The sequence below is a fragment of the Mesorhizobium sp. IMUNJ 23033 genome (assembly GCF_044778005.1).
In the GTDB taxonomy this organism is placed as follows: domain Bacteria; phylum Pseudomonadota; class Alphaproteobacteria; order Rhizobiales; family Rhizobiaceae; genus Mesorhizobium; species Mesorhizobium amorphae_A.
Window position 1 is genome coordinate 1 of record NZ_JBJACT010000043.1, and the last position, 41,009, is coordinate 41,009.

Annotated in this window: 32 protein-coding genes and 7 pseudogenes; 15 read left to right on the top strand and 24 right to left on the bottom strand. The window is 60.8% G+C overall.

From position 1 onward, the window contains the following. Nucleotides 1-128, bottom strand: a pseudogene (locus tag ACFX5Q_RS31355) (IS30 family transposase); the annotation flags it as partial. A 55-nt stretch (nucleotides 129-183) separates the two neighbouring features. Here ACFX5Q_RS31355 and ACFX5Q_RS31360 point away from each other — a divergent pair. The 3 genes and pseudogenes from ACFX5Q_RS31360 (at nucleotide 184) to ACFX5Q_RS31370 (ending at nucleotide 2,073) form a co-directional block, all read left to right on the top strand. Continuing rightward, a pseudogene (locus ACFX5Q_RS31360) lies at nucleotides 184-1,384 on the top strand (IS256 family transposase). A 24-nt stretch (nucleotides 1,385-1,408) separates the two neighbouring features. Beyond that, nucleotides 1,409-1,678, top strand: a pseudogene (locus tag ACFX5Q_RS31365) (transposase); the annotation flags it as partial. Nucleotides 1,679-1,686: 8 nt separating this feature from the next. Then, nucleotides 1,687-2,073, top strand: a complete 387-nt coding sequence (locus ACFX5Q_RS31370) for an IS5 family transposase (RefSeq protein ID WP_404284108.1) — start codon at nucleotides 1,687-1,689, stop codon at nucleotides 2,071-2,073. Nucleotides 2,074-2,442: 369 nt separating this feature from the next. Here the strand turns inward: ACFX5Q_RS31370 and ACFX5Q_RS31375 are convergent, their stop codons facing one another. The 7 genes from ACFX5Q_RS31375 to ACFX5Q_RS31405 all read right to left on the bottom strand — a co-directional run bounded on the left by ACFX5Q_RS31375 (nucleotide 2,443) and on the right by ACFX5Q_RS31405 (nucleotide 8,864). Beyond that, nucleotides 2,443-2,667 (bottom strand): hypothetical protein, encoded by a 225-nt coding sequence (locus ACFX5Q_RS31375; protein WP_404284077.1) that lies wholly within the window; start codon nucleotides 2,665-2,667, stop codon nucleotides 2,443-2,445. A gap of 152 nt (nucleotides 2,668-2,819) precedes the next feature. Further along, a complete protein-coding gene (locus ACFX5Q_RS31380) occupies nucleotides 2,820-2,999 on the bottom strand; it encodes a hypothetical protein (protein ID WP_192178704.1) in 180 nt (59 codons plus the stop codon). A 496-nt stretch (nucleotides 3,000-3,495) separates the two neighbouring features. Continuing rightward, on the bottom strand, nucleotides 3,496-4,419 hold the full coding sequence (locus ACFX5Q_RS31385) for a DMT family transporter (protein WP_404284078.1): 924 nt from the start codon (nucleotides 4,417-4,419) through the stop codon (nucleotides 3,496-3,498). Then, a complete protein-coding gene (locus ACFX5Q_RS31390) occupies nucleotides 4,416-5,195 on the bottom strand; it encodes a gamma-glutamyl-gamma-aminobutyrate hydrolase family protein (RefSeq protein WP_404284109.1) in 780 nt (259 codons plus the stop codon). Before ACFX5Q_RS31390 ends, ACFX5Q_RS31385 begins: the two co-directional genes overlap by 4 nt. Nucleotides 5,196-5,202: 7 nt before the next feature. After that, a complete protein-coding gene (locus ACFX5Q_RS31395) occupies nucleotides 5,203-6,546 on the bottom strand; it encodes an O-acetylhomoserine aminocarboxypropyltransferase/cysteine synthase family protein (RefSeq protein ID WP_404284079.1) in 1,344 nt (447 codons plus the stop codon). A 42-nt stretch (nucleotides 6,547-6,588) separates the two neighbouring features. After that, nucleotides 6,589-7,674 carry a fatty acid desaturase gene (locus ACFX5Q_RS31400; RefSeq protein WP_404284080.1) on the bottom strand — a complete coding sequence of 362 codons (1,086 nt, stop codon included), beginning with the start codon at nucleotides 7,672-7,674 and terminating at the stop codon, nucleotides 6,589-6,591. Next, nucleotides 7,671-8,864, bottom strand: a complete 1,194-nt coding sequence (locus tag ACFX5Q_RS31405; RefSeq protein WP_404284082.1) for a histidine decarboxylase — start codon at nucleotides 8,862-8,864, stop codon at nucleotides 7,671-7,673. The genes ACFX5Q_RS31400 and ACFX5Q_RS31405 overlap by 4 nt, the downstream gene beginning before the upstream one ends. Before the next feature lie 733 nt (nucleotides 8,865-9,597). Between ACFX5Q_RS31405 and ACFX5Q_RS31410 the strand changes: the two genes are divergently transcribed. The 3 genes and pseudogenes from ACFX5Q_RS31410 to ACFX5Q_RS31420 form a co-directional block, all read left to right on the top strand. Next, nucleotides 9,598-9,912, top strand: a complete 315-nt coding sequence (locus ACFX5Q_RS31410) for a hypothetical protein (protein ID WP_404284083.1) — start codon at nucleotides 9,598-9,600, stop codon at nucleotides 9,910-9,912. Between the two features lie 21 nt (nucleotides 9,913-9,933). Further along, nucleotides 9,934-10,278, top strand: coding sequence for an NAD(P)-binding domain-containing protein (locus ACFX5Q_RS31415; RefSeq protein ID WP_404284084.1), 345 nt, complete (start codon nucleotides 9,934-9,936; stop codon nucleotides 10,276-10,278). Between the two features lie 128 nt (nucleotides 10,279-10,406). Beyond that, nucleotides 10,407-10,621, top strand: a pseudogene (locus ACFX5Q_RS31420) (IS21 family transposase); the annotation flags it as partial. A gap of 158 nt (nucleotides 10,622-10,779) precedes the next feature. Here the strand turns inward: ACFX5Q_RS31420 and ACFX5Q_RS31425 are convergent. Then, entirely contained in the window at nucleotides 10,780-11,997 is a 1,218-nt protein-coding gene (locus ACFX5Q_RS31425; RefSeq protein ID WP_404284085.1) for an MFS transporter, read from the bottom strand. A 500-nt stretch (nucleotides 11,998-12,497) separates the two neighbouring features. On the opposite strand from ACFX5Q_RS31425, the gene ACFX5Q_RS31430 reads away from it, so the two are divergent. The 7 genes and pseudogenes from ACFX5Q_RS31430 to ACFX5Q_RS31460 all read left to right on the top strand — a co-directional run bounded on the left by ACFX5Q_RS31430 (nucleotide 12,498) and on the right by ACFX5Q_RS31460 (nucleotide 19,291). Continuing rightward, the gene (locus tag ACFX5Q_RS31430) at nucleotides 12,498-13,715 is read left to right on the top strand and encodes a cytochrome P450 (RefSeq protein WP_404284086.1); all 1,218 of its coding nucleotides are present in this window, start codon (nucleotides 12,498-12,500) and stop codon (nucleotides 13,713-13,715) included. A 45-nt stretch (nucleotides 13,716-13,760) separates the two neighbouring features. After that, nucleotides 13,761-14,006: a ferredoxin gene (locus ACFX5Q_RS31435; protein ID WP_404284087.1), complete on the top strand. Its 246-nt coding sequence runs from the start codon at nucleotides 13,761-13,763 to the stop codon at nucleotides 14,004-14,006. 176 nt (nucleotides 14,007-14,182) lie between these two features. After that, a complete protein-coding gene (locus tag ACFX5Q_RS31440) occupies nucleotides 14,183-14,722 on the top strand; it encodes a nuclear transport factor 2 family protein (RefSeq protein ID WP_404284111.1) in 540 nt (179 codons plus the stop codon). 412 nt (nucleotides 14,723-15,134) lie between these two features. After that, nucleotides 15,135-16,736: an SDR family oxidoreductase gene (locus ACFX5Q_RS31445; RefSeq protein WP_404284088.1), complete on the top strand. Its 1,602-nt coding sequence runs from the start codon at nucleotides 15,135-15,137 to the stop codon at nucleotides 16,734-16,736. A 316-nt stretch (nucleotides 16,737-17,052) separates the two neighbouring features. Beyond that, the gene (locus ACFX5Q_RS31450) at nucleotides 17,053-18,105 is read left to right on the top strand and encodes an LLM class flavin-dependent oxidoreductase (RefSeq protein WP_192178713.1); all 1,053 of its coding nucleotides are present in this window, start codon (nucleotides 17,053-17,055) and stop codon (nucleotides 18,103-18,105) included. Between the two features lie 223 nt (nucleotides 18,106-18,328). Then, a pseudogene (gene fdxB, locus ACFX5Q_RS31455) lies at nucleotides 18,329-18,640 on the top strand (ferredoxin III, nif-specific); the annotation flags it as partial. 30 nt (nucleotides 18,641-18,670) lie between these two features. Continuing rightward, complete coding sequence (locus ACFX5Q_RS31460) at nucleotides 18,671-19,291, top strand: nitrogen fixation protein NifQ (RefSeq protein ID WP_404284113.1); 621 nt, start codon at nucleotides 18,671-18,673, stop codon at nucleotides 19,289-19,291. Here ACFX5Q_RS31460 and rpoN read toward each other — a convergent pair. Beyond that, nucleotides 19,288-20,775: an RNA polymerase factor sigma-54 gene (gene rpoN, locus ACFX5Q_RS31465; protein ID WP_404284089.1), complete on the bottom strand. Its 1,488-nt coding sequence runs from the start codon at nucleotides 20,773-20,775 to the stop codon at nucleotides 19,288-19,290. The genes ACFX5Q_RS31460 and rpoN overlap by 4 nt on opposite strands. A 70-nt stretch (nucleotides 20,776-20,845) precedes the next feature. Beyond that, entirely contained in the window at nucleotides 20,846-21,379 is a 534-nt protein-coding gene (locus tag ACFX5Q_RS31470) for a peroxiredoxin (RefSeq protein ID WP_404284090.1), read from the bottom strand. 1,232 nt (nucleotides 21,380-22,611) lie between these two features. Here ACFX5Q_RS31470 and ACFX5Q_RS31475 point away from each other — a divergent pair. After that, on the top strand, nucleotides 22,612-23,991 hold the full coding sequence (locus ACFX5Q_RS31475; protein WP_404284091.1) for an AAA family ATPase: 1,380 nt from the start codon (nucleotides 22,612-22,614) through the stop codon (nucleotides 23,989-23,991). Nucleotide 23,992: 1 nt separating this feature from the next. Next, nucleotides 23,993-24,172, top strand: a pseudogene (locus ACFX5Q_RS31480) (nucleotidyl transferase AbiEii/AbiGii toxin family protein); the annotation flags it as partial. A gap of 5 nt (nucleotides 24,173-24,177) precedes the next feature. Here ACFX5Q_RS31480 and ACFX5Q_RS31485 read toward each other — a convergent pair. From ACFX5Q_RS31485 to ACFX5Q_RS31545, 13 genes and pseudogenes are all read right to left on the bottom strand, one after another. Then, nucleotides 24,178-24,603, bottom strand: coding sequence for a type II toxin-antitoxin system VapC family toxin (locus ACFX5Q_RS31485; protein ID WP_404284092.1), 426 nt, complete (start codon nucleotides 24,601-24,603; stop codon nucleotides 24,178-24,180). After that, on the bottom strand, nucleotides 24,603-24,845 hold the full coding sequence (locus tag ACFX5Q_RS31490) for a type II toxin-antitoxin system Phd/YefM family antitoxin (protein ID WP_192178718.1): 243 nt from the start codon (nucleotides 24,843-24,845) through the stop codon (nucleotides 24,603-24,605). The genes ACFX5Q_RS31485 and ACFX5Q_RS31490 overlap by 1 nt, the downstream gene beginning before the upstream one ends. 203 nt (nucleotides 24,846-25,048) lie before the next feature. Then, complete coding sequence (locus ACFX5Q_RS31495) at nucleotides 25,049-26,350, bottom strand: TIGR02679 family protein (protein ID WP_404284093.1); 1,302 nt, start codon at nucleotides 26,348-26,350, stop codon at nucleotides 25,049-25,051. Continuing rightward, complete coding sequence (locus ACFX5Q_RS31500) at nucleotides 26,347-30,513, bottom strand: TIGR02680 family protein (protein ID WP_404284094.1); 4,167 nt, start codon at nucleotides 30,511-30,513, stop codon at nucleotides 26,347-26,349. Before ACFX5Q_RS31500 ends, ACFX5Q_RS31495 begins: the two co-directional genes overlap by 4 nt. Then, the gene (locus ACFX5Q_RS31505; RefSeq protein ID WP_404284096.1) at nucleotides 30,510-31,805 is read right to left on the bottom strand and encodes a TIGR02678 family protein; all 1,296 of its coding nucleotides are present in this window, start codon (nucleotides 31,803-31,805) and stop codon (nucleotides 30,510-30,512) included. The genes ACFX5Q_RS31500 and ACFX5Q_RS31505 overlap by 4 nt, the downstream gene beginning before the upstream one ends. After that, on the bottom strand, nucleotides 31,802-33,286 hold the full coding sequence (locus ACFX5Q_RS31510) for a TIGR02677 family protein (protein WP_404284097.1): 1,485 nt from the start codon (nucleotides 33,284-33,286) through the stop codon (nucleotides 31,802-31,804). The genes ACFX5Q_RS31505 and ACFX5Q_RS31510 overlap by 4 nt, the downstream gene beginning before the upstream one ends. Nucleotides 33,287-33,798: 512 nt before the next feature. Next, nucleotides 33,799-34,242 (bottom strand): annotated as a pseudogene (locus ACFX5Q_RS31515) (transposase); the annotation flags it as partial. A gap of 80 nt (nucleotides 34,243-34,322) precedes the next feature. Beyond that, nucleotides 34,323-36,479, bottom strand: coding sequence for a peptidase domain-containing ABC transporter (locus tag ACFX5Q_RS31520; RefSeq protein ID WP_404284098.1), 2,157 nt, complete (start codon nucleotides 36,477-36,479; stop codon nucleotides 34,323-34,325). 32 nt (nucleotides 36,480-36,511) lie between these two features. Next, the gene (locus ACFX5Q_RS31525) at nucleotides 36,512-37,600 is read right to left on the bottom strand and encodes an HlyD family secretion protein (RefSeq protein WP_404284100.1); all 1,089 of its coding nucleotides are present in this window, start codon (nucleotides 37,598-37,600) and stop codon (nucleotides 36,512-36,514) included. A gap of 787 nt (nucleotides 37,601-38,387) precedes the next feature. After that, nucleotides 38,388-38,582 carry a hypothetical protein gene (locus ACFX5Q_RS31530; protein ID WP_404284102.1) on the bottom strand — a complete coding sequence of 65 codons (195 nt, stop codon included), beginning with the start codon at nucleotides 38,580-38,582 and terminating at the stop codon, nucleotides 38,388-38,390. A gap of 13 nt (nucleotides 38,583-38,595) precedes the next feature. Continuing rightward, nucleotides 38,596-39,285: a hypothetical protein gene (locus ACFX5Q_RS31535; RefSeq protein ID WP_404284103.1), complete on the bottom strand. Its 690-nt coding sequence runs from the start codon at nucleotides 39,283-39,285 to the stop codon at nucleotides 38,596-38,598. A gap of 40 nt (nucleotides 39,286-39,325) precedes the next feature. Next, on the bottom strand, nucleotides 39,326-40,057 hold the full coding sequence (locus ACFX5Q_RS31540; RefSeq protein WP_404284104.1) for a hypothetical protein: 732 nt from the start codon (nucleotides 40,055-40,057) through the stop codon (nucleotides 39,326-39,328). Between the two features lie 330 nt (nucleotides 40,058-40,387). Then, nucleotides 40,388-41,009, bottom strand: a 622-nt coding sequence (locus ACFX5Q_RS31545; RefSeq protein ID WP_404284106.1) for an IS1595 family transposase, incomplete at its 5' end; no start/stop codon positions are given.

A 41,009-nucleotide genomic window follows, 5' to 3' on the forward strand; every position in this document is an offset into this window, starting at 1 on the left:
TTGGCGAGTGCGGCCACTACGGTTGCGGAGTCCTTCCTCGTCACCTTCACGAGCATCGTGAAGCGGCTGTGGCGTTCGACGAGTGTGGCGATGTGCGTATCGTTGGCTCCGGTGAGTAGATCTCCCTGGGACTGTCAGGAATCTTGTGCGTGAGGCCATGATGATGGAAAGGAGAATCATCGCATGGCCATTGAGAAGGAACTTCTGGACCGGTTGCTTGCTGGGCGCGAGCCACAGGTCTGTTTGCCAAGGACGGTTTGCTCGACGATCTGAAGAAGGCGCTTTCGGAGCGGATACTGAACGCCGAACTGGATGATCATCTTGACGAGGAGCAAGCCGAAGGGCTGGCAACCGCCGCAACGGACATTCGAAGAAGACGGTTCTGACGGGCACGTCGAAGCTCGAACTTTCGATCCCGCGTGACCGTGCCGGCTCCTTCGACTCGAAGTTGATCGCCAAGTATCAACGCCGCTTTCCTGATTTCGACGCCAAGATCGTATCCATGTATGCGCGCAGCCTGAGCGTGCGCGAGATCCGCGGCCACCTGGAGGAACTCTATGGCATCGACGTCTCGCCGGACCTGATCTCGGCCGTCACCGACGCCGTGCTCGAGGAGGTCGCCGAATGGCAGAACAGGCCGTTGGACGCCTGCTTTCCCTTGGTCTTTTTCGACGCCATCCGGGTCAAGGTCCGTGACGAGGGCTTCGTCCGCAACAAGGCGATCTACATTGCGCTCGGCATCCTGCCCGACGGTGGCAAGGAGATATTGGGTATCTGGATTGAGCAGACTGAAGGCGCCAAATTCTGGCTGCGCGTCATGAACGAGTTGAAGAGCCGAGGTGTCGCCGACATCCTGATCGCCGTTGTCGACGGCCTGAAGGGCTTTCCAGAAGCGATCAACGCCGTATTCCCGCAAACGGTCGTGCAGACCTGCATCGTGCATCTGATCCGCCACTCGCTGGAGTTCGTATCCTGGAAGGATCGCAAGCCTGTCGTGCCGGCGCTGCGGGCGATATACCGGGCCAAGGACGCCGAAGCCGGCCTGGCCGCGCTCGATGCCTTTGACGCCGGCCATTGGGGCCAACGTTATCCGGCGATCGCTCAGAGCTGGCGGCGCAACTGGCTCCATGTCGTGCCGTTCTTCGCATTTCCTGAAAGCGTGCGCCGCATCATCTACACGACGAACGCCATCGAGGCGCTGAACTCAAAGCTGCGGCGGGCCGTGCGAACGCGCGGTCACTTTCCCAATGACGACGCCGCAATGAAGCTGCTATATCTGGTTCTCAACCACGCCGCCGAGGAATGGAAACGCGCCCCGCGCGAGTGGTTCGAGGCCAGGACACAATTCGCCGTCGTCTTCGGCGAAAGGTTCGTCAGCCAATGACGACAACCGGCCTCACGCACAAGATTCCTGACAGTCCCGTTCGTGATCCGCAATGGCCTTCGCTGGCGGGACGCCCCAGTCGACTACGGTCCGCACAAGACCATCTACAACCGCTTCATCCGCTGGAGCCGGCTGGGTGTATTCAACCGCATTCTGGCGGAACTGGCCGCCCAGCGCGGCGAAACGGACAATCTGATGATTGATGCCACCCATCTCAAAGCGCATCGCACCGCCGCCAGCCTGCTTAAAAAAGGGCTCTACCCCGATGTATCGGACGCAGCCGTGGCGGACTGACCACCAAGCTGCAAGTGGTCTGCGACGGCAAGGGGCGCCCGCGGCTGCTGCATCTGAGCGAAGGGCAGGCCAATGATCACAAGACCGCTGCCGCAGTGATCGAGGACTTGCCTGCCGCCAAATCCCTGCTCGCCGATCGGGCCTACAGTTCCGCGGCCTTCCGCCAGGCGCTCGTCGAACGCGGCATCACGCCCTGCATCCCGCCCCATGCCAAGCATCGTGTCCAGCACAGCTACGATCCTGTCCTATACCGACAGCGCCATAGGGTCGAGAACATGTTCGCACGCCTCAAAGACTGGCGTCGCATCCACACCAGGTACGACCGATGTGCTCACACTTTCCTGTCGGCGACCGCTTTCGCTGCAGTCTTCATCTTCTGGATCAATGAGTCCTGACCCTAGCTGGACATGCTGGCGTCATTGCTGGGTCGCGTGATGCCAACCCTTCCAGGCGAGTAAGGGGCCGACGACACTCTTCGTCGGTGGCTACGTGTCGGACATGCAGTGACCGGCTGACCTAGTCAGATGGCAAAAACATATTCTCCTCCTTGGCAGCCGCCTCGAATGCCTACGGGCTTCTTGCGTAGGCATCTCACCCTCAAGAGCGGCCATATAAACGCGCACCGCGTAATCCCACCTAGGCCCCTTGTTGCTCCACTTTAGAAGCTGGTCGGCGGCACCCTCGACGTGGCTGACCCCAAACCGAACTCCGGGGCGGTGGGTCCTAACGTAGACGGGAGGGTTGAACCAATGGAGAGCATGAGGCTACTCTCGGCTGTCAAAGGCAACGAACAGGCCGAGGACGGTTGCCTCCGTCACGACAACCTCGGTTAGTTCGTCGTCGCTTTCCAGCAGATATGGTGAAGCATCGCGAGCTTCTTTCATTGTAGCTTTGATCGATACAATGTCCCCATGATCCGCCCGGTCGAGAAGTAAGGCAACCACCTGCACTGCCGTGGAAATTGGGCCGACTTTACGGATGACGCTCATGCTGCCCTCGTACCCAAAGACGCCAACGAAATTCGATATTGCGCGTCCCCCGACAAGACATCAATGGATGATTGAAACCGTGCGAAACCGGTCAAGGGGACAGCCCACAAATGCAGGGAGGCGCTTGGTCGGAACTTTGAGCGACGGGGAGCCTAAGAGTTCGACCGCTGTTCCCTATCGCGGCAGTTGAGAAGGTTGACTAGATCGTCGGCTTCGTCGATGGACATGTCGATCAAGGGGACGCCTATCTCGACAACCGGCTGCCCGGTGAACACGTCGATGATGTCCCACGAGCCTTCGGGCGTCTTCTCAATGTCGTATCGTCGGGTCATGGGTGTTTTCGAGAGCAGGATTTAGTGCGGTAGCCGCTTAACGTTCGAGTTTGGGACTGGCGTTGCATGTCTGATCTAAATAGTGAACTGAGAGGGCTCGGCATGTCGGGGCGACTCCGTTTTGAAGTCGACAGATGATCTACCAACACGAACCACCCTCCTCCCAGCAACTATGTGTGTCCAGCCCGATAGCGAGAAATCGGCACCCTTGTATGATCCATCCGACCGAGGTGAGGTCGATACCCCGGTCGCGGCAATCGCTGGCGCTGTCCTGGGTGTTACATGCCAGGACTCCTCATTTGCCGCGCGGCCGCCGACTATCGCCACCCACCAGCTCTTCGATCGACAGGTTGTCCAGGAGACCCGCGTCGACGCCGGTGCCAACGCGCTGTCCAGTTGCTCCGGCGTGTCGACCTCGATCATGGCCATCTGTCCACGCAATAGCTGTCCGCGGTTCATAGGCATATTGGTCCTTGGAAATAATGGAAACGGTGCCCTACTCCTCTTCGCCAATTGGGCGTACTTGAATGGAGATGGCGCCGCGTTCAGGCACGGATGTGATCAACGCACCGACAATGATGGCCAATGCCGCGAGCATTCCTGGACCCGTCAGCCATTCGCCGAAGAACACGGCCGCGAAGAGGGCGGAAAAGAATGGCTCACTCGATTCGATGACCTGCGTCTTGTAAGCCTCGATATGCTGAAGGGCGAGGATTGTGCAGTAGAAACCGCAGAACGAGGGGATAATCCCGAGCGCTAGCAAAGCTGGAAAGGTGTTCATTGACGGGATTGGCGCGCCGCTCCAGGCATAGGGACCGGCGAGCATGGCAAAGCCATAAGCCAGGAACCACCAGAAAGTTTCTAGGGTCGAGCGAAGCTTGAAGAACTTCCAAGCGAAAATAAAGCTGGCGTAGCCTAGCCCTGCGATAAGGGCGAGGCTAATGCCGATAATGCTTCCAGCCATCATGCCGTCGCCGGCAATCAGGAAGTAGCCTCCAAGGAAAACCATCGTCATGGCGAATGCCTTTCGCGTGGTTACCCTTTCCTTAAGTATGAGGATGTCGAGCGCGATTGCACCAAGGCCGCCAGTAAAAACAAGGATGGCAACAAGTGGGATCGGCGCGTAGGCGAAAGCTTGGGTTTCGAAATGATAAAGCGTGAAGATGCCAAGCGTAGAGCAGACGGCGATCTTCCACGATCCCGTGAAAGCGGCGAGGAGTCGAGCCAAGCCTCCAGACCTCAAAAGGATGACGATCGAGAGTAGCGAAAGCGCAATGCCGCAACGCCAGAATGCGACCGCGGTGGGGTCGAGCCCTTCATTAAAGGCGGACCGGGAAAGCACCCCGACGGTTCCATTGGACAGAGCTGCGAGAAGGGCGAAACCGGCCCCAAGGATCGACGACAAATAAGCATTCTTCATGGCTGTGACTTCATTGCTATCATGTGGGAGCGGCAGGCTTCGCCGAATGCACGGAAGATTTCGACGCTAAGTGGATCCTCTGCGTGAAACCATTCAGGATGCCATTGCACGGCGGCGGCAAACGTTGCCGCGCCCTTTACGGAAACAGCTTCGATGACGCCGTCCATGCATCGCGCATCGACCTCAAGGCCATCAGCCAAACGCGCGATCCCCTGCCGATGCAGGGTGTTGACCAGGACCGGTTTCTTTTGCGAGCGACGGATGCACTGGGCAATGTAACCTCGGCCTTCGGCTTGAATTGCATGCGAGCAGGCGTATTGAAGGTCGCGCGGGAGTGTGAGGTCTTCCACATGGGTGATCCGACCTTCCCCTTCCGAAAGGTCACTTGAGAGGGTACCACCAAGCGCGACGTTGAGTTCCTGCAACCCACGGCAGATTCCGAACAGCGGAATGCCGGACGATAGAGCAATCTTGATCGCAGCAATACTTGTCCGATCCCGGTCGAGATCGAGCGTCTCTGGACAAGCTTCTGGCCCCCCATAAAGCGAGGGCGAGACATTCGACTCCGCCCCGGTCAGCAGCACCCCGTTGAGGACCGAAAAGAAGGCCTGCAAACTCTCTTCCTCAAGTCCGGCCGGGATGACGAGCGGCAAAACACGCGCGGTCGAACGCAGGGCTTCGAGATAACGGATGCGCACCGTCTCATAGCCGACGCTGTCCACTGTCTGGCGGTTAGAAACGACACCGACGATCACCGGACTTGTGTCTGCAATCACGGTCAAATCAGGCGCCCCCAAGGGCTTGCCCGATGTCGGCGATGATATCATCGATATGCTCAAGTCCGACGGAGATGCGGATTGTTCCATCGCAAACCCCGGCAGCAAGGCGCGCCTCGCGGGGAACCGAAGCATGAGTCGTCGAGGCTGGATGCGTGGCGAGCGTTCTCGCGTCGCCAATATTTGAGACGTGGTAGGCGAGTCGCAGGCTCTCGATAAAACGCCCCCCGGCCTCGATGCCTCCAGCGATATCGAAAACGATCATGGGGCCGCCATGATCGCCCATGTTCTGCACGGCGCGATGCCGTTCGACGGTTCCGCCAAAAGCCGGATAGTTCACGTCGACAACACCAGGATGTGCCTTGAGATAGTCGGCCAGCTGCCGGGCATTGGAGCAATGTCGCGGCATTCGCAAAGGCAGCGTTTCCAACCCTTGGATGCAGAGAAAAGATGAGAACGGGGACGGGCAGGGTCCAAAGTCGCGCATGAGCGTGTTGCGCATCTTGAGCAGAAACGGGCTGGCCCCATATGGGCCGGGCAGACCGCGCGCAGCATCAAGCCAGAGTATGTTGCCATGGGAGATATCAGGACGCGTCATCAACGGAAAGCGCTCGGGATAAGCAGCCCAGTCGAAGGTGCCGCCGTCGACGATAATCCCGCCAATCGTGGTGCCGTGGCCGCAAATATATTTGGAAGTGGACTGCACGGTTAGATGGGCGCCAAGCTTGAGAGGGCGTGAAATGAGGGGGGTCATCGTGTTGTCGATGATCAGCGGAATTCCGACTTCATGCGCGATCGCTCCCACTTCGACGATCGGGAAGGGGCTGAGCTTCGGATTGGGAAGCCCTTCCGCAAACCAACAGCGAGTGCGGTGGTCCGAGGCTTCGCGGAAGCGCTCGGGATCGCTCGGATCGACGAAGCGCGTTTCGATCCCGAGCCGCTGAAACGTGCTGGCGAGCAGATTGATTGTCCCGCCATACAGGTGCGCGGAGCTCACGATATTGTCCCCGGTAACGGCAATGTTCAGGATCGCAACCATTATCGCGGCCTGTCCCGAGGAGGTTGCCAAGGCGGCGACGCCACCCTCGAGAGCCGCGACCCGTTGTTCGAATATATCCGTTGTCGGGTTCATCAACCGCGAATAGGTCCGCCCCTGCCGGCGGAGATCGAAGACGTCCGATGCATGGTCAATGGATTCGAACGCATAGGCGTTCGAGAGATAGATCGGCACAGTCGTCGCCAGGGTCGCCGGATCACAGCGATAGCCCCCATGCAGAACCGTCGTTTCCGCATGAAGAGCCGGCGTCGGCTCCAATCGTGTTGCAGGGTCATCTTTTTGGAGTTTGGTCAACTTCGAGTGCTCCGGAGACACATTGTTCTCGATGGGTAGCGTTCAGGCCCGCAATCCCGCTCTTGCGGCGAAGCGCTTCCGGTTCTGGTCGCGGATCAGCTTCAGGATCGAAGGCTCGCCATTTGGGCCAGATTGGAAGATTCCGCCCGCTTCGGAACAGTGCGCCGCATAGGCGGGGTCCCTCATGCGGATGGCATGAGCTTCGGGCAAGCGCCAGAGCGGGGTCGCTGGATCGAGATGATGATCGAGATGATAGTTGTCGCCGTTGATCGCGGTCAGCCACTTCTCGATATGACGGCTGCGGCGATTCCGGGTCATTTCCAGATCTACGGTTCGGCGGTCGATGGAGCTGCAATGCTCAGACATCTCGATGAACCAGCCGATGATGTGAAACGAGGTGAGGTAGGGAACTACCCAGAGAAGGACAAGCTCCTGGAAGGAGCCGTAGGCTAGAGCGAGCGTTGCGACACAAGCCCAGAACGCGTAGAAGCCCCAGCGATCGAACACGTAAAGCCATGCCTCTTCGCGCTTCACTCGCGTTGAGCTCTCCTTGCGAGAGAAGGTGTCCAGGATCATCCGGTATCTGTTGCGGAGCAGATACTTCAGATATGCGTAGGTTTTCGATCCAAGCAGCGGCAAGATGATGATCTTCCAAACGAAGGAGCGATCCGTTTGGGGTGTGAAGACACCTTCCGCGATGAAAAACCCCAGGTCAGGATCGGCATCGGCTCTCCCGAGGTAGGGATGATGGCTGTGGACGTGGGACTCCTTGTAGGCGAAGTGGCGTTGAAACAGGGGCCATGCCGTCAGCAAGGTGCCGAGCAGGAAGTTCAGCCCGCGATTCTTTGTCAGCACACCGTGCGCGCAATCGTGCAAAATGGTGGAGATGCCTCGCTGACGGGCTCCGATGACTATCACAGTCAGGGGATATAACCACCAGCTTGCGCCAATGACCAGCCACGCGAAGGCGGCGATCACCGCATAGTCCTTTATGATGTAAAGAGGGCCATGCCAATTGTCAGTCTCAAGTGCCTTGATCTCATGAGTGATGGATCGATGGAAGCGGTAGTGAGCGTAGCGTTTTGGCGCTTCGATTCCGTGATACTGGGGCTGTACATGAACGTTCATGAAAACACCTTTTGCCGAGAATTGCAGGGCCACTCGGCGGTATAGTCGCCGACGAAGCGGTCAATGAGATCAGCTTTGACGTTTGGCATGACAATCGCATGGGCGTAGTTGCCATGACATGCGAGCTGGTATTCGTTAACGAGCCTCTCGGATGGTTTCGGAAACACAACCGTCAAGGAGCACGGATTGAGCAGTACCGGGACACTGGCTGAGCGTAGTGCTCCCGCAAAACCATCCGCACGCTCGATGCAGGTTCGGGCAAAATGACGGAAACCGGCGATACCGAGGCGCGTCAGCCGGTTCCATATCGCCAGAACGGCGTGGCCGTTTCGCGATCCCATCAAGGTAGTATCATCAGAGCGCAAGTAGCTCACGGTGGAGGCCACTCGACGGACATGTTCGCGTCGGACTACGAGGACGCCGCAGGGCATCGGCGTGCCGATCATCTTGTGGCCCGAGGTTGACATACTATCGATCCCGTGCCGGAAGGAGGGACGGATACCACTGGGCAAGCCATCGACGAAGGGAAGGACCATTGCATTCAGGGCGCCATCGACGTGGACGAAGCGCCGAGTCGGATCGATCCCGACTTGGTCCAGAACGCTGATGCAGGACGCAATATCATCGTGCGCCCCTTTCATGGTCGTTCCACAGGTCAATGCGAGAATGACGCAGCGATGGCGATTTGCCTGGACGACTTCCCGCAGAGCCTCCGGACGGATGGCGCCGGTATGGTCGGCCTCGCACGTCAAGGCCTCGATCCGGAGGATTTTCGCCGCCTTTGGAACCGAATAATGCGCCTCTGTGGAGTGTATCAGAACCGGATTGCCGAGAGTCTCTCGCGCAAGATATAGGGCCCACAAATTGCCCTCAGTTCCGCTCGCACCCACAGCTCCCCAGTATTCTTCTGGATCGGCACATTCCCAGATCCGAGTGAACCAGTCGACCACCTCGCGCTCTACGCCACAAACCTCAGTGGCATAGTGTGAACCGACATAGGGGTCCCCCAAGTTATTGATAAAAAATTTGCAGAACTGCGAGATTGGCCAGGCGTCAAAGTCGAGATTGTACGGGTATCCCAAGTGTTTTGCGCGCCTATCGGCGAATTTATTGCTGAGTTTATCCAGTGTCGCATTGATAACGACCGGTGTACTGACATGAGTGTCCAATATATCGCACGTAAGCTTCACGCATATGCTCCGCTATAGCCGCTCCAGGGAAACGGCAGGCAAGGGTGACTCAAGACCCGCTCCAATCAGCCCGCCGCCACCCCGCCTCCGGCTCGGCGTCACTGATCCGGTAGGCCGGGTGGCGACTTCGGCGAGATAGCCGTCCAGGGCCGTTGGGGCGTCGGTGCGCCGGGAACGACGGAATTGTCACCACGACGAGAATATCGGTTCGGCAACTCCTGACCCCTCGCGACGAGCAAGCCTCAAAAATCATGCCGACATCGCACTAAGAGGCTCAAAAAGAGCGTTCCATATATTATTCAATGACTTAACTAGGTGCAGGAGGTCGATCAGTCCGCGTCGCGGACCCGACAAAGCGACCGTAAATGTCGGTTGTCAGACGTTGTCCGGGGAATGCTGAACAGGTGCTTATTAACGGCGGCGAGCGAGGCATCGGTTTCGAGCAGCCGTTGCGGCCACAGTCTTCCAGTCGGTCAAGGGGCGGCCCAGACCCCCAACTTGATCGCGCGCAGCACCCTTTCCATTTCGACAATTGCGGCGGCACCAAGCGCGAAGGTTATTGGTTCCGCGCCAAGAACGCGATCTCGCCTCCCGCCTCCGTGGGGTGTCTACCGCAAACCTACTTGTGTCCGAAGCTGAACAAGAATGTCGCAAGCCCGGCCAAAAGGTCGCCAGGGCCGGGCCACCGCTTCACCGAGCAAGCTGTGTAATTTAGACGGAGCGCCGAGTCGGCATGCAACTTGCTTCGATGATTTCGACGCGCGAGATCCGCCTCGCCGTCGTTACGCTCGGCGGCGGCGCACGGCCGGAAGACAGCGTCGACCATTCGGTCGGCATCACCCGGATGCTCCCCTGTCGGCGCGGAGGCGGCGCCGCTGACGGCCAGCGCCGCGAAGCCGCCTATGGTGAGCATCCCTGCATTCCCTTGCGCGTGATCATAGAGGTCCGAGTATTGCTGGCTTCGAAGCCAAGACGCAACGGCTCAGGGCACTTGTCCGACGCGCCCTGTCCAAACGACGAGCTTAGAAGGTGGCTTTGCTGCGACTAGCCGCCAAGGAGAATGGCAGCATTGACAAAGATCGCCTTCATCGGACTCGGTTCGATGGGCGGGCCCATGGCCCGAAATCTTCTCAAGCGCAGCTTTGAAGTTCAGGGCTTCGATATCGCCGCAAAGAGCCTCGCGGATCTACAAGGGGCGGGAGGCACGCCGGCCGCCTCGGCTGCCGGAGCCTGCGCGGGTGCGAATTTTGTCTTGCTTATGGTGGTCGATGCGGCGCAGGCGCAAACGGTGCTCGATGGAGCGCTTGCGGCAGCGCCTTCTGACGCGACCGTCTGTCTGATGGCGACCTGTCCGCCGAAATCGGTCGAATCTATCGCTGCGCGCGTTAGGCGGCGCTACCGTTCGCCGCTCTAGCCCACCAGCTCTTCCTTTCCGTTTCCGGCCGCGGCGACGGCCAAGTCGACGACAGCCAGGTTATCGCGCGCTCAACGGTGAGTAAGCGCGATCAATCAGCCCGGTGCAGCCGTTCGTCTGCACGCGGGGAGAAGGGTCAGGTCGAGAACAAGGTCGGGCTGGTGCGCTTCTTCACGCCGTGGCTGCGCTTCAACACCACGAGAAGCTGAACGCCTGCCTGCATGACAAGTGTATCGCCTACGCCAAGACGCATCGTTACGTCGAGCAGCCGGAACGTACGATCTCGAACGTATTCGAGGAGTGGCGCGGCAAGCTGGTTGAATACCGCGGTTCCTTCGACGGGTCCATACGATGCCGGTCTCGATAAAGGCCGGCGAGGCGCCGGTGCTGGGTCATGCCCGATCGGAAAGCCGCCGCGGAAGAGACAGTAGCCGCGATCCAGGCGGCTATGCGATTGCATCTCTCGCCGCACCGCGCTGAGGGCTTCGTCTGTCAGGCGGTCTAGGTTTCGCGCTTCGGGCCGAGCACGAACACTGTCAGGACGGCGAGGAATGTGGCACCCGCGCTGTAGGCAAAGACGCTAGCAACGCCGGCATTATCCACCAGTAGTCCGCCGAAAATCGCGCCGGCTGCGATGGCCAACTGGAACGTTGCGGTCATTAGCGCACCGGCGCTTTCGGCCTGCTCGGGAGCGGCGCGCAGTACCATCCACGTCTGTAACCCCACCGGCACCGCACCGAAGGCAAAGCCCCATACGGCAACCGCAATCGCCGATGCCGAGGCCGATTCTCCCACAGTCAGCAGCGAGACAGCGGCTATCGCTATGAGCAGGGGCGGCAGGGCCGCGACTGCCTTGAGGCTGTGCTTGGCCAGGAATGCGCCGGCAAAATTGCCGAAGAAGCCGCCGACGCCAGAAGCGAGCAACACTAGCGAGATCGTCTCGATGTCGAGCTCGGGAACCTTCTCGAGAAAGGCACGGATGTAGATGAAGCTGGCGAAGTGCCCAGAAGCCGCAAGCAGGACGACCAAATACGCGAGCCTGATCGTCGGATTCTTGGCCACATCCAGCAGACTGCGGAATGTGGCCACTTCAACCGGAGGCAGCGTCGGAATGGTAATGAGTTGGACCAGCAGTGTAGCGGCATTAACGACTGCGGCGATCATGAAGGCGGCTCGCCACCCCCAGATCTCTCCGACATAAGCGCCGATAGGAGGCGCGCAAACGGTAGCGATTGAAACGCCGGTGATGATGATCGACATGGCGCGCGGCAGGAAGTGACTTGGAACGAGCCGCATGGCCAGCGCTGCCGAAATCGACCAAAAGCCCCCGAGCGCTATGCCGAGCACGACGCGTGCCATCAGGAAAATAGGCAGCGACCAGGCGACCTCCGCCAGAACGTTGGACAAGATCTGAAGCAGCGTCATCGCCAACACGACGATCTTGCGGTCCAGGCGATTTGTAATCATGGCCATCGTTGGCGCCGAGATCGCCGCAGCGATCGCGGTCGCTGTCAGCGCCTGTCCTGCCGCACCCTTAGTGATGCCGAGATCATGCGCGAGTGGCGTCAGCACGCTGGCAGGCAGAAACTCTGCCGTCACCAGCCCGAAGGTGCCCAAGGCAAGCGAAATGACCGCACCCCATGCGGGAAAAGACCGTTGATCGGGCTTTTCTGGGTCGTGCAGAGCGGCGTCCGTGAAGCCTGTCGCCGATTCGGCCATGAATAAGCTCTTCAGTTTGAATGCGCTGCAACAAGGGGGTGGATGGGTCGACCCGCATTAAAGCCAGAAGCGCCGCTTTTCCCGGCGCTCAGCGACATGTTGTGACAGTGCGGCGTGCAATATCGATGCCGTTGCCTTAAGTCGGAGACGCTGTCGTCGAGGACGGGACAATGTCCCGACGTTCGGCGGGAACGCTCGGTCACCAGAACCGAGAAATGTCCAAAGCTGAACAAGAATGTCGCAAGCCCGACCAACAGGCCGCCAAGGCTCGGCCACCGTTACCGGGCAAGTGGTGCAACGCAAACGGTGCGCTAACGGGCACGCAACTTGCTCCGACAGTTTTGTCAGGGTGGCGTCAGCAGTGCATGATGGAGCTCAGCGGTCATTGACCAATCTGTACGGCGCCTGGTCCGGGACGTGTCCCGTGCTGGCAATCGACCTTGTGACCAGCCGTGCGATCCAATCGAGCGCAAGAACGCCTGACGTTCAGGAGAAACCAAATGACGATCAATGCGGTTCCAGATCATGTCCCGCCCGAAATGGTGAGGGACTTCAGTCTGTTTACGTCGCCTGGCATGGCGCCGACGCCCAACGGAGACCCGCACGCAGCTGTCGCTTGCGTCCATGCCGGGCCGCCGATCTTTTATTCGCCCTACAACACGCGCGATGGCCGGGGTACCTGGGTCATCACTCGCGCCGCAGACCAGCGCCGTGTGCTGCAGGACGCCGAAACCTTTTCCAGCCACCGCAGCATCTTCTCATCCGCGCTAGGCGAAAACTGGCCGATGATCCCGCTTGAACTCGATCCACCGGCCCATGGTGTCTTTCGCTCACTGCTCAATCCGCTGCTTTCGCCAAAGCGGGTGGTGGTATTGGAGCCGAAGGTCCGCGAGCGAGCGATCACGCTGATCCTTAGGATCGCCGCATCGGGCACAAGCTGCGACGTCATGAAGGATTTTGCCTTTCCTTTCACGGTCAGCATCTTCCTTCGCCTTCTGGGGCTTCCGGATCACCGACTCGATACATTTGTCGGCTGGGCGAAAGATCTGCTCCACGGCGACGATGTGAAGCGACCGGCGGCGGCCCGGACGATTGTGGCCTTCATCGACGAACTTGCAACCAAGCGCCGCAAGGAACCGGTCGACGATTTCATGTCTTTCATCGTGCAGGCACAGGTTGGGGGCCGCCGGCTGACCGAGGAGGAAGTCCGTGGCATCGGCGTGCTCGTGTTCATTGCGGGCCTCGACACGGTCGCGGCAGCTATAGGCTTTGGCTTGGCTTATCTCGCGCGCAACCTCAAAGATCAAGATTTGCTGCGGCGCGAACCGGACCGGATCGTGCTCGCAGCCGAAGAATTGCTGCGCGCCTATCCGACCGTTCAGATAATCCGTGTGGCAACCAAAGATATAGACTTCGAAGGCGCGCCGATCCGCAAGGGGGATTATGTTTCCTGCGCCGCGATGATTGCCAATCGTGACCCAGCGGAATTCGAATGCCCCAACACGGTCGATCTGGCGCGAGAGGACAACCGCCACGCCGCCTTTGGCTATGGTCCCCATCGTTGCCTTGGCTCACACCTTGCCCGGCGGGAGATTGTCATTGGCCTGGAGGAGTGGCTGGCGCGCATCCCGGCTTTCCGGATCCAGAACGCTACGGCACCCATTACCTCTGGCGGCCATCTATTCGGGATCGAAAATCTGATCCTGGACTGGTCCTGACAAAGCCCCGTCCCGAGCCGGGGCACAGACATTGGAGGTAGCGCTATGCGCATTATTGTCCACAAAGCCAAATGCCAGGGTCACGCGCGATGCTCGGCGCAAGCGCCGGGCGTCTTCAAGCTTGATGACGAGGGCTACATCCTGCCCGGTGACATTGAGGTTGCGGAGGGGGAGCAACTGCTTGCGTCACGCGGTGCGCGATCCTGCCCCGAACGTGCGCTGGAACTCGACCCTACACCCGCTGCGCGGGTTGTACCGGACGCCATTGAACCAAGAGTCTGGCGGGCTTGAATGGGGATCGACCCTGTGGCCGCATACTGAAGACGGCAGGCGGCCTGTGTCCCACCCTCCTCCTCGTCGAACTGCGCAGGAGGCATCTCCGGCGTCGAGGTGCTCCCATGATGCGCGACCGGCGGGCGGGGCTTTGCGAAACATCTTTTCCTATCAGCGAATTTGCGGCAGAGACGATGCACCAGGAAAAAATTGACGAATTACTCGACCGTGAGGCGATCCGCGACTGCCTCTATCGATATTGCCGGGGGATAGACCGCGCGGATGAGGCGGCGTTGCGCAGCGCGTACTGGCCCGATGCGCATGACAATCACGGGGCCTATTGCGGCTCGGCAGAGGGCTTCATCCGGTTTGCGCTCGGTGTCTTCAAGACCGAGCCTCGCAACATCCATCAGATCACGAACATCCTGATCGAATTCATCAGCTCGGCAACGGCCGCGGTTGAGAGCTATTTCACCGCGCTGCAACACGGACCTGACAAAGACGGAGAAGTACGCCAGACGCTCCTCTGCGGCCGCTACTGCGATCTGTTTCAGAAGAGGGAAGGGGAGTGGCGGATTGCCGAACGGACGGTGGTCTACGATTGGCTCGAGGAGCAGATCCCACCAGCGGTCCTTGAGGCAGAACGGTTCGGCCCGCGACAGCCGATTGGAGCACCTCATCCGCACGATCCGGTCTACGCGCTCGGGAAGCGTCGCATTCCTTTTTCGCCATGATGCCTTCAGAGATTTCGAACGGGAGATCCGCGTCGGCCGAGGGGACAAGAGACTATGACAACTTTGCAATGTTACAGCGCGCCCGGCGAAAGCCTGCCCGGTGAAGATGCGGCCGGTAGGATTGCCTTTCCGCCCGCGAAGGCTTGACCGTGACAGCGATCAGCTCTGTCGCCACGAGCCTGCTGACGACGCTGGTGTGCATCGATTTGCGGGATTACGGCAGAGCCGTTCATCAAGGTAAGTGCCTGTCCTCAGCGGGACCCTCACCAGCTTCGACTGCCAAATCGAGGGTTGGGCGCACGACGTCTATGTGGGGTCGCAACTGTCTGTCACCCGGGCGTGCTGCTTTACCTCATTCCGCCGCCCAACGGGTGATGGGCTGAGATCGCTGAGGCTCGTCGCGGAGCAGCTCATGAAGCAGGCAGGACGCATCGTCATCATTACAGGCGCCGCCGGCGGGATCAGCCGAGCCCTGGTCGATATTCTTGCCGGGGACGGACACACTGTTGTTGCGGTGGACCTTCCGGGCAGCGGCGTCGTTGAATTGGCTCGTGGTCTCGGCTACCCGCATCTCGGCCTCGAGTGCGATGTCTCGCGAGAGGAGGATATTCTCGCGCTTTACGGCCGGGTCGAAGCACAGTTCGCTGAGATCGGCGTCCTCATCAACAACGCAGCGGTGGGACCCACCATGGCTGCGACTGTCGACACCGGCGTCGACGCCTTCCGACGCCGCCTGGCAGTAAACCTAATTGGGCCGTTCGTCATGGCTCGCGAAGCGGCGAGACGCATGAGGCGAGGCGGTGCCATCGTCAACGTCGCTTCCGTGGCAGGCATGGTCGGCAATCCCAAGCGTAATGCCTACGCAGCCTCGAAAGCAGGCCTGATCTCGTTGACGAGGTCGCTTGCATGCGAGTGGGCGTCTCGTGGCATCCGCGTGACGGCGGTAGCACCGGGCTACGTGCGCACGCCGATGGTCGCAGAACTGGAACGCGCGGGCAAAGTGGACCTCGCCGCGGTGCGCCGCCGTGTGCCGATGGGGCGCTTGGCGCGGCCCGACGAGATCGCCCGCGCCGTGCGTTTTCTGGCCAGCACGCAGGCGCGCTACATCACCGGATCGGTGCTCGCGGTCGACGGCGGCTGGATGTCATTCAACCAACCGGGGGATGCGCACCCACCGGTGGATGGGACGCCCCGAGCCGAACTCTCCTGTCCGGCCGAACGCACCGACGCGCGAATCGTGCTCGTCACGGGCGGCGCGAACGGCATAGGCGCGGCCGTCGTTCGCCGCTTTGCCGCCAACGGCGATACCGTCGTGATTGCTGATAGAGATGGCGCTGCAGCGGCAGAGCTCGCTGGATTGCTCGACAGCAAGACCCCGGCCAAATCCGTGGACGTGGCCGTTGAGAGCGAGGTGGTGGCGCTGTTCGAGGAGCTGCGGGGACGGTTCGGGCGCATCGATGTACTCGTCAACGGTGCTGCTGTCGCCGACACTTGGTTGTCGGGGCTCAAACAAATACCGCAACAGATCGAACACGTCCTGGATGTCAATCTTACCGGCGCCTTCACCTGTGCGCGCGAGGCGATCAAGGCGATGTGCCCTGGCGGAGTGATCCTCAACCTCGGATCGGTCAACAACTTTCTGCCGTTCGCGCCGCGGCATGCCTACGGCGCCTCCAAGGCGGGGATGGACATCCTGACCCGATGTATGGCGGCCGAACTCGGACCGGTAGGGATTCGAACAGCCACCGTTGCTCCTGGCTACATCCGCACGCCTGCACTTGCTCAGTTGGCGAAAGCCGGCCGCGTCGACTCGACAGCAATCGGACGACGCATCCCCACGGGCACGACGGGACGGCCAGAAGACGTCGCAGATGCGGCGTTCTTCCTTGCTTCGTCTGACGCCTCATACATCAACGGCTCGATCCTCTACGTGGACGGCGGTTGGACCTCGTTCGGTGATGCGGGAAACGCCTGTGAACTCTATGACGAATGTTTTGCGGAGGCCGTGGGTTGATTATCGACCAATCGCCAGCCGACGGGCTGCGGCTCATCGAAGCCGAGGACGTCCAGGGCCTCAGGCTTCGGCTGCGCGCGCCCGCAGCGCTTCCTGCAATCGAGCATGTCATCTTCGGCCATGACGAAAACGTCCTCATCGCGGTCGAAGCGGTTCCAACCGCTCGGGGCGCGCCTGCAACCGCCGAATGGCGAGCGGTTTGCTGCAAGAATACGCCGCCGCCAAGGGCTGGATCGACGCTGCGGCCAATGCCTTCTGTGCGCATGCCGGGCGCTGCCCCTGACCGGCAAACTCCCTCTGTAAACAAGGAAGCACCATGGAATTCGCGACCTTCATCCTGGCCGCCCAGCGCGGCTATCATCAATCGTCCGATAGCGTCATCCGCAACTCCATTGAGCAGGCTGTCGTATCCGAGCAGGCTGGCTTCGATACCGCGTGGTTCGCGGAGCACCACTTCAACAATTACAGCCTGATTCCCTCGCCCTTGATGATGGTGGCGCACTGCGCCGGCGTGACGAGCACCATTCGCCTTGGCACCGCCGTCTGCGTGCTGCCGCTTTATCAACCTCAGCGCCTGCTTTCCGAGATCGGCTTCGCCGACATCGTTGCGAACGGCCGTCTCGAGCTCGGCGTTGGCTTGGGATACCAGCAATTCGAGTTCGAGCGCTTTGGTGTAAATGTCGATGAGGCGCCGGCCGTCTTCTCGGAATACTTGGACATCCTTCTGAAGGGCCTCAACCAAGACATCTTCGAGCACGACGGCCAGTATGAGAGCATACCCCCGACAGCGATTTCGGTGCGCACCGTCCAGAAGCCGACACCGCCGATCTGGATCGCCGGCGGGTCCGCGCGCATGCGCAGGGCCTATCGTGAGGGACACAATTTCTTTGTTACAGCATTCCACAATGGCTTGGAGACTTTGAGCACGCTGCGCGAATCCATCAAGAGGGCGGCGGCTTCCGCAGGTAAGAATGTCACGGACGCCAAGATATCGCTGCTGCGCTGCTGCTATGCCAGCGACGATGAGGCAGAGATCAACAGCTATCTCGACAATGCTCGCTTCCAGCGTCGGCTGTCTGAGGCACTGCATCAGCGCCGCCAGCAGAGCCTGGACGGCTATCTGCTGCAGGAAACGCCGACGCAGCAGGACCTGTCATTCGAGACGATGCGCGAGAACCTGCCGATCGGCAGCGTGAATCGCGTGATTGATCGCCTATTGGAAGAGGTGGATATTTTGAAACCGGACCAGATCGCAATTCAGACCCAGTTGGGGGATTTCGACCAAAAGACAATGTTGCGCCAGATCGAGCTCTGGGGAGACAAGATCATCCCGGCGGTCAACAAGTCGCTCGCTCATGCGGGGGGTTAAAATCCGCAACCGCTTGAACTCTCACCTCGGCTGGTTGGTCGTTTCGAAAGATAGAAGCGCGCGATCCACAGCAGGGACGGCGCCTAGAGGTCGCTCGCCGCGACAGGTTCAGGGGGGCCTATGTCAAAGGTTTGTTTAAAGAATGCCGTGCCCCGGCTTCCATCACTGTTGCCACGGCCTTCGGCCGGAACGCAGCGATCACCGTGCCGTACGCACAGTGACGATGGGCGGTTTCGTCACCCGCGACGGCTCCAGATGGATGCCGGAGTATCTGACCGCTATCGACGGCATGACCCTGCATCGGCTGCGGCCGCTGTTTCAAGGCCTGCTCACGCGAGGCCATGCACCTTACGGCGTCAATGACGCGGGTGAGATCCCCGGCGCCTGTGACAGCGAGGACGACGATTTCGATGGCGAGCTCAATCGCATGATCATGGTCGTCGACCATGCCGGCCGTTGCATTGGCTGCGGAGCCTGCGCCTCCGTCTGCTCGAAGACCTGCCAGACCCATATTGCGGCCGACAAGGTCGCCGCATGCTGGAGGATAAACCAGGAGAACCCCACCATGTTCGCCCATCACAGTTGCCGGCTCAGCGCCCCCCAATGGCCGCGCAACGAGCTGGAGAGGAGATTCGACCAGCATGTGCTTGCGTGTGTGCTTTCGCGTGCGCTCGAGGAGGTCGAGGCCGGCGAGGCGACGGCGACGGAGGCGACCGGCCTTTCGCGCGCCGAGCTGCGCGACGTCCTGCCCCGCGGTTTCCCCGCTGCTGCTGTCAACGCCTTCGCCTTGAAAGAGGTGAGCGACCCCGAGCCCGACATGGAGGAAGAACTTCTGCGCGGCCTTCTGCTGGCTCATGCCCGGCCGGGCGACCCGGCGAGCACCCGCTTCGCCAAGATCATCGCGCGACGTGCCATGCGCGATGATCATCTGTGGCAGGACCTTGGCCTTTTCAATCGGGCCGAGCTCAGCCGCCTGCTTGCCACGCATTTTCCCACGCTGGCAGCCGGCAACACCCAGAACATGAAATGGAAGAGGTACTTTTACCGCAAGCTCTGCGAGGCGGAAGGGTTTTCGCTATGCACCGCGCCCAGTTGCCGGGAATGCAACGATTTCGAAACCTGCTTCGGCCCGGAGGAAGGCGAAAGCCGCCTCGCACGCATCAAGAACGGGATCGCTCTGGATTAAGCGCCGCTTTCGTCAGCGGTGCGAGGCCGCCGGCCTTGATCGCCATTTAGCCATAAGCGCTTTTCCCGCCGCCGTTGCACAGAGGAGGGGATGTTCATCGCTTCGCGATATTTCGTGACGGTGCGGCGTGCTACTTCGATGCCGATTTCCTTGAGCCGGCCGACGATGTCATCGTCGGAAAGCACGTCGCGGGCCGATTCTGAGGCGACTATCTCCTTGATCCGATGGCGGACAGCTTCGGCGGAATGCGCGTCGCCGCCTTGGCAGGAGGCGATGGAGACAGTGAAAAAATACTTCAGTTCGAACACCCCGCGTGGGGTAAGCATGTACTTGTTCGATGTCACGCGGCTTACGGTCGACTCATGCACGTTGATCGCGTCAGCGACAGTCCTGAGATTGAGAGGCCTCAGGTGGGCGACGCCATGTTCCAAAAATGCCTCCTGTTGGCGCACGATTTCAGTCGCAACCTTAAGGATCGTCTTGGCGCGCTGATCGAGGCTGCGGATTAGCCAGTTCGCGTTTTGCAAGCATTCGTTGAGAAACGCCTGATCTTTCGAATTCTGGACCGTGTGGCGCGAGACTTCGGCGAAATAGGTTTGGTTGATCAGCACCTTGGGTAGCGTGTCCGGATCAAGTTCGATTTGCCATCCACCGCCCGGCGAGGGCATGACCCAGACGTCGGGTATAATGGATTCCGACGCTCCGGATTGGAATCGGTTTCCAGGCTTGGGATCGAGCGCACGGATTTCCTGCAACATGTCGAGAAGGTCTTCTTCATCGACACCACAACGCTGCTTCAATGCCTGAAAATCGCGTCGCGCAAGCATTTCAAGATTGGCAATCAAAGTTGCCATCGCCGGGTCGAACCGGTCTCGCTGGCGCAACTGGATCTCAAGGCATTCGCTGAGCGTCCGCGCGAAGATTCCCGGTGGATCAAAGTGCTGCAAGGTTCTTAGAACCCGTTCCACATCAGCCTCCCGGATGTTTAGGCTCTCCGCCAGCTCCAAAAGATTTGCCCGAAGATAGCCAGTGTCTTCCAGATGCGCGGCAAGCTGGCCAGCAATCAGCCGCTCCTGTGGTGTGAGCGCAGTGAGGGCGATCTGGCGAGCGACATGGTCGTGCAATGTTTCGGTGAGGGCGACAAACTCGTCGAAGGCAGGGCGATTGCCCGGTGGGTTGTTGGCCGTGTTGCGAAGTGATTTCCTTTCCCCGAGCCGTTCGGGGGATCCGGCCAGGGTCGGCCTGGCAACGTCGTTTTCGCCTGCGCCGATGTACTGATCCTCCCCCGAATTCGGCAACACGTCGCCAAAAGCCTCGCCATCGTTTGAAGCAGGCTCCAAAAGCGGATTCTTCTCGAGTTCCTGCTCCACGAACAGATGCAGTTCGGCATGCGCCAGTTGCAGCAATCGCATCGACTCAATGAGTTGAGGCGAGGCAACCATAGATTGCTTCTGGCGCTGAAGCAGGCTTGCTGATGATTGCATGGTGAGCGCGATAATCCTGTCGAGGAGGCTTTTGGCCGTGCGTAATGGGATCGGTGAGACGACCTCTAGGTCATGCAGCGGCCTTCAGCGTTTCAAGAACGTTCTGCGGGGATGAGACGCCGTAGGGGTCGGTCTCGCAGTTGTCGGAGAACCCTTCCTCCTCGAACCACTGCTCCACCACGCCATTGTCGATCAGGGCGGCGTAGCGCCAGGAGCGCATGCCGAAGCCGAGATTATCCTTGGCGACCAGCATGCCCATTTTGCGCGTGAACTCGCCTGAGCCGTCGGGGATTAGCTCGACCTTCTGCAGGCCCAGGGACTTCCCCCATGCATTCATGACGAAGGCATCGTTGACGGAGACGCAGTAGATCGCGTCAATTCCCTCCTTCTCAAACTCGTCATAGAGCTTTTCGAAATTGGGCAATTGGTAGGTCGAGCAGGTCGGGGTGAAGGCGCCAGGCAGCGAGAACAGGATGACGCGCTTGCCGGCAAAGTAGTCGTCGGATGTTCTTTCTTCCCAGCGATATGGATTTGGCCCCTGGACTGACTCGTCGCGAACACGCGTGAGAAAGGTAACGAAGGGAACCTTCTTTTGAACGGTCATCAACTTGCTCCACTAGAAAAACTGGTGCACTGGATTTCAGCTGGACTGGCGCAATAGCGAGCTAGGGCCCGCGTGCCCGGATAAGATGAGGCCCTCGCGGCTCTCAACCTCCTTTTTTCATCCGGATGTATGGGAATGTCCTGGCTCCTGGTCTTCGTTACCCGAACGCCATCGATATGACTGAGCTGGAGGCCTCCGAGTCGCTTGGGCAATTTTTCCACGGCTATGGCGCCGGACGCGGCATCGATCACCCGCTGCTCGTACCCGGGAAAAAGTGATGGCAACCGGAAGTAGTCAGTATCGAAATAAGCGTGGGCGACCCTTTGATGGGACTCTTGGGCACTCACATGCTGATCAGAACCGGCAAACGGCAATTGCGCGAGCGCCACGTGTTGGCGTGCCGGTATCGGATCTGGCATGCGCAAAGCAGCTACCAGGCAAGGACCTCCGAAGCGGACGATTTCCCGATCTCCAGCGGGAGTGGACACCGTCGCCTCGGACGATCGTATAGAGGTTCGCGTCTCAGCCATGGTTGGGTAGTCGCTTTCTTCGTGCTTTGATGGGCTCTAACCACGAGGAGCAAGCGGCATGCCATTTCAATTGAAGATGCCTTTGCAGAGACCCTTTTGGTTTGAAAGGACCGGTGTCTTCGCCAAGACCGGGCGCGCTATAACCGCTTGGTCACCACACTGAACAAAGGTGCTAGGTGCGCATATTCAGCGCTTCCGCACTGGCTCGGGAAAGCCGAACCGGACAGACCGAGCCGATGCAATACCGCACACGGGCGGCACTGCAGCGATTGCACAGTGTCTGCCGCTAGCGTGTTCTTGCATGCGCAGAGGCACGGCTATCGCGAACACACGCCTTTAGCAGCAACCGTGAGCGCGCGCTCTTCAGCAAGCGCCCTGGTCCGGACTCGGCGAGGATCGAATTCGGCTCGGGTGCGACATTACATGCTTGAGGTTCCACTTGGTCTCCCCGAGCGTGTCTATCGGCAACCTTCTTGTGTCCGAAACTGGACAAGAATGTCGGAAGCCCGACCGAAAGGCCGCCAAGGCGTTAGCGGGCAAACGATGTAGCGCAAAGGGAGCGCCAATCCGGCACGCAAATTGCCCCGATGATCTTGTCGGGGAAGTCAGCAATGCGTCGCAGAGCTCAGCGGCGCCGTGACGACGCATGATGCAGGATCGCATTGATCTTCCGCTCAACTCAACTCGCAATAGGATGTTGCTATGACCGATATCGATCCCTTTGCCTGGCTGGCACTGTGTCGGCATTTCAAAAACGATGATTTGACGGGTCTCGCTAGCTCGCGCCGAAAGTTTGCTCCATATCTCCTGCCTGACCTTCAAACGGTGATTGAAGAGCAGATTGCACCTCTGTCTCCCAAGCTCGTCGGCGTCCACCAGCGGCACGAGTTCAATGCCATGAAGCTGTCGGACATGGTCATTCGCGAGGGAGAAGCCGTCGTTGCGCTGACACCCTTGGAATATCAGGACATCGATATCGGCGAAGATCTGCCTTATCCGTCTCTGCACAATGGCCTATGGTTATTCCATATCGGCGAAGAGCCTGTCGCGATCTTGCAATCGCAGTTTTTTGACTACTTTGGCGGGCGAACGGTTCAAGTGGAAATCGCCTATCTGCCTGGCGAGCAGGCATCCGCCTTCTCGCGCGAATTTCTTCGCAAGATCCAGGCGGCAGGCGAAAGCTCACGATACTACCGCAACAAGGTTCTCTCTTTCGAACCCGATGCACGAAATTCCGGGATGCCGGGAACGATGCGGGTTCATCGCCTTCCTGCCGTACCCCGGAATGACGTGGTGCTTTCCGAGGCAACTATGGCGCGTCTTGATGCCCACATCTTCGACTTTGATCGACACCGAGAGGGGCTGAAGCGCCTCGGCCAATCGACGCAAAAGGGCATTCTGCTTTACGGACCACCTGGCACAGGCAAGACGCACGTCATCCGTTATGTTTCTGCCAACCTGGTCGGGCGCACCACCGTTCTGGTCACGGCTGAGCAGATGAAGCAGATTGCCTCCTATATCGCACTGGCTCGTACCCTGCAGCCGAGCATCGTCGTGCTGGAGGACGTCGATCTGGTGGGCCGGTCGCGAGAAGACATTTATGGTCAGAAGGCCGAAAGCCTCCTCAACCGTCTGTTGAACGAGATGGATGGTCTCGCACCAGATGCAGATATCCTCTTCATCCTGACGACGAACCGACCGGAGGACATTGAGGACGCGCTAGCCTCGCGCCCAGGCCGAGTGGACGAAGCAATTGAGATCCCGCTTCCCGACGCCGGTTGCCGCGAGCGGCTGATCGGGCTGTATGGTCAGACGCTCGTCTTCGAGGACGGAGCGGTGGCCGATGCCGCCGCACGCTCAGAGGGCAGCAGCGCGGCCTATGTCAAGGAAATGGTCCGCCGTCTCGCTCAACGGAGCCTTGCGCGGGACGGCGGTGATTTCGTCTCGCGCGAGGATGTGGAGGTGGTCTTCGGCGACTGCGCAATAGTGTCCAGCCGTCTCAACAGGCGCATTGTCGGCCTCAACGAGAAAACCTCAAAAAGACAAAACGCCGAAGAAGATGAATGTGACTGCTGCGACTAAGATGCTCGCGACGTTTCGAGAAATCCTGGCGCAGGCCGCAGACGATGGCGTGGAATTCGATGTCGACGCACTTCGCGTCGATCGTATTCGCGAAGAGCTAGAATATGGCGGGCTGTGGCTGCGGACAATAGCCTGTATCAGCGGTCCCCGGATCAGCCTGACGATCGACATTGGTGAGGGCCATGATTATGCCAGAAGTTGCGTCGGCACGCCGAGCGCCGGACCGGCCTCAGCAAGACGCTGGTCCAGAGTGTGGACCGTGGCGCCATGCTCCGACGCGGTCGCGAGATGCAGGGCGTCGCCGGCACGAAGCCCGAGCATGTGCTGATCGACAAACTTCGCTGCCGTACGGAAATGCCCGCCCGTCACCGGCAGCACGGTGAAGCTCTCGGCAACCAGCTTGTTGAACATCGCGAGCGCCGCCGCACGTTGCTCCAGGTTGATCTGCCCAGTCCGTAGCTTGATCGCCATGGCAGAGGACATCTCGGCGATCGTCCAGTCGCTGATAAGAAGCTGCGCGGGATCCTGGTCCGCGAGCCACACCTGCGCGCGCGGGGTCATCGCTTCATTGGAGAGTGCCGCGACGATCAGCGACGTGTCGAGATAGAGCATCAGTAGCGATCGCCATCCCGCATCGACCGCACCAGATTGGCGGCACCCTCCGCCTGCGGTGGCATGGTTGCCGTTAGGGATCGGAGCGGAGCCGCATCGATCCGTATGCGTGGCCTAGTCACCGCTGTGAGGCGCGCGACCGGCTTGCCACGCCGGGTGATGTCGATCGAATCCCCAGCCTCAACTCGGTCGACGAGTTCGCTCAGATGTGCCTTGGCGTCCGCCAGATTGATCGCGTCCATGTCACGGCTCCTGACCATGTAGATGGTCATATAGCATATGAGGTCTCAAAACCCAATGGGAGGGTTTCATGCGATGCGTTCTTATCCGGAGCAGTCCCCCTCCCGCCAGCGCGCCGATCTCCCGCGAGACGTTGGCGCGCGTCGGCAAAGCTGCATTCTCAACCTTTTGCGAAGAATTGCGCGGCCGTGCGAAGAAGGCAGCTTTATCGATCATCGAGATCCTGCAACAACGAGGCGGCCAGCGCCTCCTCGGCGATGGCCACGCGGTGCTGAAGCATGGCCAGCGTCAGCGCTGCGTCCCATGATGCTTCGACCGCCTTTCCTCCAAGCGGGTGGGCCACGCTCGGCGCTGTTCGCACGGCGGCAATATAGTCGCCGGCGCCAAAGCGCCAGGGCTCTGCACCATGTTCGCGCATGAGGTGGTTGCCGATGTGTAATCCGGGCCAGTCAAAGTCGCCGTGATAGTAGAGCCGCGCGCCCGCCTGCGCGAGTTGGGCCAGAAGGCATCGTTGCGCAGCCGCTGGCATACCATCGGTGCAGACTAGCGGCGCGCAGCCAGCCCCCCATCGGTCAGCGGCGATGGCGAGCAGGTTGGGATTTTCGCACACATAGACGTCACGGCCCGTCGCATCCCACCGGGGCGGCGAGCGCAGCAGCGATCGCAGCGATGCATAGGCTGGCTCTCCCAGAGGCCAACGATCGCTTCCGGTCCCGCTTGTCGGCAGGTTCAGGGACAGGGCAGGGCGTGCCAGCTCGTTGACCAGAACCCCTGCTCTGGCCCACGTCTCGCGTGCTCGCTCCGCACCGCCGGCCGGGTTCAGATCGACGTCGTCTCTCGATTTCCGCATCGTCTTGCCATCTTCGTCGGTAACGGGTGCGGTCAGGTCAGGAGCGGGCGTGGCGGTCTGGCGACAGACCGCCAGCACAAGTGTCGCGACCCCGCGGCCGTTGTCGAGCGCATGGGCATCGCCCAGAACGTCCGCGGCCAATTGCGAACGCGTAATGCCTTTTGCCGGTAGATGCCGCAGCACCTCTTCGGCGCGTCGGCAAAGCTCCGCTGCAGCGATCGCATCCTGCCGAGCGAGCCGCTTGAGCAGGCCGATGCCCTCCGGTGTCAGGAGCAAGCTGGCCAAGCCGGAATGCCTGCAACCATCGATTACACCGGACCACACTGTTTGCAGATGGAGGCGCATCCCGGCGAGATGAAGGATGGGGCCGTCGAGCTTTTCCAACGCGTCGCGCAGGGACGTTGCGATGCCGGAGCGCAGCAGGTCGACATCGACGCGGTGGACGTCAATCTGTAGGGACTTGGAGCGGCGCTGGGGGCGGCCGAGCAGCGAGGCCAGTTTCGCGTGTTCTTCCGCGCTGAGCCCGGCGACGCGAATATGATCGACAGTGCCGCCGAGCGGCGCGCGCTCGAAGCGTTGGCGCAGTCGCTTGCGCAGCGGGGCGAGATGCTCGCCGCCGAGCAGGCGTTGAAGACGCGGATCGACTTGGTCGCTCATCCCGGCGCAAATCGACGGTTGGGATCGGCCTCTAGCTTCCTCTCCCCTCCGTCCCAAGTCCATCGCGACACGAACACGGCGTCGATACCTTCGCGCCGTTGCAACTGACAGATGGCGACACCAGGCAGTTCAGCATAACAAGCCCACTCGCGCTCGCTGGTGATGACGAAGTCCAGATCGAACTCTCGGATCAGCCCCATGCAATGCGCGCGTGCTGTGTCATCGATGCCGGCGAATGCTTCGTCGAGCAGCATCAACCGCGGTGCCAGGGCGTGGCTGCTCTGGCCATAGAAGCTGGCGACCGCGGCAAACAGCGGCACCGTCAGACCGAGCGCCCGCTCGCCGCTCGAGGCGGGTCCGGAAAGCTTACGCCAATGTCCCTCCTGCCAGCGTTCGACGCGGAAGCGGTGCCAATGGCGATAATCCAGGGCGCGGGCGAGCTGGTCGAGCAGGGTACCGCCGCTGTCTTTTCCACCGCTGGAATCAGCGCGCTCCCGCTCGGCGGAAATGCGCTGCTGCAGCATCGCGCCGACGACGCTCCGGTCGTCTGACGACCAAAGGTCCGCGCTGGTGTTAAGCAGGTGCTTGCGCGCCACGTCGAGGCCCACCGGCGACCCTTCCTCTTCGGACAGCGGCTGCCACAACAGGCGATAGCGCACGCCGGTGGAGGTAGGGCGCTTGTGCAACTCGCCGTTGATGGCGTCGACTTGGCGTTCGGCGCCCTGCAACAGGCGCTGGATTTCTGCGGCGATTTCGGCCTGCAGATGGTTCTCCAGAACAGCCCGTTCGTTCGCGGTAAGCAGTTCGCTGCGCTGGGCGATCTCTTCAGCGAGGCGCATGGCAAGGCGGTCCGGCCGTTCGCGCCGGTTCTGATAGACGATATCCACCCTGAAACCCCAATCGCTGGGGTCGGCCTGGGCCTGGTGGCCGAGCGCGGCGAGCGCGCGCTGCAGATCGGTTAGTTCTTCGGCTATCTGCCGCTGCACGCGCGCCCATGCCTCCTCGTCGTCACTGAGGCCGGACAGCTCCTGTTCAGCGCGACGGGCCAGTGTCAACGCCGGGTCGATCGTCCACTGAACGCCCATGTCCGGCAGTTCAATATGCGGCAGGGCGGCCGACAGCAGGCCCGTGACCGCGAACTGCTGCAGTCTGGAGATCGCCTGGGCGCGGGCCTCGCCGCGCTGCTGAAGGACGAGGTTCGCCGTCTCGGCCTGCTGGCCGGCAACCGCACGCGCCTCACCTGCCTTGCGCCAGGCTTCGCCGGCGAGCTTCAGCTCGGCTTCACCGGTTTCGACCACACGGCGCGCATCGATCAGCTGCCGCTGCAATTCCTCGACCTTGGCGCCGACCGTTTCGCGCAGCACTTCCAGCCGAGCAGAGGCGTCTTCCGCTTCAACGCGGGCTGTCGCGAGTTCCTCTTCGCGCTGCCATACATCGTTGCGTGCCTCACTCTCGCAGGCACGCTGACGCTGCCGCTCGGGCAGTGCCAGACGGACCTCGTGGGCCACTTGTTCGAGCCGGACGTGCGCATCGCGATAATGATCCAGCGCTGCTTGGACGCCAGGTAGCGCTTCGGGTATTTCGGGTAGGCGCAGGTCAATGGCATCCCCAGCAAGCTGTTCGCGCATTGCCTTGAGCGCCTGTTCGGCCTCGCGACATCGTGTATCTGCTTCGGCCAGCTTTTCGCTGGCGAGACGCGCGGCTTTGGCGCTGGCGGTGGCGGCTATATGGGCGCCTCGCAACACCTCGTCGGCGGGCGCAAGGCGCCACTCTTCGTCGGCCTGGTCCCGATCCAGCGCGAGCTGCTCCGCCTTGGCTCGCACCGCCGTCAATTCGATAGAGAGTTGCGTCAGACGTCCAGCAATCTCAGCCAACCGCCGCATTCGGGCTGCGGCGCGGGCCGCGTGGCCGATATAAACCGCCGCCGGCTTGCCCCACCGACCGGACAGCGCGCCGAGGCGGAAGCGGCCGTCGGGGGCGATCCAGGCCTCGCTGTCGATCGGATCGTCGTCCGCGCAGGCGATGCCAGACAGCACGCGCCCGATGATATCGGCTGGTACGATGCAGCCGGCCGGCACGGTGGCTTCCAGCCAGTCCACGAGCGATGGAGAGTGCTTCTGTCGTTCCACAGCCTGCGTATCGTAAGGTAGGGTACCACCATCACTGGCTTGGAGTCGTCCGTCAGGCGCTATCCAGGCGTCGAGCAACCCGGCGGCTTCGAGCGCGGCTTCGAGGCCGGCGCGTTGCGGGGCAGCCACCGCACCACGAAAATCGACCACTTGCCAGAGCGGCGCCCCCTGACGTTCGTCCCGGACAGAGGCGTCGCGCGTGTAGGGCAGGGGCGGTGCAATTTCGTCGCCAGCTTCCAGGCGTCCGCGTTCGTCTTTCAGGATCTCGTATTCCAGCTCCAACGCCTGCCGTTGGCCGTCGAGCGCTACGCGACGCTCAGTCAGGAAGAGGCTGGCTCCTTGATATGCCGCTTGCAGGAGCTGGTGCGTGGGGTTGTCGCCTTGGAGCGTCGTTGTCCATTCCGCCAGGGCCGTCAATGCCGCGGATCTGCCGTCGGAATCGATCAGCAATTGCCTTAGGCCAATAAAATAGCGGTCCCAACTCTCCACCAGCTCCCGGCCTTGCTGTTCGACCTTAGTGTCGGCTTGGGTCCGACTTTCGGCGGCCGCTTCAGCTTCGATCCGCCGTTCGTCTTGGATTTCGCGGCGCCGCGCATAGGCGGCCTCGACCTGCGCGACTTCGCCGTGGCGACGACGCAACAGGGCAATCTGCTCACGCCGGCCGACAACGAGGTTGCGGAGCTCGGCGCAGGCCCTGTCGAAGGCATGCTGCGTCAGCTCGATCAGCGCGGAAGCGTCCGATGTGGCGAGGAGATTTCCGGCGTGCTGGCCGGCGATGCCCGCCGCATCGGCGTGCGTGGCGCTTTCCAGTCGCAGATCGGCCAATGCGCGTTCGGCCTGGTCCGCGCGCTGGATTGCGCGTCCGGCTTCCTCGGTGCTGATCTCCAGCCGACGTCCTGCCTCAGCGACGGCCATCGTGGCCCTCTGCATCGCCTGCCGTCGCCCCGCCGTCTCCTTCTCGGCGTTTTCGAGGCGATTGGCGTCCTGCATCGTCGGGTCGGAGCGCAAGGTATCGAGCCGCGCACGACTGCGCGCCAGCGCGATCTCGGCATCATCGTGAGCGGTCCGGGCCAGCGCTTCTTGCCTTTGTGCCTCGTCGAACCGAACCTGGGCCTCGCCTCGTGCCCGGCTGGCGTTGTCGAACTCCGTCTGGGCCTGGCGCAGCAAGCGCGCCTGCCGGCGAGTCTGCGTACCGGCATAGACGCGATAACGCTCCTCGAAACGGCCAACGGCCTTGGCCAGCGCCTGATACTCGTCGAGTTGACGACGATCTTCCTCCAACTGTCCGAGCGCTTCGGCGACGTCGCCGAGCAATTCGGGCGCCAGCGGCGGTAGGGCTTCGGTCAGTGCATTCGACAGCGCGGTTTCGTCCGGCTTTCTGGAAAGCTGCGGTTGGCGAAGCTGGATGAGCGTGTCCATCAACGCGTCGTAGCGCTTGGCGCCCAGGTGGAACAGGCGCTCGTCGACGGCACGGCGGTAGCCGGCCGCGGTGTCGAACACCTGGCCGCGGCCATCGAGCGCGTCGCGCAGGCGTTCCTTGGTCAGCACCACCCGCTGCGCGCTCGTCAGCCACAGATCCTGATTGATGCGCGGCGCGTCGTCGGCATCTTCCAGCAGGAAGAACCAACTGTCGACCTGCGGACGAGCCACCGTCGCTGAAAGGCCAGCGCCAAGCGAGAGAAAACGTGGCGTGCCGTCCTCTGCGATGCGGCCGAACTCGATCCACGCATAGCCGATGCGCCGGTCGTAGCTGTTCATCAGCAGGTTCCAGGCCATCTTCTTGCTGCCGTCCCCATCGGGCTCGATGCGGGAAGACTTGAGTTGCGCGTCGAGCAGCAGCGGCAGCGTCAGCGACAACACCTTGGACTTGCCCGTGCCGTTGTTGCCGCGTAGCAGCAGATGGCCGTCGCGGAACCAGAATTCTTCACTGTCGTAGCGGAAGAGCTCCACCAGGCCCAAGCGCAGCGGTTGCCAGCGCTGCCGAGTCGGCATCGGCAAGGCGGGTTTTTCCGGAGGCAAGGCGAACAGGTTCAAGCAGTCGTTCCCGTCGGTTCGAACAGAGGTCCGGATGCCTTGGTCGAGGCACTGCGGGTTTCACGGATTTCAGCCTCGCCCAGCGCGAAGCGCGCGAGCGCCGGCAGCGGCTGTACGACGCCAGCCATCCGCACGACAAGTTGCAGCTTTTCCAATCGATCGATCGCAATGGCGGCGAGCTCGCGCTCGGCGCCGGGCTCTCGCGCCGATTTGCGCCAGTAGCGGCCATACCGGCCCTTGGCCTCATGCAGGAAGTCGGCAATGTCGTGCTCCCGCATGCCGGCGGCCTGCGCCGTGCCGGCCCCATCGGCCCGGCCCTGCCTTTGGCCGGTGGCTAGGTGTTCGGCGACCAGCAGCGTTACATGGGCGTCGGTGCCCTCGGCCGGCATGGCCACATCGGTCAGCACACCGGCTTCATCCACCAGCGCCAGCCCTTCAGCGCGCTGCTCGGCCACCAGGCCGGCGGCCTCGCACAGGCGGGCCGCCATCGCGCCGCGCTGGTTGAAGAAGTAGGCTCGGGCTTCCGTGTCCAGCGTCTCGACATAGACCACCGGATCGTCGAGAAGCCGGCGCGCGAGCTGGTGGCGTAGCGCCGTGCGCCGCCCCTCTTCGCTGTCCGCCACATGTTCTTCGATTAGGGCGCGCAGCCGCTCTTTAAGCGTGACGGGAGCTTCTTGCGCCGCCCAGGTGGACGGGCCACGCACCGCTGCCAGCATGCCGGCAAGCGTGCGGCGCTGCACGTCGTAGAGCGCATCCGCCTGATCGCCTCCGGCACGCACGAATGTTTCTTCGTCGCCGGCGACGCGGTGCAGTACCCCGAGGCCCAGTAATGTGCGGCACACCGACACGAGTTCGCGCCGCTCGTGTTGTGCCTCGAGCGTGAAGGTGAAGTCGAGCGTCGGCTCGGCGGCGAGTTCAAGCAGCCTCTCTCCCAGCAGGCGCAAGGTGATCTGCGGATCCGCGCGTTCGAGCACCGCGCAGGCGAGGCAAAGCAGCACGTAGCGGCGCCGATCGTAGCCGGGAATGCCGCGCATGGCGTCGGCCAGGTCTCCGGGCCGCTTGTAGAGGCGCGCGCCCTCGCGCTCGACCTGCAGTATCCAGCCCGTCTCGCGCGAAAACCATTCACGCAATGCTTCGGCCTGACGGCGTACGCCGGCGAAATCCTCATGCGCCGGCCCCATCAGCGGCGTCATCAGAAGGGCGCGCACGCTCGCGCGAAACTCCTCGCGCTGGAAGCGCTGTTGCAGCAGGCCGATGCCGCGACTGTCGTTAGAGCCGTTCGCCGCTTTCATCGACCGTCCTGCAAGGGTGTGATAGTGATCAGATGGTCGCGCCCGGCAAAGACACCACGCGGCGTCTCAATCATGGCGCGACTGTCGGGGGCGAGCGGCTTCAGGTGGATGTGCAGCAAACCGTCGCCCGTGCGTCGTTCCACCGGCGTTTCCGGCCCGGCCTGTTCGCTCAGCGCCTCCCCGAGCAGGGCCAGGAACAGGCCGAAGGCATGCGTGTCGAGTTTCCCTAGATCCGAAAGCCGCGCCGGGCGGCTGGTGGCGAGACGCTCGCGCGCCGCTTCGACCTGCAGCGACTCCTCTGCGAGCTGAAGTGCCAGGAACGCGCGCTCTTCGGCGCGGTCTCGCACGCGCGGCAGCGGTCCGCGCGGGGCGGCTTCGCCGTATTCGCGCAAACGCGGGTGAATCCTGAGCGGCGCGGCGTCGGCCCAGGAGGTGCTGGCCGGCAGATCGGCGTCCGCGTTGGCGTTGAGCGAGAAATGCCGCGCCGGATTGAGGGCGAAGGCAGCCCGCGCAAGGCGGTGCGCCTCGCCGTTGTCTGCGCAGGCGGCAAACCAGCCGGCGAGCAGGCGGAAGTCGGCAGAGCGATCGCTGCGGCCGCTGCGGCGCTCGTTGAGCGCAGCGATAGCAGCCAGAAGCTGGGGGATGGCCGATCGTGCCCGCGCCCGCAACAGCTCGGCTTGCGGCGGCTCGTGGCCGGTGCTGAGAAACCAGCCGCGCAGACCCTTCCAGCGTTCTTGCCAGGCTTGCAGGTAGGCTTTCCGCGCCTCGGCCTGATCCTGCGCGCCGCCCGGAGCCGCGTCCCGCGATTCGCGCTCGGCCACCTGTCCAAGCAGGGCGTCGATGCCCTGCTCCAAAGCCAGGATGAGGCGTGCGATGGTGTCGGAACGGCGCACCAGATCACCCATGAAGCGCTCCAGATAGTCGATCAGCCGCTTCTTGTAGTCTGCGACCGCCCCTGCATCGGCTTGCTGCAGCTCGATGCTGCGCGCGACGCCGGCCATGAACGCCTGCGCGTTCTCGGCCAGACTTTCGAAGACACGCACAAGATCCCGCAGTGTTTCATGGATCTTGGCCGCGTCGGGTTCGGTTGCTTCGGCCAGCGCCTGAAGTGCCTGCAGTCGGCTCGCTATGTCCTCGAGCGCCACCGTTTGCAGCTCAGCGCGGCGCTGCAAGGTCTGTACAAACACCGCCAAGGCCGATTCAACGGCCTCGCCGCCCTGCGAGAGTCGATAGAGAAAGCGTGCACGGTAGAAGTCGCTAAGGCTGGAAACCCGCGCGGTGTCGGGATGCGATTCAAGATTGCCCCATTCGGTAAGCTGGGTGAGCGCCGTATTCACATCCTCAATGCGCGGCGGCCCATTCTTCGGCCATCGGGCTTCCGCAAGCACTTCGTCGGGCCGCAACTGCAAGCGATATTGCCGCTTGGCCGCTGCGAAGACGTCCATGATGCAGCGGTAGAATGCGGCCTTCTCGGCGCTCACGTGACGAAATAGGTCCGCCGGGTCATTCGCAATGTACGTAGGCAATCGCTGCCTCCCCAACCTCTCTTTTGAATGTTTTCGCTTTGTTCTCGCGTCCCGTCAAGACGGCGTGTTGATCATTGAGCACATGCGCCTCGGGCGCGCTTTCTATGCACTTAGTCAGAACATTTCCTCAGTAAGATCAAGGGGAGGCATTGTCAGAAGCCAGTTGATCGGCCCACCAAATGTCGACCGATCCTATCGATCGTCTATGACGGCAAGAAAGCCGAACTGCGAAATTATCGATGAAATCAAAGCCCGAATTTTTGACGGTGTGTCTGACGATAGATGTGTCGAGCGAAAAATAAATTGCTTCGCGAAATCAATTTGTACCATGGGTTGAAGCAATTGGGCGAGTGCCACGCATTTGGTCGGCCTCGGACCAGCCGCGCGCAGACCAGCTGCCGAGCACGGAGGTTTGGAGGGGACGAGATCCCGATGTTTAATCGGAATGGGCACGGGCTTCTCAGGTGCATCTCGAGCACGATCCGCTTCGGCACCTGCCGGAACGAGGCGCAGTAAAGGTCAACCATCGCCCGCCCATGGCGACGAGCTCCCGCACGCCGGGCAGGACATCGTCGATTGGGAGGCCAGATCCCGGCCCGACGGCAGCACATCCTGGGCCATCTTGAAGACCGGATCGGAGCGCAGCCGGTTGGCGTCGTTGCCGTCCTTGGTAGCCGGCGGCGATCATCTTCATGCGAAAGCCGATCATGTCGGCCAAGCTGTGGGCGGTCTGGTCGAACAGCGCGGATCGTCGATGCAGCGCGCCAGACGCCACCCCCAGCCCGCTTTTCCACCTCGGCCAGAGCCAGAACGCCGCTGTTGGACGACAGCATGCCGCCGTCGAAACGGGCGACGACGGACTTGCCGCCCCCGAATGACAAACCGCTCAGCAGCAGCGTAAGATCGTTCATGGCGGGTAGGATCTAACCAAATCCTACGTCATTTCAACGGCTTGCACAAAATCCGCCAACCCACCATGAATTTTTTCGGATTAGCTGGATCCGGTTTGCGCCCGCCACAAGCGAGCGTAAGCGCCTTCAGCTGTCAGCAGATCAGCATGCCTTCCCTCCGCAACAATCCGCCCCTTGTCCAAGACCACGATCGTGTCAGCCCCACGAATGGTGCTGAGTCGATGAGCGATGACGACGATGGTCTTACCGGCCCGACGCAGATCCTCAACCACCCGCAGGACAAACGCCTCGGCGACCGAGTCAAGAGAGGAGGTCGCCTCGTCGAGGATCAGGATCTCCGGATCCCGATACAGAGCCCGAGCCAAGGCAAGGCGCTGCTTCTCGCCGCCGGAGAGGCGTACACCGTTCTCGCCCAGATGGGTCTGGACACCGCCGGGCCAGCGCTCGATTACCTCCCGCAGCCCTGTTTGATCGCAGATTTGGAGGATCTTTTCGATGTCCGGCTCGACGCCAAGGGCGATGTTGTCGATCACCGAGCCCGAGAACACGTCGATCGATTGCGGCACCGCAGCGACAACCTTGCGCAGGGATACGGTTGAGAGATCCTGGAGAGCAAAGGGACCGATCTTGATGCGTCCGCCCTCATGCGGGTAGACATTCTGTAGCAGCGCGGCAAGGGTGCTCTTGCCCGAGCCGCTTTCGCCCACCACGGCTGTCATCTCGCCTCGGCGGAAGGTGACGCTGAGGTCCTGGAAAAGCTCCGGCTGCGCGCCATAGCGGAACGTGACGTTCTCCAGGCGGATATCACCAAGGTTGGACTTTGTGGCATCAATGCCGCCGCCGCTTGTCTCCTGCTCCAGGTCGAAGATCTCGAACAGGCGATCCGCTGCGATAAAAGCATCCTGAACGATCCGGTTGGTCTGGATCAGGCTGGCAACCGGCCGGGTGACATAGCCGAGCAACGTATAGCAGGACAGTAATTCGCCGGGCGTGATGGTTTGATCGAGGGCAAGCGTCGTTCCGAACCACATCAGCACGATGGTGAATAGGGTCGAGAGGAAATTCGAGGCGTTGTCTCCGAAGATCGAGATGAGGCCGGAGCTGTAGACGGAGTGCAGCATCTTGATGAAGCGGGTCTCCACCTTGAAGTTGGCGAAGCTCTCCATGCCGGAGGTCTTGATCGTGGAGACAGCTGCGAGAGATTCCACCAGTTGTGCCTCCAGATCGGCGGCATTCTCCATAATGGCGCGCTGGCGCTTCCTGTTCAGCCGGTTGATAGTCCAATAGACTAAGAGGTACAATGGGATGGAGACCGCCACGACCAAGGCGATCTTCCACGAGTAAATGAACATCAGCCCGAGCGAGAACAGTATCATTAGCACGTCGACGAACATGTTGATCGAGACGTCGTTCAGGAAGCTCCTGATCTTCACCGCGTCGTTCATGCGGGACACGATTTCGCCCATGCGCATGCTGTCGAAGAACTTCTGGGGCAGGCTTAGGATGTGATTGTAGTAGCCGAGGATCAAGTGGACATCGATTTTCTGCCCCGTTTGCAGGACGATCCGGTTTCTGAGGAGATTGATCAGGATCTGTGCGACCAGGATCAACAGCATGGCGACGCTCATCAGGTTGAGCAGGTTGCGGTTGCCCGCTGTGATCACATGATCGACGATCTTCTGGACGTAAATGGCCGTCGAGAGGCCGAGGATCGTCGTCACCAGCGCCCCCGCGAGAGCCTGCGCCATCACCGCCCTGTGTGGTGCTAGCAGACGCGCGAAGCGGGCGAGGGGTGAGGTGGTCTCTTCGCGGCGCTTGAAGGTGTCTGCCGGAACGAGGAGCACCAGAACGCCGGTCCACTGCGTCTTGAATTCCTCGTGCGGCAGCTTGCGGATTTCGCCATAGGCTGGATCCATGACGATGACCCACCTAGCATCGATCGCCTGGATGACTACGAAGTGGTGCAGGACCTCCTTCACGATCACGTGCGCGATGGCGGGCTTGGGGATCTTGTATAGGCTGTCGAAGCCACCCTTCACCCCCTTGGCGATAAAGCCCAGCTTCTGGGCCGCTTCCGTGAGACCCAGCACGGTGGTGCCGGAGCGGTCGGTCGAGGCATACTGGCGGATGCGTGACAATGGCAGCTTGTAGCCATAGAAGGCCGCGACAGAAGCAAGGCTGGCGGCCCCGCAATCGGTGATGTCGCGCTGCTTGAACTTGATGGCCTTGCTCGACATAGCGGCTCGCTGACTGTTTGGAAAATGAAGGATCAGTGGCTCGCCAGGAGCGGATTGAGCCAATCGTCGACCTCATTGTAGAGGAGTTCCAGGACAGTGCGGTCGCCCAGGAGGAAGCGGGCCCGCACGGTCATGCCTTTCTTCAGGTTACCGATGACCCCGTGCTTGAGCGCGACATGGCTGCGAGAGAGCGCGCAGCGGACCTTGAAGACCGGGCTCCTGTCGTGGAGGGTGAAGTCCTGCGCCACGTCGAGCACTGTCGCGTCAATGACACCCCATTGATTGTAGTTGAAGGCATCCACTTGGAGCCGCACCGACTGGCCCGGCCGCACGAAGCCGATGTCGTTGGGGGAGACATAGATTTCCGCCACCAGTTCGCCGTCCGGCGAGACCCAAGCGACGGTTTGCCCGGCCTGGATGTAGCTGCCTGGGGTGAGGCCGGAGAATTGCTCGATAGCGCCTGACACGGGGGATCGAATGCGGGTCAGATCCCGTTCGTTCTCGAGCTGATGCAAGGTGGCCGTGAGTTCCTTGAGGCGAAGGTTAATGTCGAAGAGCTGCTGGTTCCATTCGGCGGATTTGCGCAGCGCGAGGATCTCGCCCTGCACCTCAATTGTCTGGAGGGCGAAAGCCTTCTCGTCAACGGCCTTCGCGGGCGTTGCAGCAGCGGAGAGCAGTCGCCTAGCGCGGTCGAGTTCCGCCGCGGCATTACTGCGGGCATATTGGTTCTCCCGCAGCAGGTTGAGAAAATGCGCCCGCTCGGCCGTAGCGGGCTCGGTCAGGAGGCGGATCGGGTCCTTGGCCTGTATGCCGGCGGAGGAGATCAGGGTTTCGAGGTCACGGGCAAGATCGCTCTTAGCGCGAATATCGCTTGTAAGCGCCCTGAGCTTTTCCTCAACCACCTCATCATCGAGGGCGAGGATCTCCTGCCCCTGGGCAACCAGATCGTTCTCAACGACAAGGATACGGGAGACGCGTCCGGAGACGGGCGCGATCAGGGGCGTCTTCTCGACGGTGGGGCGAATGATACCGGCACTTTGGGCAGAGACCGTTATGGTGATGAGTGGCAGCGACACCAATGTCGCCAGCACAGAGAGCACAATCACCTTATAAATGACCAAAGATCGTCCTGACCTTCGGGAGAGAATGCTCTCTGCGGTGTAGCAGGCTATTTCAGGAGAAAGGGGAACTTCTGATCTATGTTCAGTATGAAGCATAGTTAGCTTGCGCACTTATGTTCTAGCCGTGAATCTTATAGCGGACTGCCCCTTCCGCTATAGTCGAAGCTACAAAAGCTAGTAGCGTAACAGCTGCCCAAACTACTCCCCAGAATAGCCCTCCCGAAATTGCAGATGCTTCTTCCGGAGCTAATTCGGTCACACCATAAGCTGACATATCCGCGTTCATTGTTGTCTCCTTTCCTAGATCTCAAATAAGAGGATGAATCGGTGATGCGGGTCGGCGGCGTGTGCCGCCGCACAACGAGAACATCAAGAGCCGTGCCAACTGCGCAGGAAGCGCTTCAGAAAAACTGTTCTGCATATTATTCAATGGCTTCAGTGAGCGCGCGGCGGCACGCCGGCCGAACATCACCGTGTCGCGGACGCGACAAACCCGAAAACAGGGGCAACGCAAGCGTATGTCGGGAGAGCGGGAACGAGTAGATGGTGCAAGTCCAGCACAATGAAGGGGTAGCGATCCGTTGATGTCACGTTAACGCGGCTGAATGTGCTTGCCGCCCCGCGCGCACAACCTCTGCACGAACGCGCGACCGGATGTATACCGTTCGAGCATGTAAAAATTTTGCTAGGAAAAGACTCCTGCCGCCCTCTCCGATTCGGAGGGTGCGCTAATGTGTTCGTTAGCGCTAGTGGCGATGGTTCTAATGACGGGCTACCCTACCCCCTGCTAGGTACTGTGGTTGCCGATATCTTCCGGAAAGATGCTCATGTACTCTCCGAGCCTATGACCGGCGGTCCTGACCCGGAAGTGGGTTTCACGTTCTTCTCCGGCAATGTCGCGGTACTGAATTTGCCCGACCACTCGCGCCACCGGCCCGCCACTGCCCTCGGAGTTCATGGCCTTCTGGACATCATAGCCCAACCGGATGTTCCAACTATTTCCGGGTGCAAGCGGGAGCCCGTCTGCCGGTTGCCATTTTTCCCAAGACAGGTTCCGGGAGAGGATCGTACCCGATGTCAAATGCATAGCGACACTTAAAGCCTTCAGCCGGCGTTTGTCCGAAATTCTTGATGGAGATGAAGATCGTTGGACTAAAAAGGTCGCCCTCCATCTTAATGTCTGCGACATCAATATAAGCACGCAACTGTTTGTTCGCGATTTTTTCGGAAACCAGCAAAGCCTTTTCAGCCACGCGGGCCGATTCGTCAGCATGGTTAGCGGACCGTACGGCAGCATTGGTGGCGCGGATGGTAAAGCCGATAGTGACCAGAATGGCAATAATGCCGGCGATGCCGACGCCGACTTGCCACCATGCCGTTACTACCTGCCTCTCAGTGGCTGTAGCAGCTCTATCGGCGGCATCGGCGGCTTTTTGCTGGGCTTTCAAATCATCGGAATCGTGCTTGTCGCTTGCGGCTTCGCGGTCCCTGGTACGTTGGGTGTCATCTGGGCTTTCGATAATGCGTACCGGGATAGGAGGCTCATTGGCGCGGGTCTGAGCATCGGATGCCTTCCCGTCTTTGCCTTCTTGCTGGCTTGGGGCTTTAGCGGTCACCCCTTGGGCTTCCTGCGCGCTTACGTGGGTGGCTAGCACCATGAACAGCACAACGAATAGAAACCGCATAGACGCCCCTCTTGCCCGTGCTTCTTTTGCCTTGTAGCGGCTATGCCTGCTTGGCAGCCTGATTTTCGTGACGCTCTTTCTCGCGGGCGGACCGCTTTATGCGGCGGTAATCAACGATCCAGCCGGAACTGAACTGCGGCATGAGTTGCATAGGAAGTCGCAATTCCTTGCCCTCTTGGATTGCCTTTGCGATCTTTGCCCTGCTCGGCCCGAACAAGAACAGGAATGTCGAGCCCATATCAATGTTTCCCGTTTTGATGTCGAAAACGGTTTGATATTCCAGAAGGCCGTCCACATTGAATCCGGGGCCTCGTATTCCGGGGCCAGCATCGTCAGTTTTCCCAAATGCGCCAAGCAAATAGTCGCCCTCGCTATCCGGCTGTATGATCTTTGCAATTGGGGAGACGGTTACGGTTCCTTCAACATGGCCGCCAGTCGGCTTTTCATTAAAGACCATGGCGTTACTTCTCTGGAAATTGGCAGTGACGTTGAAGGCCGGCGAGTTTCCGGCATTTCGTACCCTTATGAAGACCTGCGGGTCCCTGCTGCCGTAGTAAACAACCATTCCGCCGGTGACGGCGAGATACGCACGGGTCTGGAGTTCGCCCATCTCGCGCGTGGTGGCCACGGCATCTTCGGCGGCGGCGGTCGCTCGTTGATTGACAACCAGCGTGTTTCTGACAAGCCGAACGGCCCAAATGCTAACGCCTACACTGCCAATGGCAGCAATGGATGCGATCCATTGTGCGTACGTATCCTGCGCCGTGAACAAGCCCCAATACACGGTTTTGACCGACTGACTTTCGCTGTCATCGGTGCGTGTCTCTTGGGTGTGTGGCTGTCCTATCTGGCGATAGGGTGGATAACGAAACCCAGGGTCGGCCCAGGCAATAAATAGTAGGGTAATGCCGACGCAACAACAGCGCCAAGCGCAGCGCCTGCACCCAATTGCGGTTAGACATTGTAGAAAACGCCGCCCCAATTTCCCCTTGCGGCAACTATCACGTACAATGAGCGTTACGGCAACAAGGACCCGATATGACCGACACCCCAAACGCCCGCTTCACCCGCCTCCTAAAGGCGATGGCCACCAAGCCACCGCTCACTTCCCAACAGGGCGCGGGAACGATTGCAGCAAAAGGTCAATCATCAAGTGCGGTTCCCGACGAAGGTTCTGGCGGAACTCGAACTCCCAAAAGTAGGTCTGCAACCACTTCTTCGAAACCGAAACATAAGTCCCGCACATAGAACGCCTGACGTGCGACCAGAAAGCTTCGATGTTGTTGGTGTGGACTTGCCCGTTCACGTACTCGCCAGCGCTATGGTTCACGGTGCCGTGCATGTAGCCGTTTTCTGCCAATTCGCCATATGAAAGCAGCTCGTCGGTCGCAACGCGCGAACCCTGCTTAACCCACTTCAATATGGCTGGCATGATGTGGCGAGCCTTGCGGCTGGGAATGACCTGAGTAACCACGTCGCCACCACGTTCGATAGCACCAAAGATAATCGCCTTGTCATCTTCGCCTCGCTTGTCGACGCCGCCAAAATACATCTCGTCGGCCTCTACAATGCCACCATCGAAGCCGCCGCCGAACTCCCGCTTCGCCAGCGCGTCGGCGTTCTTCAGCAGAGCTTGCACCGCCTGCGCCGCGCCTATTTGGCCCAGGATCTTGAGGATATCGTTATCCTCAAGATCCTCGGTAACAGCGGCGCGGCGCAGGCGG

Bases quoted from the DNA above. Each gene is read 5' to 3' on its own strand.
- ACFX5Q_RS31375 (WP_404284077.1), bottom strand. From the start codon at position 2,667: ATGAGCGTCATCCGTAAAGTCGGCCCAATTTCCACGGCAGTGCAGGTG.
- ACFX5Q_RS31380 (WP_192178704.1), bottom strand. From the start codon at position 2,999: ATGACCCGACGATACGACATTGAGAAGACGCCCGAAGGCTCGTGGGAC.
- ACFX5Q_RS31385 (WP_404284078.1), bottom strand. From the start codon at position 4,419: ATGAAGAATGCTTATTTGTCGTCGATCCTTGGGGCCGGTTTCGCCCTT.
- ACFX5Q_RS31400 (WP_404284080.1), bottom strand. From the start codon at position 7,674: ATGAACGTTCATGTACAGCCCCAGTATCACGGAATCGAAGCGCCAAAA.
- ACFX5Q_RS31410 (WP_404284083.1), top strand. From the start codon at position 9,598: ATGCAACTTGCTTCGATGATTTCGACGCGCGAGATCCGCCTCGCCGTC.
- ACFX5Q_RS31425 (WP_404284085.1), bottom strand. From the start codon at position 11,997: ATGGCCGAATCGGCGACAGGCTTCACGGACGCCGCTCTGCACGACCCA.
- ACFX5Q_RS31430 (WP_404284086.1), top strand. From the start codon at position 12,498: ATGACGATCAATGCGGTTCCAGATCATGTCCCGCCCGAAATGGTGAGG.
- ACFX5Q_RS31435 (WP_404284087.1), top strand. From the start codon at position 13,761: ATGCGCATTATTGTCCACAAAGCCAAATGCCAGGGTCACGCGCGATGC.
- ACFX5Q_RS31440 (WP_404284111.1), top strand. From the start codon at position 14,183: ATGCACCAGGAAAAAATTGACGAATTACTCGACCGTGAGGCGATCCGC.
- ACFX5Q_RS31445 (WP_404284088.1), top strand. From the start codon at position 15,135: ATGAAGCAGGCAGGACGCATCGTCATCATTACAGGCGCCGCCGGCGGG.
- ACFX5Q_RS31450 (WP_192178713.1), top strand. From the start codon at position 17,053: ATGGAATTCGCGACCTTCATCCTGGCCGCCCAGCGCGGCTATCATCAA.
- ACFX5Q_RS31460 (WP_404284113.1), top strand. From the start codon at position 18,671: ATGTTCGCCCATCACAGTTGCCGGCTCAGCGCCCCCCAATGGCCGCGC.
- rpoN (WP_404284089.1), bottom strand. From the start codon at position 20,775: ATGCAATCATCAGCAAGCCTGCTTCAGCGCCAGAAGCAATCTATGGTT.
- ACFX5Q_RS31470 (WP_404284090.1), bottom strand. From the start codon at position 21,379: ATGACCGTTCAAAAGAAGGTTCCCTTCGTTACCTTTCTCACGCGTGTT.
- ACFX5Q_RS31475 (WP_404284091.1), top strand. From the start codon at position 22,612: ATGACCGATATCGATCCCTTTGCCTGGCTGGCACTGTGTCGGCATTTC.
- ACFX5Q_RS31485 (WP_404284092.1), bottom strand. From the start codon at position 24,603: ATGCTCTATCTCGACACGTCGCTGATCGTCGCGGCACTCTCCAATGAA.
- ACFX5Q_RS31490 (WP_192178718.1), bottom strand. From the start codon at position 24,845: ATGGACGCGATCAATCTGGCGGACGCCAAGGCACATCTGAGCGAACTC.
- ACFX5Q_RS31495 (WP_404284093.1), bottom strand. From the start codon at position 26,350: ATGAGCGACCAAGTCGATCCGCGTCTTCAACGCCTGCTCGGCGGCGAG.
- ACFX5Q_RS31505 (WP_404284096.1), bottom strand. From the start codon at position 31,805: ATGAAAGCGGCGAACGGCTCTAACGACAGTCGCGGCATCGGCCTGCTG.
- ACFX5Q_RS31520 (WP_404284098.1), bottom strand. From the start codon at position 36,479: ATGTCGAGCAAGGCCATCAAGTTCAAGCAGCGCGACATCACCGATTGC.
- ACFX5Q_RS31535 (WP_404284103.1), bottom strand. From the start codon at position 39,285: ATGCGGTTTCTATTCGTTGTGCTGTTCATGGTGCTAGCCACCCACGTA.